General features: G+C 54.5%; 48 protein-coding genes and 1 tRNA gene (1 of these 49 running past the window's edge). 23 read left to right on the top strand and 26 right to left on the bottom strand.

Annotation, left to right across the window (positions count from 1 at the left end):
• Positions 1-574 precede the first annotated feature (574 nt).
• The 6 genes from NQ491_RS10940 to NQ491_RS10915 all read left to right on the top strand — a co-directional run bounded on the left by NQ491_RS10940 (position 575) and on the right by NQ491_RS10915 (position 3,187).
• Positions 575-832: a DUF4160 domain-containing protein gene (locus tag NQ491_RS10940; RefSeq protein ID WP_019245497.1), complete on the top strand. Its 258-nt coding sequence runs from the start codon at positions 575-577 to the stop codon at positions 830-832.
• 7 nt (positions 833-839) lie between these two features.
• Positions 840-1,073 carry a DUF2442 domain-containing protein gene (locus tag NQ491_RS10935; protein WP_019245498.1) on the top strand — a complete coding sequence of 78 codons (234 nt, stop codon included), beginning with the start codon at positions 840-842 and terminating at the stop codon, positions 1,071-1,073.
• A gap of 241 nt (positions 1,074-1,314) precedes the next feature.
• A complete protein-coding gene (locus NQ491_RS10930; protein WP_034282814.1) occupies positions 1,315-1,650 on the top strand; it encodes a HigA family addiction module antitoxin in 336 nt (111 codons plus the stop codon).
• A gap of 2 nt (positions 1,651-1,652) precedes the next feature.
• Positions 1,653-2,207, top strand: a complete 555-nt coding sequence (fic, locus tag NQ491_RS10925) for a protein adenylyltransferase Fic (RefSeq protein ID WP_019245500.1) — start codon at positions 1,653-1,655, stop codon at positions 2,205-2,207.
• Between the two features lie 62 nt (positions 2,208-2,269).
• Positions 2,270-2,596, top strand: coding sequence for a 50S ribosome-binding protein YggL (locus NQ491_RS10920; protein WP_034282860.1), 327 nt, complete (start codon positions 2,270-2,272; stop codon positions 2,594-2,596).
• Positions 2,597-2,659: 63 nt separating this feature from the next.
• A complete protein-coding gene (locus NQ491_RS10915; RefSeq protein WP_019245502.1) occupies positions 2,660-3,187 on the top strand; it encodes an ORF6N domain-containing protein in 528 nt (175 codons plus the stop codon).
• Between the two features lie 144 nt (positions 3,188-3,331).
• On the opposite strand, the gene NQ491_RS10910 is transcribed toward NQ491_RS10915, so the two are convergent.
• The 7 genes from NQ491_RS10910 to gpmA all read right to left on the bottom strand — a co-directional run bounded on the left by NQ491_RS10910 (position 3,332) and on the right by gpmA (position 11,418).
• Complete coding sequence (locus NQ491_RS10910; protein WP_019245503.1) at positions 3,332-3,874, bottom strand: PriCT-2 domain-containing protein; 543 nt, start codon at positions 3,872-3,874, stop codon at positions 3,332-3,334.
• Between the two features lie 331 nt (positions 3,875-4,205).
• The gene (locus tag NQ491_RS10905) at positions 4,206-4,571 is read right to left on the bottom strand and encodes a helix-turn-helix domain-containing protein (protein WP_019245504.1); all 366 of its coding nucleotides are present in this window, start codon (positions 4,569-4,571) and stop codon (positions 4,206-4,208) included.
• Between the two features lie 307 nt (positions 4,572-4,878).
• Entirely contained in the window at positions 4,879-6,099 is a 1,221-nt protein-coding gene (locus NQ491_RS10900; protein WP_019245505.1) for a site-specific integrase, read from the bottom strand.
• Positions 6,100-6,907: 808 nt separating this feature from the next.
• Complete coding sequence (gene ahpF, locus NQ491_RS10895; protein WP_019245507.1) at positions 6,908-8,461, bottom strand: alkyl hydroperoxide reductase subunit F; 1,554 nt, start codon at positions 8,459-8,461, stop codon at positions 6,908-6,910.
• Between the two features lie 93 nt (positions 8,462-8,554).
• Positions 8,555-9,121, bottom strand: coding sequence for an alkyl hydroperoxide reductase subunit C (gene ahpC, locus NQ491_RS10890; protein ID WP_019245508.1), 567 nt, complete (start codon positions 9,119-9,121; stop codon positions 8,555-8,557).
• A 416-nt stretch (positions 9,122-9,537) separates the two neighbouring features.
• Positions 9,538-10,590, bottom strand: coding sequence for a class I fructose-bisphosphate aldolase (locus NQ491_RS10885; protein WP_019245510.1), 1,053 nt, complete (start codon positions 10,588-10,590; stop codon positions 9,538-9,540).
• 81 nt (positions 10,591-10,671) lie between these two features.
• Positions 10,672-11,418, bottom strand: a complete 747-nt coding sequence (gene gpmA / locus NQ491_RS10880) for a 2,3-diphosphoglycerate-dependent phosphoglycerate mutase (RefSeq protein ID WP_019245511.1) — start codon at positions 11,416-11,418, stop codon at positions 10,672-10,674.
• Positions 11,419-11,671: 253 nt separating this feature from the next.
• Between gpmA and NQ491_RS10875 the strand changes: the two genes are divergently transcribed.
• Positions 11,672-12,667 (top strand): cation diffusion facilitator family transporter, encoded by a 996-nt coding sequence (locus tag NQ491_RS10875; RefSeq protein ID WP_019245512.1) that lies wholly within the window; start codon positions 11,672-11,674, stop codon positions 12,665-12,667.
• Positions 12,668-13,466: 799 nt separating this feature from the next.
• On the opposite strand, the gene NQ491_RS10870 is transcribed toward NQ491_RS10875, so the two are convergent.
• From NQ491_RS10870 to NQ491_RS10855, 4 genes are all read right to left on the bottom strand, one after another.
• Entirely contained in the window at positions 13,467-13,673 is a 207-nt protein-coding gene (locus NQ491_RS10870; protein WP_019245513.1) for a heavy-metal-associated domain-containing protein, read from the bottom strand.
• Positions 13,674-13,684: 11 nt separating this feature from the next.
• A complete protein-coding gene (locus NQ491_RS10865) occupies positions 13,685-15,901 on the bottom strand; it encodes a heavy metal translocating P-type ATPase (RefSeq protein ID WP_019245514.1) in 2,217 nt (738 codons plus the stop codon).
• 113 nt (positions 15,902-16,014) lie between these two features.
• Positions 16,015-17,109 (bottom strand): NAD(P)H-dependent flavin oxidoreductase, encoded by a 1,095-nt coding sequence (locus NQ491_RS10860; protein ID WP_019245515.1) that lies wholly within the window; start codon positions 17,107-17,109, stop codon positions 16,015-16,017.
• Positions 17,110-17,282: 173 nt separating this feature from the next.
• The gene (locus tag NQ491_RS10855; protein ID WP_019245516.1) at positions 17,283-18,116 is read right to left on the bottom strand and encodes a GIN domain-containing protein; all 834 of its coding nucleotides are present in this window, start codon (positions 18,114-18,116) and stop codon (positions 17,283-17,285) included.
• A gap of 189 nt (positions 18,117-18,305) precedes the next feature.
• On the opposite strand from NQ491_RS10855, the gene pdxA reads away from it, so the two are divergent.
• The 5 genes from pdxA (at position 18,306) to NQ491_RS10830 (ending at position 25,477) form a co-directional block, all read left to right on the top strand.
• Positions 18,306-19,403, top strand: coding sequence for a 4-hydroxythreonine-4-phosphate dehydrogenase PdxA (gene pdxA, locus NQ491_RS10850; protein ID WP_019245517.1), 1,098 nt, complete (start codon positions 18,306-18,308; stop codon positions 19,401-19,403).
• Between the two features lie 56 nt (positions 19,404-19,459).
• Positions 19,460-21,403, top strand: coding sequence for a threonine--tRNA ligase (gene thrS, locus NQ491_RS10845; RefSeq protein WP_019245518.1), 1,944 nt, complete (start codon positions 19,460-19,462; stop codon positions 21,401-21,403).
• 205 nt (positions 21,404-21,608) lie between these two features.
• Positions 21,609-22,133, top strand: a complete 525-nt coding sequence (gene infC / locus NQ491_RS10840; protein ID WP_051012982.1) for a translation initiation factor IF-3 — start codon at positions 21,609-21,611, stop codon at positions 22,131-22,133.
• Between the two features lie 520 nt (positions 22,134-22,653).
• On the top strand, positions 22,654-23,706 hold the full coding sequence (locus tag NQ491_RS10835) for a glycoside hydrolase family 71/99 protein (protein WP_019245521.1): 1,053 nt from the start codon (positions 22,654-22,656) through the stop codon (positions 23,704-23,706).
• Positions 23,707-23,743: 37 nt separating this feature from the next.
• Entirely contained in the window at positions 23,744-25,477 is a 1,734-nt protein-coding gene (locus tag NQ491_RS10830) for a glycoside hydrolase family 127 protein (protein WP_019245522.1), read from the top strand.
• A 940-nt stretch (positions 25,478-26,417) separates the two neighbouring features.
• Here the strand turns inward: NQ491_RS10830 and NQ491_RS10825 are convergent.
• Entirely contained in the window at positions 26,418-27,536 is a 1,119-nt protein-coding gene (locus NQ491_RS10825) for an alkaline phosphatase (protein WP_019245523.1), read from the bottom strand.
• A 177-nt stretch (positions 27,537-27,713) separates the two neighbouring features.
• On the opposite strand from NQ491_RS10825, the gene NQ491_RS10820 reads away from it, so the two are divergent.
• The 3 genes from NQ491_RS10820 (at position 27,714) to NQ491_RS10815 (ending at position 29,772) form a co-directional block, all read left to right on the top strand.
• Positions 27,714-27,787, top strand: a tRNA-Met gene (locus tag NQ491_RS10820).
• 714 nt (positions 27,788-28,501) lie between these two features.
• Entirely contained in the window at positions 28,502-28,657 is a 156-nt protein-coding gene (locus tag NQ491_RS11330; protein ID WP_407651696.1) for an ATP-binding protein, read from the top strand.
• A gap of 326 nt (positions 28,658-28,983) precedes the next feature.
• Positions 28,984-29,772 (top strand): glycosyltransferase family 92 protein, encoded by a 789-nt coding sequence (locus NQ491_RS10815; RefSeq protein WP_259800661.1) that lies wholly within the window; start codon positions 28,984-28,986, stop codon positions 29,770-29,772.
• 375 nt (positions 29,773-30,147) lie between these two features.
• Here the strand turns inward: NQ491_RS10815 and NQ491_RS10810 are convergent, their stop codons facing one another.
• Complete coding sequence (locus NQ491_RS10810) at positions 30,148-30,927, bottom strand: S41 family peptidase (RefSeq protein WP_232423191.1); 780 nt, start codon at positions 30,925-30,927, stop codon at positions 30,148-30,150.
• A 102-nt stretch (positions 30,928-31,029) separates the two neighbouring features.
• On the opposite strand from NQ491_RS10810, the gene NQ491_RS10805 reads away from it, so the two are divergent.
• Positions 31,030-31,374: a hypothetical protein gene (locus NQ491_RS10805; protein ID WP_232423192.1), complete on the top strand. Its 345-nt coding sequence runs from the start codon at positions 31,030-31,032 to the stop codon at positions 31,372-31,374.
• Between the two features lie 470 nt (positions 31,375-31,844).
• Here the strand turns inward: NQ491_RS10805 and NQ491_RS10800 are convergent, their stop codons facing one another.
• Complete coding sequence (locus NQ491_RS10800) at positions 31,845-34,310, bottom strand: outer membrane beta-barrel family protein (RefSeq protein ID WP_147524823.1); 2,466 nt, start codon at positions 34,308-34,310, stop codon at positions 31,845-31,847.
• 552 nt (positions 34,311-34,862) lie between these two features.
• Here NQ491_RS10800 and NQ491_RS11325 point away from each other — a divergent pair.
• Complete coding sequence (locus NQ491_RS11325) at positions 34,863-35,060, top strand: SPASM domain-containing protein (RefSeq protein WP_074431114.1); 198 nt, start codon at positions 34,863-34,865, stop codon at positions 35,058-35,060.
• A 14-nt stretch (positions 35,061-35,074) separates the two neighbouring features.
• Positions 35,075-37,444 (top strand): outer membrane beta-barrel family protein, encoded by a 2,370-nt coding sequence (locus tag NQ491_RS10795; RefSeq protein ID WP_081587402.1) that lies wholly within the window; start codon positions 35,075-35,077, stop codon positions 37,442-37,444.
• 665 nt (positions 37,445-38,109) lie between these two features.
• On the opposite strand, the gene NQ491_RS11320 is transcribed toward NQ491_RS10795, so the two are convergent.
• The gene (locus NQ491_RS11320) at positions 38,110-38,265 is read right to left on the bottom strand and encodes a hypothetical protein (protein ID WP_147524824.1); all 156 of its coding nucleotides are present in this window, start codon (positions 38,263-38,265) and stop codon (positions 38,110-38,112) included.
• A gap of 100 nt (positions 38,266-38,365) precedes the next feature.
• Positions 38,366-38,683, bottom strand: coding sequence for a glycosyl hydrolase (locus NQ491_RS10790; RefSeq protein WP_147524825.1), 318 nt, complete (start codon positions 38,681-38,683; stop codon positions 38,366-38,368).
• Positions 38,684-39,498: 815 nt separating this feature from the next.
• Between NQ491_RS10790 and NQ491_RS10785 the strand changes: the two genes are divergently transcribed.
• Positions 39,499-41,727 carry a TonB-dependent receptor domain-containing protein gene (locus tag NQ491_RS10785; RefSeq protein ID WP_019245530.1) on the top strand — a complete coding sequence of 743 codons (2,229 nt, stop codon included), beginning with the start codon at positions 39,499-39,501 and terminating at the stop codon, positions 41,725-41,727.
• A 230-nt stretch (positions 41,728-41,957) separates the two neighbouring features.
• On the opposite strand, the gene NQ491_RS10780 is transcribed toward NQ491_RS10785, so the two are convergent.
• The 5 genes from NQ491_RS10780 to NQ491_RS10760 all read right to left on the bottom strand — a co-directional run bounded on the left by NQ491_RS10780 (position 41,958) and on the right by NQ491_RS10760 (position 50,516).
• Positions 41,958-43,709 carry an alpha-1,3-galactosidase-related protein gene (locus tag NQ491_RS10780; RefSeq protein WP_019245531.1) on the bottom strand — a complete coding sequence of 584 codons (1,752 nt, stop codon included), beginning with the start codon at positions 43,707-43,709 and terminating at the stop codon, positions 41,958-41,960.
• Positions 43,710-44,295: 586 nt separating this feature from the next.
• On the bottom strand, positions 44,296-45,774 hold the full coding sequence (locus tag NQ491_RS10775) for a S41 family peptidase (protein ID WP_074431115.1): 1,479 nt from the start codon (positions 45,772-45,774) through the stop codon (positions 44,296-44,298).
• Positions 45,775-46,365: 591 nt separating this feature from the next.
• Positions 46,366-47,343, bottom strand: a complete 978-nt coding sequence (locus NQ491_RS10770; RefSeq protein ID WP_019245536.1) for a hypothetical protein — start codon at positions 47,341-47,343, stop codon at positions 46,366-46,368.
• Positions 47,344-47,563: 220 nt separating this feature from the next.
• A complete protein-coding gene (locus NQ491_RS10765; protein WP_019245538.1) occupies positions 47,564-49,930 on the bottom strand; it encodes an ABC transporter permease in 2,367 nt (788 codons plus the stop codon).
• A 268-nt stretch (positions 49,931-50,198) separates the two neighbouring features.
• Positions 50,199-50,516 carry an LbetaH domain-containing protein gene (locus tag NQ491_RS10760; RefSeq protein WP_390620800.1) on the bottom strand — a complete coding sequence of 106 codons (318 nt, stop codon included), beginning with the start codon at positions 50,514-50,516 and terminating at the stop codon, positions 50,199-50,201.
• Between the two features lie 144 nt (positions 50,517-50,660).
• On the opposite strand from NQ491_RS10760, the gene NQ491_RS10755 reads away from it, so the two are divergent.
• Positions 50,661-51,959: a Na+/H+ antiporter NhaC family protein gene (locus tag NQ491_RS10755; RefSeq protein WP_026089591.1), complete on the top strand. Its 1,299-nt coding sequence runs from the start codon at positions 50,661-50,663 to the stop codon at positions 51,957-51,959.
• Positions 51,960-53,027: 1,068 nt separating this feature from the next.
• On the top strand, positions 53,028-53,492 hold the full coding sequence (locus NQ491_RS10750) for a hypothetical protein (RefSeq protein ID WP_019245543.1): 465 nt from the start codon (positions 53,028-53,030) through the stop codon (positions 53,490-53,492).
• A 42-nt stretch (positions 53,493-53,534) separates the two neighbouring features.
• On the opposite strand, the gene xpt is transcribed toward NQ491_RS10750, so the two are convergent.
• Positions 53,535-54,104, bottom strand: a complete 570-nt coding sequence (gene xpt / locus NQ491_RS10745; protein WP_026089592.1) for a xanthine phosphoribosyltransferase — start codon at positions 54,102-54,104, stop codon at positions 53,535-53,537.
• Positions 54,105-54,240: 136 nt separating this feature from the next.
• On the opposite strand from xpt, the gene NQ491_RS10740 reads away from it, so the two are divergent.
• Positions 54,241-54,744, top strand: a complete 504-nt coding sequence (locus NQ491_RS10740; RefSeq protein WP_019245545.1) for a nucleoside deaminase — start codon at positions 54,241-54,243, stop codon at positions 54,742-54,744.
• A gap of 364 nt (positions 54,745-55,108) precedes the next feature.
• On the opposite strand, the gene NQ491_RS10735 is transcribed toward NQ491_RS10740, so the two are convergent.
• The 4 genes from NQ491_RS10735 to NQ491_RS10720 all read right to left on the bottom strand — a co-directional run bounded on the left by NQ491_RS10735 (position 55,109) and on the right by NQ491_RS10720 (position 57,028).
• Complete coding sequence (locus NQ491_RS10735) at positions 55,109-56,032, bottom strand: ketopantoate reductase family protein (RefSeq protein ID WP_026089594.1); 924 nt, start codon at positions 56,030-56,032, stop codon at positions 55,109-55,111.
• A gap of 136 nt (positions 56,033-56,168) precedes the next feature.
• Positions 56,169-56,459, bottom strand: coding sequence for a hypothetical protein (locus tag NQ491_RS10730; protein WP_232423193.1), 291 nt, complete (start codon positions 56,457-56,459; stop codon positions 56,169-56,171).
• The gene (locus NQ491_RS10725; protein ID WP_019245549.1) at positions 56,449-56,823 is read right to left on the bottom strand and encodes a hypothetical protein; all 375 of its coding nucleotides are present in this window, start codon (positions 56,821-56,823) and stop codon (positions 56,449-56,451) included. The genes NQ491_RS10730 and NQ491_RS10725 overlap by 11 nt, the downstream gene beginning before the upstream one ends.
• Positions 56,824-56,836: 13 nt before the next feature.
• Entirely contained in the window at positions 56,837-57,028 is a 192-nt protein-coding gene (locus NQ491_RS10720; protein WP_019245550.1) for a YtxH domain-containing protein, read from the bottom strand.
• A gap of 368 nt (positions 57,029-57,396) precedes the next feature.
• Here NQ491_RS10720 and NQ491_RS10715 point away from each other — a divergent pair, with 368 nt between their 5' ends.
• A protein-coding gene (locus NQ491_RS10715; RefSeq protein WP_019245551.1) for a C40 family peptidase crosses the window boundary here: on the top strand, positions 57,397-57,671 show its 5' end (the start). The gene runs 928 nt beyond the window's last position; only the first 275 of its 1,203 coding nucleotides appear in the window; it begins with the start codon at positions 57,397-57,399; its stop codon lies beyond the right edge, outside the window.

Raw genomic sequence — 57,671 nt, 5'->3', positions numbered from 1 at the left:
CCTTAGCCTCAGTTGTTTGAGGCTATGAATCCAAACGCAAAAGACGGAAGATAGAACCGTTGCCTTTTCGTTACCTCGTCCCAATTAAAAAAGTGCAACAAGTCAGGTATCAACTTGTTGCACAATTCTAAAGGAAATCCGGCATTCGCACCCCTATGAATCCACTCCTCCCAAAAGAAAAAAGTTGCGCAAAAAAAAAGAAAAAGGTCCCGACTACACCCCGACTGATGTTCAAAGTTGAGGCTTCGACGAGCCGAATTTTCGGAAAGCCTTTTTCAGCCGATTTAAGCCTTCGAATTTCCATGAGCAATACCGATACCACCCAAAGAGAGAAACTCCGTCTGTCGCAAACCCTCTCGTGAATTCCATGCATTACGGCGACATGAATACAGACAGGGGAGCGTCCTTGCTTTCTTCTTCACCTTTTGTGAAGGTATTTCTCGTTCCTTACTGTTTGACAGTATGCTATTCATTAAATTTATCGGAACGTAGCGAAATATATTCATCTTTATTTGCAGGTCTAAATTTTTAGACTTACATTTACAGTAGATAAAAACCAATAACGATTAATAATATGCCTGAAATATGCAGATTTTACGGTATAATATTATACCTATATTGGCGAGACCACAATCCGCCGCATATTCATTTCACATACGGCGAATACGTTTGCCATATTCGGATTATTGATCGAGTTGTAGACGGCAAAGCCCCTGCAAAGGTTATTGTCCTTGTAAATAAGTGGATCGATGAGCACGAAGCGGAATTGTTGTCGCTGTGGGAGAAAGCCGTAAAAGGCGAAAAGATCGGGACGGTAGAACCATTAAAATAGCGCAGTTATGTTGAGGATTACGGATGTAGATTATCTTGGAGATTATACGCTGGCATTGACGTTTAATAATGACGAAAAGCGGGTGTGCGACTTGAAGCCCTATTTGTCGGGTGAAGTTTTCGGCGAGCTGCTCGATAAATGCAAGTTTATACAATACGGGCTCACTCGTGAGACTATCGAATGGGCGAACGGAGCAGATTTCGCACCTGAATTTCTCTACGACATCGGGACGGCTCAGTAAATTAAGTATATGTAGATTATGGAGAACCCTAACGCAAACAATGTAATCGGAGATGTGTTCCGCCGGTTTCCGCAATTGAACGTATCGGAAATCGCCCGCACAATCGGTATTCACAAAAGCCTACTATCTAAATATATTTACGGAACGAAAAAGCCGTCGGAGAAACGCACGGAAGAGATATTGAATACTTTGCGGCAAATAGGACGGGAATTGGCTCAAATACACGGATAACGGGGTAAATATGGAAACGACAACAAGGATTTGCGCACTGCGTGAGTTGATTCCGGCAACCCCGATTCATCCGGGCGAAATGATTAAAGACGAATTGCAGGCGCAGGGCGTATCACAACGGAAATTCGTCGGTATTACCGGAATGCCCTACACGGCCTTTAACGAGATTATCAACGGGCACCGGCCGATAACAAACGATACGGCATTGAAAATCGAGGCAGCAACCGGGATAACCGCCAATCTGTGGATAGGTTTGCAATCCGACTATAATATACAGACCGCTCGCCGTGATTCCGGCCTTTCTGCGGTTCTCGACCAAACACGCAAAACGGTTGCGGCATTATAGCTATGATGAACAAAACGTACACCATAGACGCGCACAGCCTCAACAAGGCGCGGTCTCTGTTTGAGAATGGCGATATAGACCGTATCGAGGTGGGAACGGTCAAGGGATTGCAGGACATACACTGCTATTTGTTCGGTGGTCTGTATGACTTTGCCGGAAAGGTGCGTACTATCAACATATCGAAAGGCGGATTTCGCTTTGCCAATGCCCTATACCTCGATGCGATATTACCGGTTATCGAGCGAATGCCGGAAACGACGTTTGAGGAGATAATAGCGAAATACGTTGAAATGAACATCGCCCACCCGTTTATGGAAGGGAACGGACGAGCCACCCGGATATGGCTCGATATGATGCTGAAAAAGCGAATCGGGCAAGTCGTAGACTGGCGCAAGGTGGACAAAGACCTAGATTTGCAGGCAATGGAACGTAGCCCGATAAACAATTTGGAACTGCGCACGTTGCTCGGCGGAGCGTTGACCGACCGCACGGAGGATCGGGAGGTTATTTTCAAGGGAATCGAACAATCGTATTACTACGAGGGGTACGAGGCATGATGTAAATGTCGTTTCTTGTCATTACGGCAGAGACAACATCAAAATATGGAAGGAGTATATTGATGAAAAAGCGATTACGCAAGAAGCTGCACAAAGGAGAGTTTAAAGAATTGGGATTCAATCTCGAATTCTATTATACTGGTGATTATAAAGCGAATGAAGAATTTTTTTTCCAATTCTTTGACCGTTATGATAAATTTCTTAGTAACCTAAATATTGAATGCATCGGTGGTATCGGTGATTATTTCAGTGGCTTCGTAACCTATATCGGACGGGGAACCGTTACGCCGGAACAACGACAAAACGTTATCGATTGGCTCGAAAAACAGCCGGAAGTGACAAATATAACCGCCGGGCCCCTGAGAGATGTCTGGTATGACTGGGATTAACAAAAGAGACACCATTATGGAACTAACTACTATCCAAAGTAAGAGCTACGAGGCCAACGGGTGATGCTGGATCGTGATTTGGCAGAACTTTACCAAGTAACGACGAGCGCCCTCAATCAAGCGGTAAAGCGTAATATCGAACGCTTTCCGTCCGATTTCATGTTTCAGTTAACAGATCAGGAAACGGAAGATTGGAAATCACAAATTGTGATAACCAATTCTATCACGATGGGATTACGGCGTAATCCATACGCTTTTATTGAACAAGGAGTATCTATGCTTTCTGCCGTTCTTAAAAGCCCTATTGCCATTCAGACAAGTATAGCCATAATGCGAGCGTTTGTAGCAATGCGGAACTACATTACCACCACGACGCAGATAACGGCGGAACTGGCCGGAATTCGGGCGAAACTGGCCTTGCTGGAGAGGGCAGATGCCGAGAATGCCGAGGCGGTCAGCGATCTGTCCGAGGATATGCGGAAAGAGTTGGATAATATTTACCAAGCTATCGCCGCATTATCGATCAAAATTCCACAGGCCCGCAAGCCCGCAAATCCGATAGGGTTCAAACGTTCGGAAAAGGGAAAATAACGCCAGTAATATATTTTCATAGCATCGGCGAGATCGGCTTTTTTTTAATGTTCCGCAAATTCCGCATTTTTAATGGCCTCGGAAAACTCGGAAACTCCGGTTTTACCCGTCGATATTCACCGGCCGCCCCTGCCCTTGTACTGGTTACCACCTCAACCAAGCCTCTTTGCAATACCGGAAAAACGTGTCCAATGTGTATCGGTCACAATGGATCAGGCATCGATCGTATTGTCTGTCGCATTCCCTTGCATCGTATTTCGCAGACAGAGACGAAACCGTGTGAAAAAATGCCCGCCCGCGCTCTTTCAACTCCGAGGCCAACGAGCAGCCGATAGCATACCGATCCGAACGGTTTTCCGCGATGTTCGCCTTGCGCTTCCGTAACTCATCTACCAGCGTTTCCACAAGGGAGAAACAGTATTCCGGACCCATTGCCTTATTTTCGATAATCTCCTTTTGCGGGGAACGACACGCATCGCGAATTTCATTTGAAATTTCGTCCGTTTCCGTGCGATTATCGGGATGTTGGCAACCGGGTACGTGTATCGGGTTGCGCCCGCAATACTTCGACAGCGTCCAAAACATCCCGTAACCTTCCATCCCCATCTCCCAAATAAGACGCTCGCATTTGGGATCGTCTTTTGCGTTGTATTCATGGGGAAAATAGAACGTATCGCGCTTACTCATTACGCCCCCCTTCCTGCAATACGGGGCTCGCTCGGCTCGATAAAATATCGCTTATAGCGACTGCCGTGCTCCGTTTTACCCAAAAATCCGAAACGACTACCCCTTTGTGACGCAGATCACGAATAACGCTCCGAGGGTCTGACAGGCGAAGATCGGCGGAAATGTCGGCTATTGTACGCGGGATTCCGTCGGATAGCAAATTAAATACGCGGCGCTGGTGGAAAGCCAAAGAAATTTGACTATTTTTACAGCAGTGGATACTGAATCCCTTTAGATGTTGCGGGGCCGTCCATCCGGACGGCTTCTCTTTTGTCATTCATCGCCGGCCCTCCTACTTTTTACGTGCACTTTCTGCCAGCCTCAACGCTTCGTCCGATTGCGAATGCGGCCGATAGGTCCGACTTTCGATCCATTGCAAAAGCTCCTTACGGGAAAACACAAGGCGTTTGCCGATACGCTTAAAAGGTATTGTCCCGGAAAAGGTCTTTCCGTATAACGACTTTTTCGTTATTGGCAAACCGTTTTCTTTCAGAAACACGACAGCGTCGTCGATGTTCATTACTTCCGCCTGTGATTCCTGTGTCGGTTGTGCTTTTTGCTTGGCATCCGAAATCGCATCGTGTACAATGCCCGCAATAATTTCTTTCGCTTGTCCTATCGACAAAGCCGCGAAAGGGGCAAAATCGTTGATTTCCATAGTGAGATTTTTTACTATTTTTTGGTTTTAACGCACTGGCAATTGCGTGCCCTGCGACTTGGGCTTGCCTGTGCCTCTCACTGTCACATAGAATTGGGAGCCTAAATTTCCCGGCAAAAAGCCAAAAATTACCAACAAATTACAAACAATCACATTATACATACTGCATATAATGCATTTACATTAACCTATTTTCCAATATCTTTTTTTGTATTCGTTCTTTTTTTAGGGGCAAGGGCGGATGTGGCGTTGAGAAATGCAATAAAAAAGCCCGCCGAAATGGCGAGCGAATATCCGCGGTGTAACGCTAAAATTCAGTCAATAATTTCGCATTCTTTTCGCGTTCCTCCCTCTCAAAGGATGCGAGGTAGTTTTCCGTCGTCTTTAAGTCGGAATGCCCCAGCGATTCCGATATATAGGCAATGTTTGCCCCCGAGCGCTTCAATACCGTAGCGAACGAATGCCGGGCCGTGTAGGTCGATATGTGACCGATCCCCAGTTTCTCGCCGACGGCTGCCATTCGTTTGTTGATCGCTCTTGTCAGGTACTGCGTCTTGCGCTTTTGAACCAGCGCCGATTCATTACCGACCAGCACGGGAAAAATATAACTGTCCGGCGTGGGGGGATTACCCCATGAATCGATAATACGCTGCATCGGTTCCGAAACGACGGCCCGGACCTCTTTCCGCGTCCGGCTCGTCCGCTCCGTCTTTTGACGGACGAAGCATATTTCCCCGCCGACAATATCGCAGTACCTCAACTTAACGAAATCGGCCACATTGATTCCATTGCACAAATACAAGAACAGCCAATAATCGCGGTATTTTGCAGTTGCCCGGCTTCCGTCCTCGTATCGGGCGATCTTCCCGATCTGCTCCAGCGTAAGGGCCATTTTCCGACCTTCCCCGGCCTGTATCTCGTACCGTCCCCGCCCGAACGGGTATTGCGCAGCCCTGATTATCCCGTCTCTTTTGGCATCGTTGAGGACCGCCCGTAACGTCCGCAAATGTATAGCGATAGTAGTCTGTGTTTTGCCCTCGTTATGCAAGAATAACTCGTATTTGCGAACCCAATCGACCGAGACGCGAGCGAATCCGATATTATTGCCGGCATAGCGTTCTAAGCCCTTCAGGACATTGTCATACACAAGCATATTCCCGACTCGATTATTGGCCCGCAAATCGGCTATTTTGGCCCGAAAAGCCGTGTTTATCGTATCGGTTCCCGCCTTTCTCAGACGATTATTCAAGGCATCGAATGAAAATGACCCGCCAGCGGCCAACGCCTCAACGTTTTTCCGCACTATATCGAAGCTATTGGCAATGCTTTCGCGGAGCGCAACGACATTCCGGCTCCTCGCAGCGGGCAACTTGTCCCAATCATCCGGGGTCATATCCTTTCCGGTAGGATAATACTGCCTTTGACGTTGATAGGTCACCCGGATCCGGACCGGACAAAGGCCATTCTTTTTGGGGTGTCTCGTATCGAGCACCGCAGCAACTGTTATTCCGTCTTTCGAGTATTGCATCTGTGTGTAAATTTCGGTTTTCGGCACACAATTTACACACAAACATACGAAACAGATAGAAATAGACAAAAACAAAATCAAACAATATCCCTTATATTTGCATTGAAATACAGTATTTTACATAAAAAGATCAAATAAGACAAAAATCGATAAAAATCGCCGAATTCTGCCTTACAAGCAGAGGGTCCGGGGTTCGAATCCCTGTGCTTCCACCAAAGAAACGGGTTGCGATATAAATCGCAACCCGTTTCTGCATTTACGACCGTTGCACGGTCCCGCACCACAAGGCACTCCGATACGGCATCCCCTACACCCTGTTACCTTACGCCTTGCTTTTACGACATGAACGGATATTCGCTCCGAACGAGCGCATAGCCCCTTTCCCGAACTTTCCACAACCCATGTTCGAACGGCCGACGCCCTCCTGCAAGCATACGCACAAAAGCACGAGCCTCCTCGAAGCGCCTCCGGTAGACGCCCGACAAAATCGCAGAAAAGACCGTATTCACGCCAAAGCATCACCAAACATACGGCGTCCGAAGATGCGGCCGCAGCTCGACGGGCTGTGCAAACCTGAAGAAAACAAAAGCAGCATACGGCCGGAAGAGCAGAACGTCCACGCCCCTTCTCTCAGAATTCCAGTCAGATATCCCGCCGGTGTCTCCTCGCTCGTCGTCCGAAATCCGAAGCGTTCGAAAAACGTATCGGCTATCGAGGGGTTGCAACTCCTCGACAGCCGATATGCTCAATCTTTCCATCCGGGAGCTCGCCCCGCCAGCGGGAAGCGGACTTTCCGTGCGGCTCTTCTCTACCCGATCACGCCGCGAACCCGGTCGTCGAAAGCCGACAAAGCGGCTTTCGCTCCCTCTCCCATCGCCACGACGATCTGTTTGTAGGGAACCGTCGAGACATCGCCCGCCGCATAAACGCCGGGAATGCCCGTCCGGCAATAGTCGTCGATAACGATCTCGCCGGCCCGGTTCCGCTCCAGCAAGTCGTCGAACAGGTCGCTGTTGGCCGACAGTCCGATCTGCACGAAAACGCCGTCGAGCGGAATCGTCCGCTCCTCGCCGCTCGCACGGTCCTTGAGTCGCACGGCGGTCACTTTCGAGCCGTCGCCTTCGACGGATGTCGTCTGCACCGAAGTGAACACCACGACGTTCGGCAGGCTCCGCAACTTGTCCTGAAGCACGACGTCGGCCTTCAGCGAATCCATGAACTCCAGCACGGTCACATGCGAGCAGATGCCGGCCAGATCGATGGCCGCCTCGACGCCCGAGTTGCCGCCTCCGACAACCGCGACCGGACGGTCCTTGTAGAACGGTCCGTCGCAATGCGGACAGAAAGCGACTCCACGCCCCGTATACTCCCGCTCGCCCGGCACGTTCAGGCGTCGCCAGCGGGCGCCCGTAGCGACGATCAGCGCCGGAGCCACGAACCGCTCGCCGGTCGCAGTCGCCACGCTCTTGAGTCCGTCCGCCACCTCGACCTTCGAGGCCCGACGGTGCTCGAACACCTCGACCGGATAACGGCCGAGATGCTCCGCGAGCCGACCGACCAGCTCGCGACCGGTCGTTTCGGGAACGGAAATCAGGTTCTCGATACCGACCGTCTCGTTGACCTGCCCGCCGATGCGCTCGGCCACGAGGGCCACGCTCAGTCCTTTGCGGGCCGAGTAGATCGCGGCCGAAACGCCGGCGGGTCCGCCCCCGAGCACAACGACGTCGAAACGGCGCTCGACAGCCTCGATTCCCGCGGCATCGATCCCGTAGCGGGCCTCCAGCTTCGCAAGCAACTCGCCGAAATCGCCCCGCCCCACGTGCAGCAACTCGCCGTCGGCAAAAACGGACGGAACGCCCTGAACGTTCAGCGCGGCCACCTCGGCCTGATGGATCGCCCCGTCGACCGTCTCGTGCTCTACGCCCGGATTCAGCGTAGCCATCGCATTGAGGGCCTGCACGACATCGGGACAGTTCGTACACGTCAGCGACACATAGGTCGTCAGGCGGATCGGACCGTTCAGCGCCCGGACCCGGTCGCAGACGCTCCGGTCGGGAAAGTTCTTGCCCTGGCCGTCGGCATTGAGCACGGCCAGCAGCAGCGACGAGAACTCGTGACCGGTCGGCACGGCCCGGAACGAGATCCCGGTCGGCTCGCCGTTCCTCAGCAGCGAAAAGCGCAACCCTTCACCCGGGCGCTCGCGGCAAGCGATCCGGTCGGAGCACGAGGCTACCTCGCCGAGCAGCTCGACGAGCTCGCCACGGCTTTCGTGCTGCGGCGCAACTTCCATATCGAACATATAATCGGCCTTGAGGCCGGAGAAAATGGAGCGGACCTGCTCCTTGAGGGATGCATCCAGCATGGCTCTATCGTATTGAATCGTTCATGAACCGAAATCCGACGGAGAACGGATCGGACCGGCTTCGGAAGGCCGGTCCGACCGCTCGCCGAAAAACTAAATCTTACCGACCAGATCGATGCTCGGCTTCAGCGTAGCTTCGCCCTTCTTCCACTTGGCAGGGCACACCTCGCCGTCGTGCGAGGCAACGAACTGGGCCGCCTCCACCTTGCGCAGCAGCTCGTCGGCGTTGCGCCCGATGTTGTTGTCGTGAATTTCGGCGATCTTGATCCGCCCCTCGGGGTTCACGACGAACGTACCGCGATAGGCCATACCCTCGTCCTCGATCATCACGCCGAAACCCCGGCTCAGCGCTCCGGTCGGATCGGCCAGCATCGGATACTTGATCTTGCGGATGCTGTCCGAGGCGTCGTGCCATGCCTTGTGTACGAAATGGGAATCGGTGCTCACGGAATAAACCTCAACGCCCATCGCCTGAAACTGCTCGTACTTTTCGGCGATATCGACCAGCTCGGTCGGGCAGACGAACGTAAAGTCGGCCGGATAGAAAAAGAAGATCGCCCACTTGCCCTTCACATCGTCGCTGCCGACGGTCTTAAAACTGCCGTTGTGGAATGCCTGAACCTTGAATTCAGGAAGACTGGAATTGATAATCGGTTCCATAGTTTTCTGTTTTTATTCGGTTTATAGTGATTGTTCCTTTTCGGAAACAAATATATATCACAAATAATTATCATCATAAAAATATCAATCACATATATTTATACATCGATAAGCGGAACCGATACATGCCGCCGCAAAGCCCTCGGAGGCCTCTAAGCCGAATTATTTTTCTGTCCGCCCCTCGCTCGCCTGCCGGCGAGCCGGACTGTCGGCCGTTCCGCATCCGGAGCCGGAGGTTCGACCGACGGTCTTCCGGATGTTCCATGCCTGAGCCGGCCGCCGCCCGGACGCGGCAGGCGTACGCCGGTCACGTTTCGGGGAGACCGAAAGCCTCCCCGAAACGCTCCGCATGCCGTTTCCGTAACGGGCGAAGAAAAACATGAGCGGCGCTTGATCCTCGTCCCGCGCCGCTCGCCTCAAGCCACCGTGATATCGCCGTCAAGATAAACGTCCTGAATCGCATGGAGCAGCTCGACACCCTCGCTCATCGGGCGCTGGAACGCTTTGCGGCCGCTGATCAGCCCCATGCCTCCGGCCCGCTTGTTGACCACGGCCGTCACGACGGCATCGTGCAGATCGTCCGCCCCGTGCGACTCGCCGCCCGAGTTGATCAGACCGACACGCCCCATGTAGCCGTTGGCCACCTGATAGCGGCACAGGTCGATCGGATGGTCGGTCGTCAGGTCGTACATGGCGTCGCTCGTCTTGCCGAACCCTACGGCCCGGAACCCTCCGTTGCCCGAAGGCAGCTTCTGCTTGACGATATCGGCCTGAATCGTCACGCCCAGATGATCGGCCTGACCGGTCAGGTCGGCCGCCGCATGGTAGTCGGTCCCGTCTTTCTTGAACGCGCCGTTACGCAGGTAGCACCACAGAATCGTCGCCATGCCCAGCTCGTGGGCACGCTCGAAGGCCCCGGCCACCTCGACCAGTTGCGCACGGCTCTCGGGCGAGCCGAAATAGACCGTAGCCCCGACCGCGACGGCTCCCATGTTCCACGCCTCCTCAACCGTACCGAACATCACCTGATTATAGGTGTTCGGATAGCTGACCAGCTCGTTATGGTTCAGCTTGACGATGAAGGGAATCCGATGTGCGTACCGTCGCGCGACGGCGCCCAGCACGCCGAAAGTAGACGCTACGGCGTTGCAGCCTCCCTCGATCGCCAGGCGAACGATATTCTCCGGATCGAAATAAAGAGGATTGGGTGCGAACGAGGCGCCTGCCGTATGTTCGATGCCCTGATCGACCGGAAGGATCGAAAGGTAGCCCGTCCCGGCAAGCCGGCCGTGTCCGAGCAGGGTCTGCAAGCTACAGAGCGTACGCACGTTGCGGTCCGTCCCGACCCAAAGCCGGTCGACCGTATCGGACGAGGGCGCATGGATCAGGCTCTTGCCGATTTTCCGACAGACATGATCGAGGTAGAAAGACGCCTCGCTTCCCAGAATTTTCTCGATTTTCGTATTCATAGCCAAATTCGTTTCAGAGAGGTCGGAACTGACCCCGCATTTTCATCTATTGTCGCATTTCCGGAGGACGAGAGTCTCCGGTCACTTCTTTTTTCCTTGACCGGCGACGGCCTCCATCATCTTCCGGATCTTCTCCGGATCGCCGAGGAAATAGTCGCGCACGAGGTTCAGCCCGCCATCGAACTCGAAAACGTAGGGTACGGCCGTAGGCAGGTTCAGTCGGACGATTTCATCGTCGGAAACGTGTTTGAGATGCTTGACGATACCCCGCAGGCTGTTGCCGTGAGCGACGACCAGCAGATCGTCGTAATCCTTCAGCGAGGGGAACAGGATGCACTTCCAATAGGGCATCGTCCGCTCGATCGTATCCTTGAGCGACTCGGTTCTCGGCAGCTCGCGGTCGGGCACCTCGCGGTAGCGGGCCTCGAAGCGCGGATTGCGCGGATCGTCCTCGGGGATCGGATCGGGAGCCACGTCGTAGCTGCGGCGCCAGACGAGCACCTGCTCCTCGCCGTACCGCTCGGCGGTCTCGCTCTTGTCGAGTCCCTGCAGCATGCCGTAATGCTTTTCGTTCAGCCGCCAAGTCTTCTCGACCGGAATCCAGTCCAGATTCATGCGGTCGAGCACGCAATCCAGCGTCTTGACGGCCCGCTTCAGATAGGAAGTATAGGCCTTGCCGAAAGAGAATCCCTCCCGGCCGAGCAGTTCCCCTGCCTCGCGGGCCTCGGCCACTCCCCGCTCGGTCAGATCGACATCGGTCCATCCCGTGAACCGGTTCTGCAGATTCCACTCGCTCTCTCCGTGACGGAGCAAAACAATTCTTTTCATAACGCATTCTCCTTTAGAATCGCCGTGCACGACGATTATCGTAAAGGTATGCAATAAAACGGCCAGACAAAACGCCAGCAGGGAAAACCGTCGCTCCCCGACCGCAACGGAACGCTTCCGCGCTCGCTTTCTCTGCGCGTCGAAACAAAAGGTATAGGGCGCGGCCGCCGTAAAGCGGGCCGCCCCACGCCCCCGATATTCCGTATGGTTATTGATATGGAAACGCTATCTTTGCCTACGGAATCAAGGTTCTATGGAAATTCGGGAAAAAGAACAGGTCAAGCAGCGGGTGCAGCGACGCATCGTACTGTGCTCGGTCATGCTGATGGCAGGCAAGTTCGCCGCCTATTTCCTGACCAATTCGGTCGGTGTGCTGACCGATGCGATGGAGAGTATCGTCAACGTAACGGCGGGCCTGATCAGCCTTTACAGCCTGTACCGGGCCGCCCGACCCGCCGATCGCAACCATCCGTTCGGATACGGCAAGATCGAGCTGATCTCGGCCTCGATCGAAGGCTTGCTGATCCTGCTGGCCGGAGCGGCTATCGTCTACGAAGGCGTCCGCAGGCTGTTCGTACCCTCGCAGATCGAGCAGCTCGACACGGGCATCGCGATCGTAGCGGCGGCGGGAGCGGTAAACTACCTGCTGGGCCTTTACAGCATCCGGACCGGGCGGCGCTACGACTCGGTCGCGCTCGTAGCCGGAGGCAGGCATCTCCAATCCGACACGTACTCGACGATCGGGCTGGTCGCCGGCCTCGTACTGCTCTACGTAACGCGCATCGGGTGGATCGACAGCGCGCTGGCCATGCTCTTCGGCGGCATCATCGCATGGACCGGAATCTCAATCCTGCGCAAAACGGCATCGGACCTGATGGACACGGCCGACGAACGATACCTCGAAAAAATGCTCGAAACCGTATCGCGCCGTCCCCGTCCCGACTGGATCGACATCCACAACCTGAAAATCATCCGCTACGGGAGCTACGCCTATATCGACTGCGACCTGACGCTGCCGTGGTACTATACGGTCCGGCAGGGGCACAAGGCCTGCGAGGAGCTCAAGCGGGTGATCGAGCAAAGCTTCTCGGACCGGGTGCTCTTTTCGGTACACTCGGACCCGTGCGAGGAACGCCATTGCAACCATTGCTCGGTCGAGGAGTGCCCGTACCGCCGCGAAGCGTTCGCCGGCCCGCTGGTCTACACGCTGCGCGAACTGACCGAGAACGACGAGCAAAGGAGCGAGTAGCGCTTCCCGGTCGGACAACGCCCGCTTTCCCGGCCGAAACCGGGCTCCCTGCCCTTCCCGAAATACGCGCCGGTCAGAAATACTCCTACTGACACGGACAACCCGGTCCGGCGATGCGAGAACATGGAAAAGCATGAGAATAATTCCGCCCCAATTATATCCGTTGACCGTACCGGCTCTCGAGTCTCCGATACGTCCGGTTTTTCCCCGTATGAAATCACTTCCGACGAAGGAAATCTCATAGTAGCAGCCTAACCGGATACGCAAGCTGCGGCCACATGCCGCGGCTGACAGATTATAGAAATCCGGAGACAAGCATGCATGGTACATTAAAGCATACAATTACCTGATTCCGAAAGCCGATCCCCGTTTTCCCGTCCGGACAGAAAACACACGCGGCACGCGACGGCAACGGATCCGCCGCGCGAAACGCGAAGCGGCAGTTTTTTCCGATGTTCGGACGGTACGGAAGAACGTTTCTCCGGCAGACTCCGCGCGGCGTGCCGAAATGCCCGAAGGACGGTCCCGTACAGCCGGCCATACGCAGCCGAAAGGACGGAGAAACCTTGCCGCCGGTCGAAACGACGACAACAACGGCCCCATGCATGGCCGGCCGAACCCGGCAGGAAAGACAAGGAACCAGACCGACCGAAACGAAAACCGACCGGTACACGCCGGGCATACGAAAGTTGGGGCATTCCTGTTCCGCATGCGCAGAATCACGGAATGCCCCATTCTATTCGTCTTCGGCCCCGAATCCGAACGGGCGCGCGGCCGAAAGCATCGGACAGGCTGTGCCTCAATCGAGCGGCTCGGCTTTGAAGCCCGCTTCGGACACGGCTCGAACGACAGCCTCCGAGGGCTCGTCGGTATCGATCGTCAGCAATTTCTCCGGCGAGGCAAGGTCGATCGACCACTCTTCCGGCTTGGCCATTTTGTTCAGCTGTTCGCCGATCTTGGCGACGCATCCTCCGCACTTGGCGTTGGTCTTGAATCTCTTTTTCATCGGATAATCGTTTAAAGTTTTTTCCATTTCAGACGCAGGCTGTTCGCAACGACCGACACCGAGCTGAAAGCCATAGCGGCTCCGGCCAACATCGGACTCAGCAACAACCCGCACAAGGGATAGAGCGCTCCGGCCGCGATCGGTATGCCGATCAGGTTGTAGACGAAAGCCCAGAACAGGTTTTCGCGGATCAGGCGCACGGTACTGCGCGAAAGCGCATAGGCCTTGGGCAGCAGCGACAAGTCGGAGTTCATCAGCGTAATCATCGCCACGTCCATCGCCACATCGGTCCCGCGCCCCATAGCGATGCTCACGTCAGCCCGCGCCAGCGCCTGCGAGTCGTTGATCCCGTCGCCCGTCATCGCTACGCGACGACCCTCGGCCTGCAACCGTCGCACGTACTGTTCCTTGTCGTCGGGCATCATCTCGGCCCGGAAGTCGTCGATGTCCAACCGCCCGGCCAGCGCAGCGGCGGCCCGACGGTTGTCGCCGGTCAGCATGACCAGACGGATATGCCGCCGTCGGAGCTGCTCCAGCGCTTCGCGGGTCGTCTCCTTGAGCGGATCGCTGACGACGACGACCGACAGCAAGCGGTCGTCCTGTCCGACGAATACGGTTCCCGCGCCCTCCTGCTCCAGACGGTCGATACGCGCGAGCAGTTCTACGGACGGACGGACGTCGCGAGTCTCGAGCAACGCCCGGCTTCCGATCCAGTAAGACGCTCCGTCGCAACGGAAAGCGATGCCGCGACCGGTCAGGCTCTCGAACGAGTCCACCTCCCGGTGCCGGGCGCCCCGGCCGGCCAGATAGGCCGTGACGGCCGAAGCCAGCGGATGCTCGGACTTCATCTCGGCGGAATAGACGGCATCGTAAAGTCCGTCGGACGGCGGGACGACGTCGATCCACTCCGTGACCGAGGGACGTCCCTCGGTCAGGGTTCCGGTCTTGTCCAGTACCATCGTGTCGATACGGCACATCTGCTCGAGCGCCGCCGCGTCCTTGATCAGGATCTGATTCTCGGCCCCGCGCCCGATACCCACCATCAGCGCCGTCGGAGTGGCGAGCCCCAGCGCGCAGGGGCAGGCGATCACCAGCACCGAAACGGCCGACAACAGCGCATGCGAGAAATAGGCTTCTCCCCCGATGACGAGCCAAAGCACGAAAGTCAGCGCAGACAGCCCGATGACCGTCGGCACGAACACCGAAGCGATACGGTCGGCTATGCGCTGCACGGGAGCCTTGCTGCCCTGTGCCTGCTGTACCATGCGTATGATCCGCACGAGCAGCGTGTCGGCGCCGGCCCCGGTCGTCCGCAACACGAACGAGCCCCGGCCGTTGATCGTTCCGGCAACCGCCCGGTCGCCGGGCTTCTTATCGACGGGCAGCGGCTCGCCGGTAATCATGCTCTCGTCGACGAACGATTCGCCGCTTTCGACCGTGCCGTCGACCGGAATCCTCTCCCCGGGACGCACCGACACGAGATCCCCTGCGCGCAATGTCGCTATCGGAACGTCCCGCTCGATGCCGCCGGCCAACAGGCGGGCGGTCGAAGGCTGCAATCCCATCAGCTTCTTGATAGCCGACGAGGTGCTTCCCTTGGCCCGCTCCTCGAGCAACTTGCCCAGCAGGACGAAAGCTATGATCATGCAGGAGGCCTCGTAATAGACATGCGGTTCCAGCCCCCGCTCGGTCCAGAACCGGGGATAGACCGTATTGAACAGACTGAACAGAAAGGCGATCGACGTGCTGAGCGCGACCAGCGTATCCATGTTGGCCTGTCCGTGACGCGCCTGCTTCCACCCGCCTACGAAAAACATGCGCCCGAACACACCCAGCACCGGCAACGACAGCGCCAGCATGATCCAGTTGCCGTAGGGCATGTGCATGAACGCCATGGAGATCAGCATGAGCGGCAGCGAGAAAGCCCATGCTCCGACCGTATCGCGACGCAACCGGCGATAGCGCGCACGCTCGGACTCCTCGCGCTGCTGCTCGCCGTTGCGCTCGTCGACGATCAGGTCGTAGCCGGCCGCCCGAACGGCATCGCGGATCTGAACGGGCGTGATCGTCCCGGGGTCGAACGCGACCGACAGCGTGTTCGAAGCGAAATTGACGGAAGCCTCGCCGACTCCCTCCAAATGCCGGACCGTCTGCTCGACATGGTTCGCGCAGGACGCGCAGCTCATTTCGAGCACCGGAAACTCTTTTCTTTCGATGTTCCTTGCCATGACACGTTTTTTCGAACTACTCCAAAAGACAAAAACAATACCCAAAGACGACTCGCATCATCCCTGAATATTGTTCGGTTAACGGTCCTGCGGAAACTCTCCGCCCGGAAGCGTCAGAGCACGGCCGTCTGGCCGTTGCGCCGGCAGGCGGCGGCGAACTCCGACTTGAGCGACTCGATCGTCTCGCGGACGCTGGTGATCTTCTTCGACATATAGGCGTTCGCCCCGCAGAAAGCGTACCCTCTCGAAAGATTCCCCTTGGCCGCGTTGTAGAGCGCCATAATGATGCAGTAGGGACTTTTCGTATAGTCGCAGGTCTTGATGCAATGGAAAGGACACTTCTTCGGACGCATGAGTCCCTCCTTCACCCGACGGATGAACTCTCCGCCGATCGCGCGGCCGGGCATGCCTACCGGACTGGCGATGATCTCGATGTCATCCTTCGACGAGTCGATGTAAGTCTGCTTGAAGGTGGGCGAAGCGTCGCACTCCTCGGTCGTCACGAACTTGCTGCCGAGCTGCACGCCCGTCGCGCCGAGCCGCATGATCCGGTAGATATCCTCGCCGGTATAGAGGCCGCCTGCGGCAATCACCGGAATCCGGCGGCCGTAAAGCTCCTCGTAGCGCCCGACCTCGGAAACGACCTCGGGAACGATGCGCTCGAGCGAGTAGTCGGCATTGTCGATCTGCTCCCTCTTGTAGCCCAAATGGCCGCCGGCCTTGGGGCCCTCGACAACCAGAGCGTCGGGCAGATAGTCGTAGTTCGCCTTCCATTTTTCGCATATCACGCGGGCGGCGCGGGCCGAGGAGACGATCGGAACGAGCTTCGTCGTGCTATCCTCCCGCAAATACGAAGGGAGATCGAGAGGCAGCCCCGCCCCGGAAAAGATGATATCGGCCTTTTCGGAGATCGCCGTGCGAACCATGTCCGAGAAGTTGCTCAACGCCACCATGACGTTGACGCCCACGATACCGCGCGTTTTGGCTCGCGCCTTGCGCAGCTCCTCGCGGAGCCCCATCATGCTGTTGGTCAGATAGTCTTTGGAGAAACGGGGATACAAAAGCCCGATGCCGGCACAGGAAATGACTCCAACGCCGCCCTCGTTGGCTACGGCCGAGGCCAGACCCGACAGAGATACGCCGACCCCCATACCGCCTTGGATAATAGGCAGTTTTACGGTAAGGTCCCCGATTTTGAACGATTTCATTGAATACGATATTGATAAATAGATTGAACAAATGTAATTCATTCATCCGGTTCGCCAGCAAAAAACGGGTTAAATATACGATGCCCAAACAAAAACGGCCTCCCGCGATGAGAGGCCGTCCGTCCTAAACAAATTACTTAAACTACTTTTATTATATGAAAATCAGAGGATGATCAATGTACCTGGCGCACCGACGAGGTGGAAGAATGAACGACCGAGCCCAACGACGGATTTCCCCGGTAAGTGATCGACGACACGCCGCTGCTGTTGGCCGACAGCTCCTTCTCGACGGGTCTCAGCGCAATCCGCGAAGCAGCCGACGCCTCGGCACGGCAGCTTTGCGTCACGAGCCCGGCCGCATCGAAGTCCGAAGCACCGCTGCACTTGACCGAAACGATGCCGGCCGTGCCCGACACTTTCATATCCGAGTCTCCCGACAGGTTGCAATACAAATTCCCACTGAATCCGCTCAGCACGGCATCCGACGCGCCGGAGAACGTCCCGTTGAGCTCGCGGCAGCGAACCGAGGCATCGATATCGCTCGACTCGCGGGCCTCGATGCTCACGACGCCCGCCGCGGCAAGTTCGAGCCCCCTCAGATCGGACGCTCCGCCCAACTCGATCCGCACGTCGCCGCTCTCGAAAAGCCCGACGCAATCCACGTCCGAAGCGCCCGAGGCACGGATGTAGGTCAGATCGTTCAAATAGAGGTAAAGCCGCCACCTCACATCATGGATATCGCCCCGAATGCCGTCCATACCCACATGCACGACGCCGCAGGAGTCGATCTCGAAACGGAGCATCGGTTCGAGCTGCTCGTTGATCTCGACCACGGCGCGGGTCTCGTCGGAGCGAATCAGCCACACGTCGAAAGCGTCGAAAGCGCCGGAAGCCGAAACTCCCGTAATCGGCCAACCCTCGTAACGCGTCAGGCGAACCATGCGCGTCTGGGCCGAAGCTACGCTTCCCACCAGCAACAGGGCGAACACGAAACAGACTTTTTTCATCGGACAGACCGTTTTCGAGCCGACACGCTCCGGCTTTGTATATAATACGGAAACCGTCCGCAAAAGTTACACTGCGCCAGCTATTTTATTTACAATAGTTTTTCGTATCTTTGCCCATTGCAGCCCGCGGCTGCGGCCGCGCCGCCTTCCGCGCCGCGAGGAAACATTCGACCGAACGAACCGAACATTATGAGCGACAATAAAATAAAGATAGGTATTACGCACGGAGACGCGAACGGAATAGGATACGAAGTGATCGTCAAAAGCCTTTGCGACCCGCGCATCTGCGAACTGTGCACGCCTGTCGTCTACGGCTCGGCCAAGGCGGCCGGCTTTTACAAGAAACAGATCGAGGGAGCCGAAAACCTCGGCTTCAACATCGTAGGATCGGCCGCCGAGGCCAATCCGAAACGCATCAACCTGGTCAACTGCTGCTCCGACGAATTGCGCGTCGAGCCGGGCGAGATGACGCCGGCGGCGGGAGCCGCCTCGGTCGTCGCGCTGCAGGCTGCGGCAGCCGATCTGAAGGCCGGAACGATCGACGCGGTCGTCACGGGTCCTATCTGCAAGGAGAACGTGCAGGGCGAGGCGTTCCGCTTCACGGGCCATACGGAGTTTTTCGCCTCGGAGTTCGGCGGCGAGCCGCTGATGATGATGTGCAGCGATCTGCTCAAGGTCGGACTCGTCACCGTGCACATTCCGGTCTCGGCCGTCAGCGCGTCGATCAGCAAAGAAGGCATTCTCTCGAAGCTGCGGGCCCTGCGCCATGCGCTGATTCAGGACTTTTCGGTCCGCGAACCGCGCATCGCCGTGCTGAGCCTCAATCCCCACGCCGGAGACGGAGGCCTGATCGGACAGGAAGAAGAGCAGATCATCGCGCCGGCTATCCAAGCAGCCTTCGCCGAGAAGATTCTCGCGTTCGGGCCTTTCCCCGCCGACGGATTCTTCGCCGCCGCGGCTTATCGGAAATACGACGCCGTACTGGCCATGTATCACGATCAGGGACTCGCCCCGTTCAAGGCGCTGTCGGAAGGAGGCGTCAACTTCACGGCCGGCCTGCCCGTCGTGAGGACCAGCCCGGCGCACGGCGTAGGATTCGACATCGCCGGGAGAGGCATAGCCAGCGGAAACGGGATGCGCGAGGCGATCTACATGGCGATCGACGTGCTGCGCAGCCGCAGGATATACCGACAGATCAGCGCCAACCCGCTGCGCAAGTACAAGCGCGAGACGGGCGCCGACGTGTCGGCCTCGGAGCTCCCCGAGCAGTCCGAAGGCCAACAGTAAGAACAAGCAGAGGTACAGCTCGTATTGTACCGCGATTATACTTAAGTTTCGAAACTATGATTAAAGTGACTTTCCCCGACGGCGGCATTCGTGAGTACGCCGAGGGGACGACGGCGATGCAGATCGCCGAAAGCATCAGCCCGCGTCTGGCTCAGGAAGTGCTGTCGGCCTCGGTCAACGGCGAAATCGTGGACCTGAACCGTCCCATCGTCTCCGACGCGCAGATCAAGCTGCACAAATGGGAAGACCCCGAAGGCAAGAAGGCATTCTGGCACTCGTCGTCCCACCTGATGGCCGAAGCGCTCGAAGCGCTCTACCCGGGCATCAAGTTCGGCATCGGCCCGAGCATCGAGAACGGATTCTACTACGACGTGGACTCCCCGACCCCGATCACCGAGGGCGACCTGCCGAAAATCGAAAAGAAAATGGAGGAGTTGGCCCGGACCAAGGAGGCCATCACGCGACGCGAAGTAAGCAAGGCCGACGCGATGAAGACCTACACCGAGAAAGGCGACCAATATAAGGTAGAACTGATCGAGGGGCTCGAGGACGGCACGATCAGTTTCTATACCAACGGACAGTTCACCGACCTGTGCCGGGGGCCCCATCTGCCGCACATGGGATACATCAAGGCGATCAAGCTGACTTCCGTAGCCGGAGCCTACTGGCGCGGCGACGAGAAGAACAAGATGCTGACGCGTATCTACGGCATCACGTTCCCGAAGAAGTCGATGCTCGACGAGTATCTGGCCATGCTCGAGGAAGCCAAAAAACGCGACCATCGCAAGCTGGGCAAGGAGCTGGAGCTGTTCTGCTTCTCGCCGAGGGTCGGCGCGGGATTGCCGCTGTGGCTGCCCAAGGGCGCCGCGCTGAGGGACCGTCTGGAGCACTTCCTGCGCAATGTGCAGAAAAGATACGGCTACCTGCAAGTCATCACGCCGCACATCGGCATGAAAGACCTCTATGTCACGTCGGGCCACTACGCCAAGTACGGCAAGGACTCGTTCCAGCCGATCCACACGCCCGACGAGGGCGAGGAGTTCCTGCTCAAGCCGATGAACTGCCCGCACCACTGCGAAATATACAAGTTCAAACCGCGCTCGTACAAGGATCTGCCGCTGCGCTTCGCCGAGTTCGGCACCGTTTACCGCTACGAACAGAGCGGCGAGCTGCACGGACTGACGCGCGTGCGCGGCTTCACGCAGGACGACGCCCACATCTTCTGCCGGCCGGACCAGCTCAAAGAGGAGTTCATGAAGGTGATCGACATCGTGCTCTACATCTTCAAGACGCTCAGCTTCGACAAGTTCACGGCTCAGGTTTCGCTGCGCGACCCGAACAACAAGGAGAAGTACATCGGTTCGGACGAAAACTGGCACAAAGCCGAACAGGCCATCATCGAAGCCGCCGCCGAGAAGGGACTCAAGACGACGGTCGAGCTGGGCGAGGCCGCGTTCTATGGCCCGAAACTTGATTTCATGGTTCGCGACGCGATCGGGCGGCAATGGCAGCTCGGCACGATTCAGGTCGACTACAACCTGCCCGAGCGCTTCGACCTGACCTACAAAGGTTCGGACGACAAGCCGCACCGGCCGATCATGATCCACCGCGCGCCTTTCGGCTCGATGGAACGTTTCGTGGCCGTGCTGCTCGAACATACGGGAGGCAAGTTCCCGCTGTGGCTCTCGCCCGATCAGGCGGTCGTGCTGCCGATCAGCGAGAAATTCAACGATTATGCGAAAAAAGTTTCGGATTATCTAAATAATTCCGATATTCGTGCTACGGTCGACGACCGCAACGAGAAGATCGGCCGCAAGATCCGCGACAACGAGCTGCGACGCATTCCGTTCCTGTTGATCGTGGGCGAGAAGGAGGAGGCCGAGGGCATGGTGTCGGTCCGCGCGCAGGGCGAGGGCGACCGAGGCTCGATGACGCAGGACGAGTTCATCGCTCTGGTACGCGAGAAAGTGGCCGGCGAGATTCGGACGCCGGGCAAGTAGAGCGCGGCGACATAGCTGGGGAAAGGCTCGGCGACGGTAATATTTCAGCCGGCAGCCGTTTTGCAGCGCGGTATTCGCAAGAACAAAGTGGGAGGACCTTCACCGGGTTCCCCCGCTTTTTGAAGGATAAAGGATTTACTAACTAACGGTGGAGGGCAAAGCTATAATTACAAAACCTCAGACAAGATCCCCCTATCGGGGCAGGGTGCAGGAGAAAGAAGCTGCACACCGAATCAATAACCGCATCACGGCGCCTCAAGTAAGGCTCGTGGGCGACAACATCGAGCAGCCGATGGTCGTTTCGCTGCGCGAGGCACTGCGCAAGGCGGACGAGATGGGACTCGATTTGGTCGAAATTTCTCCCAAGGCCGATCCCCCCGTATGCCGGATCGTCGACTACTCGAAATTCCTGTACCAGCAGAAAAAGAAAGCTAAGGAGATCAAGTCGAAGATCGTCAAGGTGGTAGTCAAGGAAATCCGTTTCGGGCCGAACACGGACGATCACGACTACAACTTCAAGCTCAAGCATGCGGAAAATTTCCTGAAAGAGGGCGCCAAAGTGAAAGCGTACGTCTTCTTCCGCGGCCGCCAGATCGTCTTCAAGGATCAGGGCGAAATCCTGCTGCTGCGCTTCGCGACCGATTTGGAAGAGTGGGCCAAAGTGGAGCAGATGCCGCGTCTGGAGGGGAAAAGGATGATTCTGATCCTCGCTCCGAAGCCGAAAAAGTAAACGGCCCGCATGCCCCGAAGCATCGAAACCCTCCCGGGAAACTCTCCGGGAGGGTTCGGCATACCGGATCACATCCCGACAGCCGGTTTCGTCCGAGAAGGAACTGACCTCGGCGGGAAACTCGCGGTCTCGGCCGGGGAAAGGTTTCCCTCGGCTTTCGGAGCGTTCCGCAACGGCATAGCGCGGACCGCTCGTTTCAATGGAAAGCCACAGCCGTTCAAGCGCTGACAGGCTAAACATGTTTATGCTATCGGGCATTCACCACACGACAGTCTTCGGATCGCGCGGGACGGAAATGTCGAATGCGGAAATCGTTGCGGAAAGCCATCGATCGGGAACACGACCGGTCCGCATGTCCCGGACAGCCGTTTTCGGACATTTCGCGACTGCCCTGTCCGACGGAAAACGACAAACGGCCTGCGGACCCGATAAAATCGGCCATCGTTCCCGAAAGCCGCAAACAGGAACAGCCAACCCCTCCCCTATCTCCCCGATACGACGAAATCCAAATCCCGAACCTATGAAAAAGAATCCGTTTCCGACCGTCTTTCTGACCGCTTTACTTTCGTGGGCGCTTACCGCCGGCACGCTGTCCGCGCAACCGACCGGCAGACAGGGTGCATCCTCCTATCCGCCCGTTCCGCCCTCCGAGCGCGAGGTGGGCATCGCCTACGGACTGTGGGCCGACAGGGACCTGTGGTCGAGCACATGGGACAAGCCGCAGATCGGCGAGTACGACTCGCGCGATCGCCGCGTCATACGCAAGCATGCCGAATGGCTCTCCGACGCCGGAGTCGACTTCGTCTGGCTCGACTGGTCGAACAATGTCACCTACGACCCCTGCAAGCTGTGGACCGGCGGCAAGCAGGACGTGATCGAAGACGCGACCGCCATTCTGTTCGACGAATACCGCAAGATGTCGGAGGCGGGCCTCCCCCACCCCAGAATCAGTATTTTCATCGGCGTGACCGGCGCGCCCGAGGCCGCCGAGGACGGTCGTCTCCAGAAAAAAGCCGACCAAGTATGGGAGATGTATGCCGGCAATCCCCGCTATCGGGAGATGATGCAGCTCCACGAGGGCAAGCCGCTGCTGGTCGTGTACGTCGATACGCCCTCGCCTTGGCAGAACGGCACGCCGGCATGGGACGACGAGCGTTTCGCGGTACGCTGGATGACCGGATACGTCAGCGAACAGGCGCCCCTGCGGACCGACGACCGGGTCAGCCGTTACGGTTACTGGTCGTGGGAGGACCGGGGCGAGCAAACCTATCCCGTCCGCGACGGCCGGCCCGAGTCGATGGTCATATGCACGGCCGTGCGACCGCAAGGAAAGCCCGGAGATACCGACTACATTCCGGCCAAGGGTCGCCGCGACGGCGCAACGCTGCGCGAACAGTTCGCCCGGGCCCGCGCCGTCGGTCCCCGTTTCGCCATGGTCGTCTCGTGGAACGAATGGACCACCGGCGAGCAGCCCAGCATAGAGGTCAGCAAGGATCTGGAGCCCTCGCTCACGCTGGGCGACCGTTATCTGAAACTGCTGAAGGAGGAAATACGCCGGTTCAAAACCGAATAACCCGATATCCGAACCAACTGCCTAAAACGATACTGCCATGAGAAAAAAACCTGCGCGCCTCTCCGCTTTGCTCGGAGGCGCATGTCTGTTGGCCGGCTGCGCTTCCGGCCCGCAGACCCAAGCGCTCGCTCCGGCCGGTTTCGACCGCGTGACCGTAGGAGGCGAACTGCGACAGAGAATCGAGCGCAATTTCGACCGGCTGGAAACCGACTACTACCAGCCCGATCAGGTCTACTGGACCGAGGAGCAATCGGGCGGATGGCCCGGCGACAAGGAAGGCCGCACGATTCTGGCCCTCGTACTCGACGCTCGGGCTTCGGGCCGTACGCCGCTCTATCTCGACGAACTGATCCGCCGGCTGCCCCGCGAGCTGAATGCGAAAGGCTATCTGGGCTCGATCCATGAAGGATCGGCCGACGAACAGCAACTTTCGGGACACGGCTGGCTGCTCCGCGGACTGTGCGAATACTACGCATGGAAGAAAGACCCGCAGGTGCTGGAGATCGCTCGCGGCATCGTCGACAGCCTCTTTCTGCCGATCGCCCCGCTGGTGGACCGCTATCCGCTGAGCGAGGAGCAGCGCGTCTCAGGAGCCGGCGACATGTCGGGCCGCGTGCAGAATACGGTCGACGGCTGGGCGCTCTCGTCCGACGTGGGCTGCGTGTTCATCGGCATGGAAGGACTGATCCATTCGTACCAGTACATTCCGTCCGAGGAGTCGAAAGCATTGATCGACAAATTGATCGCGCTGTTCGAGCGAATGGACCTGACGGGAATCCGGGCCCAAACCCACGCCTCGCTCACGGCCCTGCGCGGCATGCTCCGCTACGCCGCCCTGACCGGCGACACGACGCTGATTCCCCGCGTCGAAAAGCGCTGGAAGCTGTACAAGGAATACGGCATGACCGAAAACTACGAGAACTACAACTGGTTCGAGCGCTACGACACATGGACCGAGCCCTGTGCGATCGTCGATTCCTATCTGCTCGCCACGCAGCTCTGGGCCACGACCCGCAATCCGACCTATTTGGAAGACGCAGACAAGATTTATCTGAACGGTATCGCCGCCACGCAACGCCATAACGGCGGATTCGGTTGTGACAAGCCGGTAGGCGTCGTCTACCCGGAACTGGGCATTCACGCCGACGAAGCCTATTGGTGCTGCACGATGCGCGGAGGCGAAGGGCTGGGCCGCGCGGCGGAGTACGCCTACTTCACCGAAGGCAATCGGATCGTCGTACCGTTCTACCGCGAAAGCCGGTTGCAACTGCCCGACCGGAACGTCGTGCTCGAACAGCGCACCGATTATCCGTTCGGGGATCGAATCGAGTTCCGCTTTGCCGAAAAACCGGACAAGGAGGTTTCGCTCGCCCTCGTCGTTCCGTCCTATATGCAGCTGCGGTCGCTGACGCTCAACGGACATCCGGTCGAAGCGAACGTTTCGGCAGGATTCGCCGAAGTGGCCGGCCCGTTCTCAGCAGGGGACCGGATCGAGCTCGAATACGGCTTCGCCGCCCGCTGGGTACCTCTTGAAAACCGGGACATCACCGACCGAACGCTGTACAAGGCGATGTACGGTCCGCTCGTGCTCGCATACGAGGGCGAAGCGCCGCTGCATCTCGACGGAGAAGCCCCGATTCTGGCCGACGGAGACGGCACGTTCCGGATCGAAGGAACTCCGTACGAACTCTCGCCGGTTTACCATCTGATGAGTCCGAAAGTCTGTCTGGCGGAAAACTATCGGCCGGGCATTACGGTCCGCATCGATTGAACCGAACGACGGGACTTGACCGAATCAAAGACGAATGCCGTCGGACCGTAGCTCCGACGGCATTCGTCTTTCTCAAAGGCCCTGGCGACCAACAAGCCGGCAACAACCGCCGAGCATAATCCGAAACGAGCATCGGATCGCATTACCCCGACAGGCGAGCGATCGCCCGGCACGCTTCCGGCACGACGAAACGTAACCGCCGGCGCTGCGCCAACCCGGTCCCGGTCCCGGAGAAACCACCGGCTGCGAACCGCAAACCGGAATCGGAAGCATCGTACATCTTCCGTCCGATACGGACATGAGCCACGCACTGCATCCCGTCCGACTATTCAGGCCTTATTCCCCGGCCTCCAATACAGTCCGAGCATACCGGCGCGAACGGAGCATGAAACCTTTCCGTACACCGTAACCTGCCAGACAACCGAGTTACCCTCAGAACGCTTCCTTGCTCCATACCCGCAACCCGTAAACCTGCCCAAAAATTCCGTCGTCTTCTGAACAAACGCTCCATATCGCTCCGCAATATCCCGAACCGGAACAGCTCGCACGCGATCGGGCTTCTCTCCGACAGCGGTTCCGCCCGATTCAAAGAGTGCCGAAAGCACGGCCATATCATCGGGACACGCAAAAGAGACGTACCCGGCGAAGCAAGGCTTCGCACCGGCGCGTCATCGCGAACTTAACCCATCGTGCCGGCCCGGGACGGAGGAAATCAGAAGTCCGAGAATTACGAAAGCAAGGACGAACGGCAGTTCCGTCCGAAAATCAAGGAGCGGCAAACCGGCGGCTTGCTGCTCCTGAAAAGACGTACGAATCGGTTCTTCTGCGCACCGAACCACAGCAGCCTCCGACCCGGACCGAAAACGCAGATAACGAAAGTACGATCCGTTCCTCGCGTGCCGCTACGACCCGTTCCCGGACTTTCTCAGCCCGCAGGCAACTATTCCAGACCCATCAGCGACTGTATCTTCTTCGACAGCTCGGTATTGTCCATCACGCCGTTGATCCGCTCGGCGCCGGTCCCGTACAAATAGACGGGAACCATCGTTCCGGAATGGCCGGTCGTGCCGAAATGATAGCCGACGCCGCTGTCCGACAGCGTGAAATCGGTCTCGTTGCTCGTGATCGACAGGCCCGACGTCTCGTGATCGGCCGTCACGACGACCAGCGTGCCCGGATGCGCGTCGGCATAGTCCATCGCCGCGCCGACGGCCCGATCGAAGTCGCGCGTTTCGGCCAGAATGCCCTGAGCGTTGTTGGCATGCGCCTCCGAGTCGATCTGCGAGCCTTCGACCATCAGCAGGAAGCCGCCTTTCCTTCCGGCGTTGTTCGTCAGAATCTCGAGAGCTTTTTTCGTCGCATCGCACAGATAGTTCTCATCGCGCCCGTTCAGTACGGTCGGCATGTACTCTTCCGAGAACAGGCCCACGATCCGGCCCCGATCGACGGCGTCCGCCTCCTGAAGATCGTACACGACACGGTAATCCTTGGCTTTCAGCTCGTCGATCAGCGTCTTCCCGTCGCCCCGTTCGGCCGCGAGGAACTTCTTGCCGCCGCCGAAAGCCACGTCCACACCGCTCTCGACGAACTGCTCGGATATCTCGTCCAGATCGTTCCTGCTCGGCACATGGGCATAGAACGCAGCCGGCGTGGCGTGCTGCAGATAAACCGTCACGACGAGCCCCGCCTTCCACCCTTCCTCCATGGCTTTCTCCATCATCGACTCGAACGTCTCGCCGTCGGGCGTCATTCCCAGCATGCCGTTATTCGTCTTGCGGCCCGAAGCCAGCGCCGTACCCGCCGCCGCCGAGTCGGTAACCCGGTTATTCGCCGAATAGGTCGTAATCAGCGCCACGTTTTGGCTGCGGTCGAACGAAGTCGGACGATAGCCCTCCTCGAGCATCATCATCGACACATGGGTCAGCCCCATGCCGTCGCCGATCATGTAAATCACATTCCTCACAGGCTCCTCTTTCGCGCGGGAGCTTTCCCGGGCCGACAAATCGGGCGCGACGGCCAGCATCGCAAGAGCCCAAGCCGTCCAAGCAAGTTTTCTCATTTTTTCGATTCCGTTTAATTTGGTTCGTTTTTCCCGTATCGGGATGATAAAGTTACTCTTTTTCGGCCAGCCGCCCTATTTTCATCCCATTAATTTTTCATTATTTTACCTTAAACGGTCCGAATTATTTGCGGGCAAGGAAATAATTATTACTTTTGCACTCGCAAACGCCGCAAGGGCGGGATAGCTCAGCTGGTTAGAGCGCATGATTCATAATCATGAGGTCGAGAGTTCAAGTCTCTCTCCCGCTACGAACGATCAATACGTTACAACGTATTGATCGTTTTGTTTTTTATTTGTCGAAAAATTGCGACTGTCATTCGCTCGTTTTTGGGAAAACCGGTTGAATTCGCCTTCTTTGAACAGGATGAACGTGATCCCGGCTGCCGGTTCAGAACGACCACCTTTGCCGGAGAAAAATGCCTCCTTACAAGAAGTATTTTTCGCGACAGTTTAAAGTGTTCTACCGTCATACCCAGATCGCAGCCCATAAGCGTGACAGGTGCGAATTCCATTACACGACAGACAGCGATCACATGGCCTCACAGCACAAGTTCCGGACCGAATGGACACCTGAAAGGTTCCTGCAAAAGGTATCCCGATGAGGCTCGATACATTAGCAAAATACTCGAGCAGAAAGCCTATCCGGAACAGGCATACAAGTCCTGTTCGGGATTCCGAGCTTTGCCCGGCGAGTCGGTCCGTAACGGCTTACGGAAGCCGGCCGTTGGCCAGTACAACTCTCGTGATCGAAGAGATACTTAAAACAGTTTCAACATGAAGAAAGTGCCAGATCCCGCGACACGAGAACATCCGACGGATATAAGCGAATACAGCCAAATTGATGAGCCGGCAAGCTCGCTAAAGCCCCAAGAGCCATACCGGCCGCCCGCAAGCGCACCGAACCTCATAACTTACTGATTCTCGATAATCTCGAACAACATCTTTCCGACTCTCAATCCCGCTTGGCACGGCTTGATATAATCGAAGACCGGCCCCAAAAGAAGTCTTCGATCATTCTTTCACGAATACCCGTGAAAAAATGGCATGATATAATCGGCGAGAAAACCATTGCAGACGCCGTTCCGGACAGGAACAGTACATCACGCACTGCGCATTGAACTGTACGGAGGACCTTTAAAAGAAAAAAACAGAAGCGTAGATAAATCAGAAAATGTATATCTGTTTCCAAAGTAGTGCTCCCGGTCGTTTTGCGGGCAAGAGCAAAGCAGGACTCTCGCTTAAATTACCAGCAAAAAACAGTTGTCAATCAGGACTCAAAAACTATCTTTCAAAAGGCCCGTCCGAACGACAACTTCAAACGCTTCTTAAACATTAACTCGGAGGGGTCATTTTGATTCGACGAGTGGCGGCTCGGCATACCCACTTTTTGTACTGTAATATTTCATAGTTATCTTTAAGGTGTAAGAAATCATACCATATCAAGATGAAATACCATATGATCATCTGCGCCATCCTGAAAGACGAAACGCCCTATCTGGTCGAATGGGTGGAACATCACCTCGGCATCGGAGTCGAGCATTTCGTCCTGTACGACAACAACAGCGTGATCCCTGCCAAACAAACCCTCGAAGCGTATGTCCGGAAAGGAGTCGTAGAGGTTATCGACTGTCCGATAACCAATACCCCGCAGGTAAAAGCCTATTCTCATTGCCTTTTCAATATGCACGACCGGGCCGACTGGATCGCATACATCGACATAGACGAGTTTATCGTGCTGAAAAAGCACCGGGACATCCACGCTTTTCTGGCCGATTACGACGAATATGCGGGAGTCTGTCTGAACTGGGTGATCCATACGGCCAACGGCCATATCGAAAAACCCGAAGGACCGGTCATGCAGAATTATACGGAACCGCTACCCTATGATTTTCCGGCGAACCGTCATGTGAAAAGCATTATCCAACCCGCAGGAGTCGGCATTGTCGTTTCGCCGCATTACGCCTTATACAGCGATGACTATTACGCGGTAGACGAAAAGCACCGGCACGTTCCCGGAGCCTTCAGCGAGTTCTCGAACGAGATCGCCCAAATAAACCACTATCAGACCAAAAGTTTCGAAGAGTGGCTCGACAAGGTAAAGCGGGGAATCGCGGACTCCAATTTCAACCGCCGGAAAGTCGAAGACTTCTGGCATTTCAATCCCCAGATGCTGCATTTAAAACGGCAAGTCGAGCAGCAGTTTCAAGATAAAATCCGATTGCTCGGTCGATAATCAAGATTATTTACACAATTCTATCGGTTCGAGTATTCCGTTCGCCTCTCAAAGCAGCAGGAGGAGCGATTTTTCTTCTCGGAAGCTTTCCGTTATATTTTGTCTTATATCCAGATTATTTGACAGATTCGACAAAAGCGCCGGACAAAAGTTTCGGACAGATCGGTCCGTTTTTGTCGAATCTGTCAAATAATACGTTCCCGCATAGTCATTTACGAAAGCGCATAGCGTTCCCTTTTCCCGTATTCCGGTTTTCCGAAGCATATCCGACCGAACCGCAGAGCATCTCCGGTTCAATACCCCTCGGCCTGCAACCTCCCGACAGAACGAGATCGGCCTCCAGCCACTCTCTCCGCTTCACGCCATCACTCGAAATCACTCCGCATCTTCCTGCTTCAGATCATCTTCCAACTGAAAATAATTCCTCACGAAATAGACCCACGAATCCAGCTTGTCGTACAAATCGGTCGGGCGAGGAAAGGGAATACGGCAGTCCGGCGCAATGCCGATGTTGTCGATCGGATGATCCGGCAGGTCGAGCGACCGGGTCATCGGAAGAACCAGTTCGTATCTCCCCGACGGCAAAGTGTGGGGTACGGCATTGGAATAATCCAGTATCCCGGCCGTATGCTCGTTCCCGAACAAAGTCACTTTGGCGCTATTTTTCGCAAACAGCAAAAATCGTTCGGCAGCCGAAGCATTCGACTTATCGATCAAAATACCCACCCTGCGCGGGTATGCATATACCGTATCGTAGACGACCGTATCCGATTCGCCCTGATCATACGGATGGATGACAAAACCGCCACGGTGCTTTTTCATTTCCCGGATCAGGGCTTTCGTCCAAGCGATACCTTCTTCCCCATCCACTATATCGCCCTCTTTCAATGCCGTTTCGAATTCCTCGATATTTCCCGCCGAAGCGTACCACTCCACGCCTTTGGAGACGAAAGGATGGGTGTACAAAAGAGGAAGAAGCGCTTCATAAGCCGGATCTTGTCCTCCGCTATTCCCTCTGAGATCGATGATAAAATAGGGGCATCTTCGTATATCGTCCCGATACCATGTCAACATCTCTTCGATGCGTTCTTTATCATAATCATAAAAACCCGGAATCCGCATAAAGAAGGTACTGTCGTCGAGTACGCTGGCCATTATATAATTGTTCCGACCGTTCGGGTAAGACGGGATATAAGTGTATGTTACGGCCCGATCGTAAATATCGTCATTCGACTTCCGCGTAAAACGATGATTCGTATGGTGTATTTCCAGTATCTTCCGATTCAGTCTGAGCGATGCAAAACCTTTTTTTTGGAAAACCGGGTCGCCTCCTTCCGCAGTGCAAACGAATGTCGTGTCATCGAGCGGAGTAAAATTGAAAAACCCCTCGTCCTCAGACAAAAACACTCCATCGAAGGAATTCGTATCGGCTGCGGACCTCAGTATGGCGATCTCTTCCCCGAAATTCGACACCCAAAGCCCTTCCAAGTTCTGAGAATCGCGGTTCTTCCGCAGCAGGGAATCCCTGTCGATACGATGAACGGGAATCGTTACCGACTCGCTCTGCGGAGCCGAAGAACCGCCGAGCCAGCCCATCCGTAAGTGTCCGTCCCTGAAATAGCTCGTATATTCACTGAAATAGTAAAAAGAGGAATCCGGATGCAGTTCCAGCTTATGACGAATCCGATCCTCCAAAGCAAAAAGAGCCGGCGTGACTTTCGCTTCATATCCCGGATAGTCGTTCCGTATCTTCTCGACGAGAAACTCAAAATCTTGAATGGAAGCATGTTGTTGGGCTGACAAATAATACGGAGCGGCGAAACAAAGCACGATGCTCCATAAATTCCGTTTCATGGTCATGGTAAAATATGATTTTATTTAATTAAATACAACCGTATGGTTTTAACGCAATTGTATTCTTTAGATCAAGCAAAAATCCGAGGCCAATCCCTATAAACACCCTACGAAGTTTATCCTGTTCTGCAACTGTCAGTGCCGGAATCTGATTTTTTTTTCAACTTTTTCATAATAATTTTTTTTAGATTTCTTTACTCACTTAAAGGCTTTTCGAGTTACTCCCTTTCTTCTTGTTTTTGGACCGACTGTATCTTCTGGATTCGTTTGACACGAACATCCTTTGCCGATCTGAAGTTATACTGAATGCTGAAAATCAAAGCGGTCTGGTCGGTCAGGAATCTGCTTCGCGATTGATAGATCTCCTTATCGATTCGATTGGATCGCAATTTGGATACGATCTGATTGGCGCTTAGCTTCAGAAGAAACTTTTTCTTCAGGATATATTGATAAACTTTCGCGCCGATACTGTAAACGGGGAACACCGTCTTATCGTCGATTTTCTCCGCGGTCTCTCCGTAAAAACTGATTTCGCCCCCGGATGTGTTACCGAACGTGAAATAGTTGGTGATATCCGCAAAATAGGCGGTGCTTCGGTATGCTTTTTTGACTCCGGATTCTTCATATCGGGTCTTACGGTTTCTGAGCATCAGATCGGCGGATAGATTCCACCACTTGGTTATGTCGAATTCGCGGGTAAAGCCTGCTATATGCCCGGTAATCGAGGACGAATTCATCGGCATCGAATATTTGACCAACGGATTTTCATCATCGATAAATGTCACATAATGGATCATGTTGGGAATATATTCGTAGTTATAGTAGATATCCCATTTTTTGATCGTTGCGGAAAACTGTACGGCATTGTAAAACGCCGGGGTCAGGTCGGGATTTCCCCGCGTATACGAGTATTCCGACAGGAATCTGACGGTCGAAGAGATCTCATTGAAAGGCATATATTGTATGCCTCGCGTATAGGAAAGGCTGGCCAGCATCGTATCGTCATCGTCCAATGCATAGCTAAGACTGACCGTCGGAAAAAAATGCATATAGCGACGCTCCGTATTTTCATGTCCGATCCGGGAGGTATAATCAATTCCGTCCCATTGGGCACGCAGCCCCAAAGAGTAAGAAAACCGATGGATGGAAGACGAAAAGCTGGTATAAACGGCATATCCGTCACCTTGCAGGCCGAAACGATCGCTCAGCTTGGCATCGTTCACCCAGACTTCATCGTGCAACGAATCGTATTGAGCGATTCGGTTGGTCCGATTCAGATAATAACGGCCGCCGAAAAGCAATTGATGTTTTTTCCGGATAGGGACACTGATATCGATCCGGTTATCGAACATATGAATGCGATCTTGCAGATGATCCTTATTCCGAACGGAATACGGCAATTCTCCCTCGTAATCGTAACGATATGTACGATAAGCGTCGTTTGTGCCCAAAGTGTTTAAATAATCCGACTTGATATTGAGAGAAGCGCCGTCGTCATTGATCTTCCAAAGGTAATTCAAGGTGATCTGATACAAATTATTCCGTCCGCGGGGAGTGCTCGTTGCGGACGAGCTGCCCGACGGCGCGCTTTTATTATACGTCGATATGTACGAAAGCGACGACTCTTCGGAGTCAGAGCGGTCCAGACTCAAATTGAAATTAGCTCCCAGATTATGTCGAGGAGTGATTTCGTATACGATTCCCAAATTGTCGCTTAGTCCGTGACTATGACCGCGACCTCGCGTTCGCATGTCGATCCGGGAAAAGGATTCCGGGTAATAGGAATCGATCGCATAGTCCGACAGCGTCTTAAAATAATCATAATCGACATAATTGTACACATTCCATTTATCGTATTTGTAATTCACAACCGAATTGACACTCTCTCCGCCGATACCGTACCGAGGTCGAACTCTCAGATCGTTCGCAATCGTGCCATATCCGCCTCTGTCGTCCGGGTTATCCAACGTAATCAAAATAACTCCTCCTCTCGATCGGGCGTCATGGGCGCTCCCGGAAACAAAAACGACCTCCACATTCTTGACTAAAGCGGCAGGAATAGCATCCAATTCTTTCTCACTGGACAATTTGCGTCCGTTCACGTAAACCGTCGTCCCGCTTATGCCGTTGATCGAAAGCCCGTTACGGGACGAAACGCCAGGTAGCCGACCTAACGCATCCTTGATATTGACACCTCGGGCAATCGGATTATTTTTCATCGAGACTTTATAACGATCCGCTTGTCGACGAATCCACCGTGGCCCGACGACCAGATCGTCCAGCACATAGTCGCGAGAAGACAAATAAAGCGTATCTGCCGACGATATGCTATGCCGAACCGTCCACGGGAGAAGACGATCGCCATATTGAATATGCGAAATATGCAAAGTATATTCACCCTCGGCAATACCTTTCAATACGAAAGTCCCGTCTTTGCCGGAAACCGCATTCGCAACTAATATCGAATCGTGCTTATACACCATGATATTGGCTGAGGATATTTTCTCTTTCTTTATAGAATCGACAATAACCCCTCTAATTACAGGCTTATTTTGAGCTTGGACAGGACTCACGATTGCCAAAAACAGCAAGCACATGAAACTTAACTCCAAAACATTTCCTTTTTTATGTAAAAACATGTCTTCGACAAATCGAAAAAATCGTCCTGCAAGAGGCTTACTCAAAGTTAATAAGATTTCTCTTACATGCAAATACCACGGAAACAATAAGTTATAAATAATATTTAAAAACAGAAACAACCGATCGTATCTATTGTATAATTTGCGCTGCACGATCCTAATTCTTTACAAGTAAGAAATTTGTGTCTTACGACCGAATATAACCTTGTATTTGTTTGCCCCATTCGGACCCTGACATTTTTTTCATTTAATCATCAACAATATTATATTATATTTTATAGACAACCGCGCATTTTCATTTTCTCACAAAGGGGTTGATAAAAATATTTTTATATTGATTTTCAGTATTTTGACAATCCCCATATCCGAATGTTATTCCTATTCAGTATCATAATGGGTTCGGGAAACCCCGTATGTAAAATTAACATGAATACGCGCGAGATCATGTACCTTTCATATTGGTAACGGTCTCAACACCTAAAGCCGGAAATACATGATCTCCATGGTCGAAACAAATATTCGGACGGCATACTTAATCCGGGCAACTCGGAATATAAAGTTGGCAACATAAAAGAAAAAAGCGTATCTTTATCGAAAATGGCTCAAGCGACATTCGGTTTGGATCCGTTCGAGGACGAAGAATGTTTGGCATGTAATGTTTTCCCTATATGCGGTGGCGGTTGTCCGTTAGACAGACAAAAGAAGAAAATGGGGAAAAGCATAAATTATTGTTCCATCTATAAAACGAGACTGGCCGATATGTTACCCGCCCTTTATAAATGCTATGAACAATAAAAATCCCAACTCTTATGAAACGTTTTCTGCTGTTAGTAGGATATTTGTGTTTTTCCTCCGCATTTGCACCGGCACAGAACTCAACGACGATCAGAGGTTCCGTAAAACTGGCCACGGGGGATTCGGTCGAATACTACCATGTGGTCGTATCGACGCTGAACCGGTCCGACACGGTAGTGCTCGCCGGCGAAATGTTTTTCGAAGATCGTTTCGAGATGAAAGTGCCGGCGCATAATCCTCTGTTCGTAAGCGTGTCGCTGTTAGGCTACCGATCGTCCTCCATCCGTCTCGATTCGACCGCATCGGAAAGCATCGCTCAGGGTCTGGAGTTCGTTCTGAAGCCCGACGCCTTTCATGTTCAAACTGTTACCATAACGGCAAAAAGACCCGCCGTTAAGCTTGAACATGGCAAAATTCTGGTCGATGTTCAAAATTCGACATTGCGCGACGCAGGGAATGTCATGGACATGTTCCGAAGAACTCCGGGAATGATCGCTACCGGCAGGGAGGATTTCAGCGTGATCGGTCGGGGCAAGCCGCTGGTGATCGTCAACGACCGAGAGATCAAAAACTGGGAGGAGCTCGAGGCGATCCGTTCCATCGACATACGCAGCATCGAAGTGGATCGCAACCCTTCGCCCGCCTATACCGCCAAAGCGGTCGTGCGGATTAAAACGACGAAACGCCTGAAGGACGAATTGTCCGTCCAGCTCTCGAACGCACTGAATATGACGCGTAAAATATCCGATAATCCTTCGGTTCGCTTAAGTTTTCGGAAAAAGAGCGTCACCTCCGTGTTGAGTTATAACTATAACCACATCAACAGCAAAATTTTCGAGAGCTCGGAAAAAAACATCATCGATTCGACCGGTGTTTTCAGCAATACCAAACGATATGATTTTCTGAGTCATGTCAACGGGCACCGTTTACTGACAGGCGTCGACGTGACGATCAGTCCCAAAAGCAGTCTCGGATTTCAATATTTTTATAGCGGGACCCGATCCGAGCATACCTCTCGGGGAACCGGAAAGATTATCGGTCGCAACGAGGAGACATTCAAAGATTTCAGTGAAAACCTTTTTCCCGACCGCTCTTTACACAGCGGAACGATCAATTACGTTTACGAAAGGAAGCCGGACAGCCGCCTGATGTTCATTGCCGATTATTCAACCGCGGCCAATACGGAACAGAGCCACATCAAAGAGACGAATCTGACGTCCCATTCGATTCTTAATACGGAGATTCGGAACAAAAGCAAATATCGGATTTATACCGGACATCTGAAGTACAGCTTTTTGCTTCCGTCCCGAATAAAATCCGATGCAGGCGCTCAATTTTCATTCGTCGACAACAATTTCCACTCCTCTACCCGGACGACTTATCTCTCCGACCTGTCGGAACGTACTCGGATCGGCGATCTGACCGCTGCGGGTTACTTGAATCTGAACAGAGCATGGAAGTTCGGAGAATTGGAGGCGGGAATACGATACGAATACGCACGAACTCGGATCGACCAGAATTCGGCCGAAGCGAACGAAGCTGAAGAAGTCGACCGATCTTTCTCGGATTTTCTCCCGAATGCGAATATTTTCATCCATGCGTCCGAGAAACTGAAGGTCCGTGCGAGCTATGCCCGCCGGGTGTCCCGGCCCGGGTTTCGCGAACTGGACCCGTGCATATCTTATGAAGATTCGCTAAGTTACGTGAGCGGAAACCCTTTCGTAAAACCCTCTTATGAGAACGAATGGGTCGTAGGGATCGACTTCAAGGATATGTTATCTTTCTCTATGAGGTACGTAAAGACCAAAGACGCACGGCTGCAAACATACATAAACGATGAGGATAACTCGAATATTCTGATGATGGTACCGATCAACATTCCTCGATCGGAGTCGTTTTATTGCGAGGCTTTTTTCAATTACGCCGCACAGAAATGGAGCTTCAATTGCATGGCCGGATTGGGAGTGCCGAGAGTCAACGTCCCTTTTTTGAACGGCCGTAAATTGGTAAACCACGCGTCATGGGAGTGTGCGGCCAATGTCAACCTGACGTTGAGCAAACATTTTGAGCTATACACAAACTTTTCCTATTCCAGTCCGAGTTATTCGCTCACCACTTACCAATTCGCCTACAACAACCTCACAGTGGGAATGATGGGCTACTTTTGCCAAAGGAAGCTGACCGTCAATATCGAAGGGACGGATCTGTTGGACGGGAGCAATTGGAATAACTGGGAGGATCGGTACCTGAACGTCGTGACGCGTAACAGAGGCAATTTTGACATGCGGGGAGTCAAGGTAGCCGTTTCGTATCTTTTCAACGGAACCGTCAAGGCGTTGAAATCCCGTCGAGGCAATACGGAAATCCTGCAGCGGGCGGATTGACGGGGCCAAGCGTCATTTTTTCAGAACCAAAGCAAAAACGAAAGATACTGTAAGCAGTACAAACGGGGCATATCACACTTTTCCATGCCGAAGACTCGATCGGATTAATGCACAAGGACGAATGTTATATCTTATATTCTTAAATTATATATTTTAAGGCACTTGCTTTCGAGTTTCCGATACTTTCGGTTTTCCCCCCTCATGAAATTCCTTCCTACAGAGAAACTTCAGAATCCGAAGTCTCTCTGTAGGCCAAGGTTATATCGTGCTGATTGACGATCGTGATCCGGTAATTACGTGTCGGTTCCGTCTCGATACAAGCCAACGTAATCGGACGATCATCCTCCAGCTGCTCTGCGGCAAATCGGTATGTAGAGTATCGATCTCTTCACCATCGGGCATCACGGCCTGTACGCGAACCCGTACTCCGGGCTCATAACACCGAGCATGACTCAACCCGTTGATCGAGGGAAATTCGACCGTGCGTACCACCGCCTTTTCGGATAGAGTCACATCAATCCGATAAGGACCATTCTCCGTAGTCGCCCCAAGTTGCACAGGAGCTTCCCCGGTCAATACTTTTGCCCAATCATGCTCGGTATTGCTTTTGACTGTTTCGGGTCGCAAAGGAATTCCTGTATCATCCAAAGGTGTCGGGAACGCAATCACCGCCACATCTCGGTAATCCCTCCAATTCTCCTCTTTGGGAAAAGCTGCCGGCAAAATAATTGCGTCCGGGTCTTTTGCCGTGACATCCGCGCCCGGCTCCATACCAAATGACGCATCGTCTGCTCGGGCCGAATCCACGGCCCTCCCGCCATAGCCCATCCGGGGCCCCCTGCATCGTAAAACGCAGACCCAATCGCTCACACTCTTTTGCGGTATGCCGCACCGCAGCTTCCCATTTAGGACTAAGACAGGCTATCTACTCATCGGTTCCGGGCCAAACGCCGCAAACTGTCCATGAAACAACCGAATTCCGGAAAAACCGGCATCAGCGATAGCTTCCAGATCTTTCGTAATTCCCTCCAAAGAAACATCACCACCGATATAATGGAACCATGTTTCGGGATAGAACACTTTGTCCGGGTTGGCAAAATTCTGATAATCTTTAACACCGAAAGGTTGATGTAATTCATCGAAAGGAGGAACGACAGGAACTTGCGCAGATGAAACGCTCCAACCAAATGAGGTCACCACACAAAACAATCCCCCGAGTAAGGATCGTAATAGGTTCATTTGGTTAGTTAGTTGCAGGGTTAGATTATACAAATATTCAGGTTATTCTTCTTATCAGAAAATCACCATCCGAATACTTGCTTTACTTGTCAAAAACAGTGAAAGTCCGACAATAAAAAGTAAAAAAGATTCACAATAGCCAGGCGCTCACACCGAGCGTCTTTCTATTCGGTGCAAGCAAGCTGTGTTACCTTAAAAACATCTATCTCTGTTCAAAAAAGAGCAGATACAATAGCAACCCGACTACACCCAATGGTTCGCGTACAACCACATCTTCTATCCTCCATAAACGACATGTAATACATACCGCATATCTCCTCGTCTGCAGACCATATAATAGATATGGCGTTAACGCGTGGTTTCCTTGCCGGTAGGTTTGTTGCATCAGGACTGGAAAAATTCCCTAAAATACAGAACCGAAAATCATTTCTCTCGAAACCGATAATCTATTTTTGTACAGAATCGAATATAGACGTCCATATCCGAACTGCCGTGGCCGGTCTGCTATCTTTCAATTAAAGCGACAATAAAACTCGTTATAACAATTCGGGCAAAAACACGGTAAAAATTTGATTTTCAATTTTTATTATCTATATTGTGTAAAGATACAATCGCAAATTCCGCAAAGTATAACTATTATGAAATCCGCCGCCTTCCTACTCGCCTTGGCATTTTGCCACAATCTACCGATCTGCAACGGGCAACAAATCACTCAACAAACAACGGTCACCGTCCTGAATGAAAACGGTTCTCCGGCGGTCAATGCAATCGCGTTCCGGCTGTCCAAAACCGATCTGGCGATACGACAGACCGTAATGGCCGACAGTGCGGGGCGGATCGTATTTCCGGGAAACGTCGATTTCGGCAAAGAGTTCGTCAAAATCACCGCATTCGGATATAAAGACATAGACATAACGGACGGCAGTCCATCGGAACCATTGAAAGTCGTATTCGCTCCGTTGTCGGTCCGTCTCGACGAATTTGTGGTTTCAGTCGAACAGAATACCGTTCAGAAAAGCGACAGACTGGTATTCAACATAGCCGGCACGAATCTGGCAAAGGGGAACAACATATACGAGGTATTGAAATTCGCTCCGCTGGTAAAAGAAGAAAACAGGCAACTGTCCATCATCGGCAAGGAATCGACTCTTTTATATATCAACGGACGGAAAACCAATGTTCCTGCCGAATCCATGAATGCCTATCTGAGGGGTATCCCCGCAGAAAATATCGCTAAGATCGAAGTCATAACGAATCCGGGAACCACTTTGCGGGACTCCGGCAATACGGGCATTATCAACATAGAACTCAAAAAGAACGAGAACGACGGCGTGAGGGGAAGTCTCTATGTCGAGGACGTTCAGCGTAAGAACAATTCCCAGTACGGAAGCCTCTATCTCGACATGCAAAAGAAAAATCTGAATGTGACCGCAGGCCTCTACGTCAACCATTCCATTCAAGATGCCGTCAACGATACCGATTACGACTATTTCAATTCGGGAGACAAAGAACGCCTGCACGAGAACAACAATACCCGGAGCCTGATGACGGGAGGGAACGTGAGAGCAGACTATCGGATAAACCCAAACCATACGGTAGGCATGGGGTTCGACGCCTTTCATACTGAAGGAAAAAACAGAATGTTATCGGATATCTATTATGGAAAACTGAATTCTCCCTCCATCGACTCGGTCTATTATTCCGACAACAGAACGGATGCTCCCGTGTCGAGATATGCCGTCAACCTGAACTACCGAGGGAAAATGTCCGAAAACGATTGGCTGACCATCGACTTGGACTATCTGCGGAACGACCGGGATAATACCGTTTTCAACAGCTATTTTCTGCACAATGCAGAGGAACAGGTTTTGCGATCGAGATTCGAACAGTCGGGAACGGATGCCTTGAACAGCTATTCCGGCAAAATCGAATACAAGCACGATTTCAATGCCAAGCACAGCCTGACGGCCGGATTCGAAGGCACCCGCACCGATTCCGAATCGGATTTTTACTATACTTCCGTCGTCGACGACCAATATATTCCCGACACGGGGAAAAACAATTTCTTCTCCTATCGAGAGACTTATATTGCGGGATTCCTCTCTTACAGTTGGCGAATCAACGACAAGTGGTCGGGAATAGTCGGTGCCCGTCTCGAAAATGTCGATGCCCGCGGCAACCAAAAAGCGACAGGAGACAAAATTACCAGACACGACCTGAATCTTATTCCTTCCCTATCCGTCATGTTCGCTCCGAATGCGAACCACCGGTTGTCTTATAACTTGTTTTCGATAGCGGCCCGGCCCGGATATTACTCTCTGAATCCTTTCGTCTTTTGGCTGAATCCTACGACCTACAAGGAGTTCAATCCCGACCTAAAAACAGCCCGGATGTACTCCAACGGTCTGACATATACGCTCAAAGGCGCCTATACTTTCCTGTTCAGTTACATGTATGTGGCCGACTGTACCAATAACTTTCAGATTCCGGTCGACGGCAAATACACAAAGCTGAAAAACCTCAACTACGGGGACCTGCATTCCTTCAGCTTAGGTTTCAACTGGAACAAATCCCTGCTGAATGACTACTGGTACGTCAAAATTGCCGCCAACGGAAATTACAGAAGGGATAAAGGACATGCGGAATCGTTGGTTATCGACAATTCGGATTTCTATTACGACGCATCGATTTTCTCGAATATCGTACTTTCCAAGAAAAGCAACTGGAGCGTGACGGTCAATGCCTCTTACACGGGAAAAATGAAACTCGCTTACATGGAGATCGATCCCAAAGTACGTCTTTCGCTGGGTGTCAAAAAGATCATTACGCAGGATTGGGTGATAAATTTCGGGGTGAACAACTTGTTTCTCAACAGGAGTACGACAGAACAGACATACGACATTTACAGATTCCTGACCAAAGCCAAATACTATTCGACCGAAGCATTCGTAAACCTTTCCTACTCTTTCGGCAACAAGAAAAGCTCCGGAGCGCAGCACAGAAGAAATTCATCGCAGGAAACCACACTGAGACTGAAAGAATAATAGGCCACTGTCTTCAATACACCGAACATATTCGCACCCGGAAGAATCATGACATTTGTCAGCCGCGGCTTGCGGCCGGCGATCGCGTATCCTCGAATAGGCCGCTGCCATGAAGTTTTCTCCGACGGAATCCCGTACGGGGGAACCGGAAACATCGGGAACCCGGAGGAGCGGGATACCTGTTCCCGTTCTTCCGACGAAACAAAGCACCGATGAAACGGAAAATAAAGTCATTTTATCGAGTCAGCGGTCCGCTCTTCAGGCAGTTCGACGCCGTCGCAATACTCCGTCACAAAACGGCGGTTTTCCCCGAGCGCATAGGGATAGTCGTCGGTATGTTCGATGCGGTTGTCATCCGTAAAAACGAACCCGTCGACACAATAAAGATTGACGATTCGGGGATCGAAACCCCGGAATACATTGTTCTCAATCCGAATATTCCGGTGATACCGGCTCTGCCGACGCTCGGGAATGCCGCTTCCTACGGCTATGCAGGCATTTCCCCAGCCCAAACTGCCGTAATTGCAATTCTCGAACACGTTATCGCGTATCGACACGTCGCGCACCCCGGACTGCTCGAACCAGTAATTGCCGTCGCCCTCGAACAGAACAGCGGCCCCGGCTATATGGAAGTAATTGCGCTCGATAACGATCCGTCCCCGGGAGCCGAGCAAGAGCCCGCGCGCCCGGTTTCCCGACATCCGGCAACCGCGAACGAGGACTTCGGGATAATCCTCATCGGCTGCAATCAAATGACTTTTGCCTGCACGTTCGGGCAAAGGCTCGGCAAATTTCACTTCCGTATAGTTTTTATTGATCCGATTCACGCTCTCGACCGTAAGATGCGCATAAGTCTCGAGATTCATGTTATCGACTACCTCGACACGCATTCCCGGAACGAGAAAATCCACGCCATACTGCCCTGCATGTCCCCAACGCAACAGCGCTCTGTCCGGAGCCGTAATGCTGTCGACAGGCATATACAAGCCATGAATATTCGTAGCATCGTCTTTCTGATTCTCGAACGTACAATCGAGCAGACGAATATACCCGCCGCAATTGACAAAATGAGTAGCGTCGGCCGTAATGCTGATCACGCGCCCTTTCCCGGGAGCAGGAACGACACGGAGCCGATGAAGTTCGATATCGCGGCTACGCTGCGCGATTACCCCCATGCCCCCGCAATGGTAAAGGTTTACGTCGCGGATCGCGATGCCCTCCGAATCGGAAATCGTAAATCCGGGATTAAGGCGTCGGGCCGCGCCGAAGACCATGACGTTGCCGATGCCGGCTTTCAGATCGTCCCGAAATATCCGAACCAGTCCGCCGGGTTGCTGCCGGGCTACGATCGTATGCTTCGCGAGCCAATAATCGTCCACATGAAAAGCCGGTTCTCTCTTCACGGCATCGAATTCCAGCAAACTGGAAAACGGATATACCGTACCTTCGTCGTCGAGAAAGCGCAGGCATCCGTCCGACAAGTCACAAACGTACTCTCCGGGAAACTCCACATCCAGCCATCCGGGACCCGCCGCCCGAACGATACCTTCGGAGTGGAACGTTCGGGTATAATCGATCGAAAGGTCGCGGATCGTCACATTGCGGCATCGTTCCAAGTTAAACGGCGAGATAAAGCCGGAGAAGAGAAGCTTCGTGCCGGCTCCTTCGATCGTAAAATCCCGCATGCCTTCCAGATCGAAGGCGATCCGTTTCAGACTCTCGTCGTTGTTGCTTATGAACTGATATTTTTCTTCGGCCCGGTCCGGACGCAACCTCAGTTCGCCGCCCGGCAATACGAGACGGGACGCACCGGTCTTCGCACAGTATGCCACTGCCGCCCGTATCGCCGGAACAGCATCGCTTTCGGCCGATGCAGAATCGAGAAAGTCGCTCAAATAAACGTCGCCGCCATTCGTCGAGACATTGCAGCCTGTCAACAGACAGAGGGAAGCCGCCAAAAGGGCCCGAAATGTCGTTTTCATAATTTTGGGTTCACTGAAACATAATACAAACGCCTCCGAATCGGATGCAAGAACGTTGCATCGGGTTCACCCCCTACACATCTCTCCTTCGGTATCCGCGCCGAGCATGCCGTACGGCCATGCTATAGATTTCGACGCCGAACGCACGATCCGCGGGAAAATCCGCAACGGGGAATCTCCGAAGCCGCACGAGCGGACGTCAACTGTTACCCGAACAATTTCGGGCAACAGTTGACGTAAACGCCCGACACACATCCTTCACATCGTTCAAAAATACCTATTTTCGACAACAAGACAACCTTCCTGCGTCGTTATTGCCTTCATCCATACGTCGTCCTCGCCGAAAAAAACGGTAAAACGGAGGTACCCCGCCATTCTTCCGGCATAATTCACTTATGCGACGACACAATCATGAGGCCGAAAGCTCAAGCTGTTCTTCCACGACGGACAATCAATACATAAAACACGAATTAGTAATATTCGAATAACACAAAGCAAATTGCATGTATCGAAAAATTACGATCCGACAATTAAGTTAAGGAGCCTTGCTTAATCAGCTCTCTCCGCTTCACGCCATCACTCGGAATCACTCCGCATCTTCCTGCTTCAGCCTGTCTTCCAACTGAAAATAATTCCTCACGAAATAGACCCACGAATCCAGCTTGTCGTACAAATCGGTCGGGCGAGGAAAGGGAATACGGCAGTCCGGCGCAATGCCGATGTTGTCGATCGGATGATCCGGCAAGTCGAGCGACCGGGTCATCGGAAGAACCAGTTCGTATCTCCCCGACGGCAAAGTGTGGGGTACGGCATTGGAATAATCCAGTATCCCGGCCGTGTGCTCGTTCCCGAACAAAGTCACTTTGGCGCTATTTTTCGCAAACAGCAAAAATCGTTCGGCAGCCGAGGCATTCGACTTATCGATCAAAATACCCACCCTGCGCGGGTATGCATATACCGTATCGTAGACGACCGTATCCGATTCGCCCTGATCATACGGATGGATGACAAAACCGCCACGGTGCTTTTTCATTTCCCGGATCAGGGCTTTCGTCCAAGCGATACCTTCTTCACCCCCTACTATATCGCCCTCTTTCAATGCCGTTTCGAATTCCTCGATATTTCCCGCCGAAGCGTACCACTCCACACCTTTGAGTACGAAAGGATGGGTGTACAAAAGAGGAAGAAGCGCTTCATAAGCCGAACTCCGTCCTCCCCTATTCCCTCTGAGATCGATGATAAAATAGGGGCATCTTCGTATATCGTCCCGATACCATGTCAACATCTCTTCGATGCGTTCTTTATCATAATCATAAAAACCCGGAATCCGCATAAAGAAGGTACTGTCGTCGAGTACGCTGGCCATTATATAATTGTTCCGACCGTTCGGACAAGACGGGATAAAAGTGTATGTCACGGCCTGATCGTAAATATCGTCATTCGACTTCCGCGTAAAACGATGATTCGAATGGTGTATTTCCAGTATCTTCCGATTCATTCTGAGCAACGCAAGACTTTTTTTAGGGAAACCCGGGGCGACTCCTTTCGCAGTGAAAGCGAATATCGTGTCAGCGAGCGGAGTAAAATTGAAAAAGCCCTCGTCATCAGACAAAAACACTCCATCGAAGGAATTCGTATCGGCTGCGGACCTCAGTATGGCGATCTCTTCCCCGAAATTCGACACCCAAAGTCCTTCCAGGTTCTGAGAATCGCTGTTCTTCCGCATCAGAGAATCCCTGTCGATACGATGAACGGGAATCGTCACCGACTCGCTCTGCGGAGCCGAAGAACCGCCGAGCCAGCCCATCCGTAAGTGTCCGTCCCTGAAATAGCTCGTATATTCACTGAAATAGTAAAAAGAGGAATCAGGATGCAGCTCCAGCTTATGACGAATCCGATCCTCCAAAGCAAAAAGAGCCGGCGTGACTTTCGCTTCATATCCCGGATAGTCGTTCCGTATCTTCTCGACGAGAAACTCAAAATCTCGAATGGAAACATGTTGTTGGGAGAATGAACAATACGAAACAAGAACAAAACAGACTGTTAACCAAGCACATCGTTTCATAGCAAAAAGATTTAGGTGATTAAATGTTGGGAAAGGATCCTATTCCGAATTATTTGTCTTTTCAATACGCGGTCACGTCGAGGTCAGACAGAAGCCGAACGATACGGAATCCGGAGAAAACGGGTCCCGGCGCTGCTCCGGCCGAATTTCATTTTCATGGTTTTCGTATCGGACACTATCGTTGCCACTTCGATATCGCAACCGCTCTTTCGCAAGCAGATCGGGCATTCCGTTACGGCCGTCCTCGAAAAAAGCTGCTATTTCGAATTTCGACGTTTCGTACCCGATACAGGAAGAGACCGTGCTATCGGAACGAATCAGGCTGTCGGGAAACGGCAAACGAAATATGCACCGACGCTTTTTCATATACTATCGATCATTCTCTGCCGTATCCGGCGGTGTCATAAAGATAATTAAATTTTCGTTTCCCGCAAAAAGCTGCACATCAATCTATCTGGAATAATCAAAACAGCCGAACCCGAAAGTTCGGCTGTCGTTTTTCGGTGCGAAGCCAATCGCCGGTACGGAACGGTCCGGTAATCGGTCGGGCCTCGGCCCGTTCGTTTTCCCCGGGCCCCGTAACGGACTCCGCTACTTCGCACGGTCCGAAAGATAGTCCTTGACTACGTTGTAATACGCGTCCGGGCTTTCGTCGCCGGGATAACGCTTGTAGGCATTGCGGCTCTCGCGGGTATCGGCTATGCCCCAGAATATCGCGTCGCAGGTGTCGTCGTACGACCCGAAAACGCAGTATTCGGTCGCCTCGCCGGCCCACACGACCTTTTCCTCCCACTCCTGCAACGTACTGCGTTTCCACTGCGTCGGAGCGACTCCCTCGTTGGGGCAGACGAAACGCACCTTGTTGTCCGAGCTGGAGGAGCGGTTGCGGTAGCCCCAGCCGTCGGTCGCCGTGAAGTTCATCGGGGAATTGACCTGACAGGTCCCGATGCGGAACTTGGCCAGGTAATTCTTCTCGTGCTCCGGCGCGGCATCGTACATTTTCCAGAAATCCTCGCCCATATAGAAAACCACCAGCATCGGGCGATCGTCCCCATAGCCGTACTTGCGGTAAACATCCTTCTGAGCCCACGACTTCCAGATGCGCTCGGCTATCCCGTTCCAGTAGGCCAGCGTATGCGCGGCCGGATTGCCGATAAACATGACGAAACGCATGCCCAGCTCCTCGCAGACCTGCTCGATCGTCGCGATCTGATCTTTGGTCTCGGTCTCCCACAGCGCATTCTCGCCCGGCTGGCAGCCGGGCCAGCTGGCCGGAGTCTCGGCCCATTGGCTGGGATTCGTCAAATCGATGATGACATCGTTGATACCGGCCTGCTGAATCGTGGAAAGAATGGCCCGGGCATGGTCGATATTCCTGTAATCGTGGTTCGTGATCCACTCGTCGCCCACCTTGAATCGGATAACGCCCTCGTTGGAGCTGCGGCAGCAGATCAGAATGTGCGTCATCGGGACGGGTCCTTTCGATGCGGATTTTTTTTCGGTCTTGCCCGTGCATCCCGCGCCGGCCAGCGCGGCGAAAAGCAGGCAAAGCGTCGCCAGTTTCTTCATGTCTGAATGCTTTTAGGGTTGACAGTTCGGTTTCCACTCCCGCCGCACGACAAAACGGACGCGCTCCCGGACACGGCCGTCCTCGCAACAGGCGGGCTTTCGTGGGGCAAAGATAGTCATTTCGCCCGGAATCGGACGCGATTTCTCGGATCGAACAAACGAAAAGCCCGTCTCCGTTCCCGGATCGGGCTTTTCGCCGAAAGCATCGCCACAGACAGCATCATTCGCTTTTCAGATTCCTAACCGGGTCCTCGCCGGCCGCCTTCCACGTCCGATAGATCACGCAGGCCGTGACGACCAGACCGACGCCCGCACCGCCGGCGACGAAAATCCACAGGCTCAAAGGTGCCTTCTCGGCGAACTGCCGCATCCAGAACTCCGAGACAAAGAAAGAGACGGCACATCCCAGCACGACGGCCGGCAACGCGACCCGCAGGATGTCCGAAAGGAAAATACGCAGGATTTCCCGCAGTGTGGCTCCGTGCACCTTGCGCACGGCCAGTTCTTTGCGACGGCGGCCGGTCTCGTCGTCCGTGTAGCCGATCAGTCCGATCAACGAAATAAGCAGCGTGACGATGCCGCCGATCAAGACCTGATCCCTGAACTTCCGCGAATCGCCGTACAGATTCGCCATGGCCGACGAATAAAGCGTCAGCTGCAAGTCGCCGTCCGGTATCAGCTCCTGCAGTTTCGCACGGACCCGATTCACCGATTCGGCCGTTACCGCGCGCAGTTTGATCAACAACATCGGAGAAGGCTTGCTATCGTAAAACAGCACGGACGGACGCGGGTCCATACCGTTCAGCGATCCGATGCGGTAATTCTCGTACACGCCGCAGATCGTGTAATCGCAAGGCTCATGTCCCGTAATGGAAATCATCTTGCCGACCGGGCCGTCCGTCCAGTCCGCGAAATCCTTCATCCGTTCGACGAACGACCGGCTGACCATGATTTCCGTCGAGCCCGATACGTCCTCGGTAAAAAAGCGTCCGTCGACGAGAGGTATTTCCATCAGTTCGAGGAATCCGCCGCCGACCGCGTACTGGTCGGCCACGTTGAAACACTCCCAGTCCGAGCCCGGCAGCATGATGTTGTTCCCCGCCATGCCATGCAACGGCAGACAGCTGCAGGAAGAGACCCACTCCACCTCGGGCAGCTTCCCGATCTCTTCGACGATCCGGACGCGGGTCGCCGAATCCTGTCCGGAAACCGGACAGAAAGCCAGCCGGTCGAACGAGTATCCCGGGTCGCTGTCGAGCATGAAACGATGCTGCCGGCCGATCGCGATCAGCAGCGAAACCAGCAGTCCGGCGGCCGCAAACTGCAGGAACAGCAGAGACAGCTTCCATATCCGCCTGCTCTCCCTGGAACGACGGAAAGCGGAAGTTACCGGAATCCGGGCGAAAAGAATTCCCGGCACGAGTCCCGTGACCAGAAATACGGCAGCGCAGACGCCCAGCAGGACGACGGCCCCTTCCGACAGCAGCAAGGTCTCGGGAGAAACGCCCAGCAGGTCCTCGATCAGGCCGCGGCACAGAAAGATCAGCACGATCGCCAGAACCACCGAGACGGCCATGTGCAGCAGCGTCTCGGTCATCGTCAGTCGCAGCACGTCGCTTCCCGAAGCGCCGTACGACTTGTGCAGGGCGATCTCCTTGGACCGACCGGCGAGCGACGAAAGCGCGATCAGGATATAGTTCATCATCGCGGTAAACAGCAGAGCGGAAGCCAGAATCGTCAGCATCACGAACATGTTCCGGACGTCGCTCGTGCCGGCGTGCATCTCTCGCAGCGGCTTCATCGAAAATAGCAGACTCGCCCCGGCCTTTCGCATCTCCTCGCTATCGATGTGCTTGTCGATCATCCGACGGATCGCCGGATCCAGACCCTCAGGCGTCACTCCCGGCGCCAACCGGACGTACCCCAGATAGCGATCGTTCCCGACCCAGTTGTTCCGGCTCCACTCGGCCATGCCTTCCAGCGACACCAGAATATCGTAGCGAAGGTGCGAGTTTTCCGGCACGTCCTCGAACACGCCGCCCACGATCCACCTCGAACCGGGATCGTCCACCGGCACGAGGACTTCTCCTTCGACCCGGTCGATCCCCCCGAGCCTCTCGGCCAGCGAACGCGATATCATCGCATAGCCCGGACGGGCGAGCACCTTTTTCGGATCGCCCGACAGAACGGGACGCGGCAACACGTCGAACAGGCAACTGTCGGCCATCAGCACGTTATCGGCCAAGTAGCGCCGCTTGTCGCCGGCCGTGATCCGGGTTCCCTTTCCGGTTACGTAGGTCAGACGCGTAGCAGCCTCGATGCCTGGGACCTCTTCTTTCATGGCAGGCGCTACGGCTCCCGGCGTCTGGGAAAACTCAAAAGGATCGCCTCCGTTCATCGAGCCGTATTCGACCAGCCGGTACACCCGCTCTACGTCCGGATAGAACGAATCGAACGACCGCTCGAAACAGATTTTGGCAATCAGTATCAGCGCGACGGCCAATCCGACACTCAGCGAAACGATTCTCGTCACGTTGTGGCGCCCTTGCTTAAAAAGCGAGCGTAAAGCGATGTTCAGGTTTCTCATGGCTCCATAGGATTTGATTTCACGGAAAGTATTATATTTCGGACTTTATGGAATAAAAAGCATACCACAAATACAACAAATTAAAAACAAACGATTTACCCCTATCCGTCTATTTTTTGCGTGTCTTATTTTTTGACACCTGTGTCGAATAATTAGACATGTAGCGGACTTCGGCCCGATCCCGTCCGGAACGGAAGAAACCGCGCGCGGCCCGGTCGGCACAGGAGAGGGCAGATCAGATAAGCCGCGTCCGAAAAACGCTCCGCCGTCAGAGTTTTTTTATCACCCGGCACGGATTGCCGACCGCCACGCAATCGGCAGGGACGGAACGCGTCACCACGCTCCCCGCGCCTGTCACGCCGTTTTTCCCGTACTCGCAGCGGAAGTCGATATCGATATGGACGTGCTCACCCATCCCTCCCAACATATCTTTCAAAATCGACTTCCTCCTCTCGGCGTCGGCAAAGTCCGCAGCGTCGAGCCGCATCGGCAGCCGTCCGGTCTCCAACGCCATCTCCGCAAGCTCTTTTTGCCCTTCCCCGTCGAGCACCTCTTTGTCCATATATTTTCGACATTCCGCCTTCACATGCAAATCACTGACACACAGACTATTTCTCTCCAAAACAAAAGCAAAGAAAGCGCAATATGAGACAAACGGAGGACCGCACGTTTTCATATAAAGAGTATCTTTGCCCGTGAGAAAGCGATACGAGGCTTGAAAAACGAGAAAATGAACGATTCCGCCCGTCCGAAAAAATCGCGCGGCCTGCTGGCGCTCAGTCCGCTGGCCGTTTTCCTGTGCCTCTATCTGGGCACGTCGCTCGCGGCCGGCGACTTCTACAAGGTCCCCATCGCCGTCGCCTTTCTGGCCGCGTCGGTCTACTCGGTCCTGATCTCGCGCGGGGAGCCGCTCGCCGAGCGCATACGGCACTTCACGCAGGGAGCATCGCACCACAACCTGATGCTGATGATCTGGATCTTCGTGCTGGCCGGAGCGTTCGCCCGGTCGGCCGAGGCGACGGGCGCGATCGACGCGACGGTCGGCCTGACGCTGCGCATTCTGCCCGGAAACCTGTTGCTGGGCGGATTGTTTCTGGCCGGCTGCTTCATCTCGCTCGCGGTGGGAACCTCCGTCGGCACGATCGTCGCGCTGACGCCCGTCGCGCTCGGCATAGCCCAGAGAACCGGTCTGGAAACGCCGATGATCGTAGCCGTTATCGTCGGGGGATCTTTCTTCGGCGACAACCTGTCGTTCATCTCCGACACGACGATCACCGCGACCCGCACCCAAGAATGCAGCATGCGCGACAAGTTCCGGGTAAACGGCCTGATCGCGGTCCCGGCCGCCGCAGCCGTGCTCGGGCTCTACCTGCTGAGCGGCGCGGAAATGCCCGCCGCTGCGCAGAGGCAATCCGTCGAATGGATTCCGATCATACCCTACCTCGCCGTGCTCGTACTGGCCATATGCGGCGTACACGTGACGACCGTACTCGTAACGGGCATCGTGCTGACGGGAGCCGTAGGTCTGCTCGGCGGATCGGTCGGGTGGATCGAGTGGATCGGGGCCTTGGGCGAAGGCATCGCCGGCATGGGCGAACTGATCGTCATCACGCTGCTGGCAGGCGGCATGCTCGAAATGATCCGCCGGGGCGGCGGCATCGACTACCTGATCGGCGCGCTGACGCGGAAAGTCTCGGGCAAGCGGACGGCCGAGCTGAGCATCGCCGCGCTCGTGAGCATGGCCAACCTGTGCACGGCCAACAACACGATCGCGATCATCACCACCGGTCCGATCGCCCGGCAAATAGCGGACCGCTTCGGAGTGGACCGGCGCAAGAGCGCCAGCCTGCTCGACTCGTTCTCGTGCTTCGTGCAGGGACTGATCCCGTACGGGGCGCAACTGATGATCGCGGCCGGGCTGGCGTCCGTCTCCCCGCTCGAGATCATCGGCTACCTCTATTACCCGATGGCTTTGGGCATCTGCTCGCTGCTGGCCATTCTGCTGCGCTATCCGAGAAAGTATTCATAAGAATCGCCCGACCGTACAGCCGCCCGACAGCGATTGTCCCTCACGCCGCTCGCCACACCCGGCCGGGCGCGGTCGCCTCGCAAGCATTCCGTCCGTACGGTGCGACTTGTACAAAACGGGTTCAGGCAATATCTCCGCAGCCGACCGTCGCCGTTCCCGGGACGAAAAAATTCTCAACCCGGGCATGATCGTTTTTCACGAAACGGAACCGCGAATCTCGGCATCTCGGGTGACAGACCGGCCCCCTGCCGAGAATAAATCCTATCGGACCGAACCCCGGAAAATGCAGCGATAACTTTTCGATGAATCCGGAACCGGACTTGTTTCCGCCTCCAAAGATATGGAACGTCAGGCCGAAGCGGATGCGCCGGTCCGACGCATCCGCAGAATCGGCTCACTACAGCTATTCCAAACGTTATTATTTACCGTTCATACCAAGTCGATCGCTCTCTCCTATCCGAAGAGCCCGAAACCTATAGCAGAGGCAGATATTGCTGCGCCTGCCGGGCTATTTATCTATTGCTTCGAGTTAAGGATAATTCTGAGAATGCCTGACAAAAAACACAAGACGCTCTCTTACGTCTGACAAGAAATGAGTTTTTTACGAAACGGTAATAATGGAATGGAAAATTTATGCTGAGAATGAACCTGCGGATTATGCGAGTGACTTTTTCTCACAAAAAATCGCAGCGTATCCGATCGTGGAGACCGATGTCGAATCACCCCAAATCAAGCATCGGATGTTCTGACAGACTATATGAAAACGACCGCATCCTCTCCCTTCCGGGGAGAGCGGGTCTATGAGCTTCCCCCGATACCGGACAGGGGACAAAGTTTTTTTACTCGGAAACCCGAAAGGAAATGACGTTCCATGAAGAACCGGACAAAAACGAGGCACAGGACATTCCGAACGGTCGAAGATTATTTCCATCGACAACTTTGAGGGCGACCTAAAACGAATTACCGTAATACCGACAGGAACGTTCGGTGCGATACGTATAACGTCGTTTGTTTTCGGAGAATAAATTTGTTATATTGACCGGCAAAGCGAAACCAAATCGAAATATTATGAGAGCCGTAATTTATGTCGCCTCGCTCGTTATGCTGTCGGTGGCATTTTCAGGATGCGATGACAAAGAAAATTCACCGAAAAATCCCGAACCCGGCCAAGTAGCGATAACGCATGTCGAATCGCTGTTCGATTCGTCAACAAACTGGGAAAATATTGAGAAAGACAAATTGCATGTAATACGTTCCGGCGAAGAGTTGAAAAGCTATATCAAGGATTGCGAAACGGAACTGCCGACCGTCGATTTTGAGAAACACTCCCTTTTGGTCGTCACAGGGAATGCGTCTCATGGGATAGTAAACATGGAAAGCGAACTGAACCGAGGAGACACAAATACCTATTCGTTCGATGTGAATATCGAACTCGATCTTACGTCGGAATACTCCACATGGAAAGTCATGGTATTGGCTCCTGCCGTTTCCCGTCAGGCCGACATCAGCTTGGATGTGAATATGCGACCTTGATCGGATAATTCGGGAAAGCGACGGAACCGGAAACGACGGTCCCTAACGGGCGAATACGATCCGGCCGCCGTCCAGACTCTCGATCCGCGCCAGCGACTCGACGCGGATACCTTTCTCGCGCAGCATCGCACCTCCGGGCTGGAACGCCTTCTCGATCAGAAAGCCCATGCCTGCGAGAGAGGCTCCGGCCTGACCGATCAGCTCGAGCATGCCCTGCGCGGCGTTTCCGTTGGCCAGAAAGTCGTCGATGAACAACACCCGGTCTCCCGCATGCAGGAAGTCCCGGCTCAGGCAGACGTCGTAGTCGCGCCCTTTCGTAAACGAGCGGACACGGGCCGAAAGAGCGTTCTCCATCGTGCTCGGCGACTTTTTCTTGGCAAAGACGACCGGCAGGCCGAGCAGATAGCCGACCAGCACGGCCGGCGCGATCCCGCTCGCCTCGACGGTCAGCACACGGTCCAGCGGCTCGTCTCCGAAACGGCGCGCCAGCTCCCGGGCAAGCGACATCATCAGCGCCGGGTCCATCTGATGATTGATGAATCCGTCCACCTTCAGGACTCCGCCAGGCAGGCACTTCCCGTCGCGCAGGATTCTTTCCTCGAACATTTTCATCGTTTCGCGCAATTTTTTCCGGCCTAAATTACGCATTTCCGCCGGCACGGCCAAACACAGGCGCCCCCGGATGCCCGACGGCTTGCCGACCGGGAATATTTCCGTATCTTTGTACAGTTATCCAACCGCTTCGACCATGGATGAAAAAGAGAAAACCCAGCATGCTGCGAACGCCTGCCGCGAGCGATACATGCGGCAGGCGATCGATCTGTCGATCGAGAACGTCAGGAAGGGCGGCGGCCCGTTCGGCGCCGTGATCGTCCGCGACGGCCGCGTGATCGCCACCGGGACGAACCGCGTCGTGCCGGGGTGCGACCCGACGGCCCACGCCGAAGTGACCGCCATACGCAACGCGGCCCGGGTGCTGGGTACCTTCGATCTGAGCGGCTGCGAGATATACACCTCGTGCGAACCGTGTCCGATGTGCCTCGGCGCGATCTATTGGGCCCGACTCGACCGGATGTATTATGCCAACGACAAGAAAGACGCGGCGGAGATCGGCTTCGACGACTCGTTCATATACGACGAGTTCGCACTCGCCCCGTCCGCCCGTTCGCTGCCGTCCGAGCGCATGCTCCCCGACGAGGCGATCCGCGCGTTCGAGCTGTGGCGCGACCAAGAGGACAAAACGCCGTACTGACGGCAACCGCGAGCGCCCGCGAAAAAAATTTTCGCAACGGTCCGACAACGATCCGGCAACAGGAGCCCGTTCCTCTACGGAAATAAGCTCTTCCGCACACCGGTTAAGGGACAAGCGAACAGGTGGCAATTATCTGTTTCGCCGTTTTCTCACGTTCTGGCAACGCATTTTGTTACGGAACGCGCGCTTAATCCGTTCCATCCTCAGCGGGAACAGGCCACCGACAAGCCGGATACACCCTTCTGAAAAATTCCGCAATCGAAATCTCGATTCGCAGAGACGACACTCCGCAGAAAACGACATGCCTCGCGGCGGATCGCCCGGCGCAGAAAAGCGCCTTCGAAAAAATAGCGCGGCACGCCGTCTAACGGCCCCGCAGCGACTCGTACATCCGGTCATAGGTCGGCGTCGGAACGCCCAGCCGCCGGCCCTCGCGGACGACATATCCGGTCAGCGACTCGAGCTCGGTCGTCCGCCCCGTGCGAAAGTCGCGCTGCATCGAAGTCGTCGTATCGGCCGGTATCCGTTCCATCTGGGCGATCACCTTTCCGGCAATACCCTCGGACAACACGATCCCCTTGGCGGCCGCAACGGTCTGAAACTCGGCGAGCAACGAATCCAGATCGGCCCGGTCGGCAGGATCGCCGAGCACGCCGCCGTATGTCTTGTCCGTATAGGAAGTGGAGGTAGCCACCGTAGATATGAAAGCGAACTTATCCCATACGCGGCGCACGATGTCCGCTTCGAGCCGGGCCCGGATGCCCGCCCGCTCGAAAATCCGTTCGAGTTCGGCCAGCCGGGCGGGATCGCCCGTCGCGGAGCCGAACAGGTAGCGATAGCCGTTCGTATGCTCGGCTATGTGTCCCGGAGAGACGATATAGGCCACCACGTAGACGCAGCCGTCCCACACTTCGGTCGCAGGCAGCATCCGCCGGATCCGCTCGGCTCCGTCCACGCCGTTCATGAACGGCAGCACGACGGTATGCGGACCGATGCAGGGCAGCAATTGCCCGACAGCGCCCTCGACGTCGTAAGACTTGGTACAATAGAGCACGTAGTCCATCTCTCCGATTTCCGCCGGCGAATCGGTCGCCGCTTTCGGCCGGGCCGTGAAGCGGCCCTCCTGCGCGTCGACCAGCAGCCCCCGCTCGCGTATGTTCCGCAGCGCCTGCCCCCTCGAAACGAAATAGATCTCCGCCTCGTCGGAATGTTCGTAGAAACGGGCCAGCAATCCGCCCAGAAACCCGCCGACACCGCCCGTGCCGACGACCGCTATTCTCGTTTTCATCGTCCCGATCGCATTTGGTTCTACGACGCAAAGATAGCAAAACGGACGTCCGCGCGACATCCGGGAGCGAAAAAGAACATCGGCTTTCTTGCGGCGGGCTTGCCGCAAGAAAGCCGATGCTGTACGGGCAACGGCGTCACCGGCCGTCCTGACTGCTTTGGCCGGATTTTTCGGCCTTATGTTTCTCGATTATCGAGCGCACATGACTGTACGCCGACATGCCCCACTGAACGAACGCGTACATCTGGCTCGCCCGACCGGTGATCCGGTCGACGAGATAGCCCATCGAGAACATCTGCGAAATGCCCCGCCAGTCGGCCTTGAGCCGCTCTCCCAGCGAGTCCAGCTCGCGGTCGACGCGCATCCGCTCGATTCTCAGGTCGGTGTACGTGCGTATCTTTCGGTAGCAAACCCTGTTATTCATCATCGGAGTACTTATCGCCCAGATCGGACATCATCCGGCTGAACATCCGGACGGTTTGATTCAGAATCAGCCTCTTTCTCCTGCCGTACACGATCAGGGCCAACAGGACGAACAGGCCTCCCATAATCAGTATGGCGGCGAGCATCGAGCCGATGAGCATGCCCAGAAGCCATGTCAGCGCCGCGGCGAAGAACATCGCCCCGATACCCGCCAGAACAATCAGAACGAAAACGCTGAACAGCGTGCTGACGAAAGTCGAAAGATTGTCGATCAGGCTCAGCCTGAAGCGATCCAGCGACCACATTGCGTAATCCTTCGCATCCAGGGCAGCGCGCTCGATCCGTCCGGGTCTGTCGTTGTTTTCCATACCTTACGGGAACTTATTCCTGCATCGAGTGCTGCATCGAATGATAGCCCTCCTCGAGGGTATCCTTCACTTTCTGACCGCCTTGCTTGATCTTGCCGGCGATTTTGTGACGGGTGTTGGCCCCCGAGTCGGGAGCGGTCAGCAGAGCGATCATCGCGCCGATGGCGGCTCCGCCCAAAAACGAAAAGAAACAACTACCTTTCATGATTTCTATTTTTAAAAGTTAAACAATAAGTTCGCATCCTCGCTGCGCGGGAACGAGTCTCCCTTTTGCAAAAAACAAACCACAATTCGCGACATGGAGCGATTCGCCGCAAATTCCGGCTTCTTCCGCCGGTCCGACGCTTTCTGCGGGCGGCCTGCCGCCCGCGGCACGTCTCCCGGGCAAAGCATCTGCCGCACACTGTCTGCCATACCGTCTTCCTACGCCGGCGGGCGCGGGCCGGATACTCCGAAAACAGCGCCCGGGCGCTTCCGTTTTGCCATTGAAAAGGGAAATCCCTATTTTTGCAAGCAAAGGCCCCGATCGACGGCCGTTCCCGAAAAACGGAGAACGGGACCGGACCGAAACCGATGAAACCGATGAAAAAGCATACGATCAAGCAGGCGGGCACTCTGCGAAGCCTGCTGTTGCTGTTCGGCCTCGCGCTGGGGAGCGGACTCTCCGCTCAGGACGCGGCGGCCGTACTCGACGCAGTACGCCGGCAGCACGCCCCCGACCGAAGGGTCGCCGTATTCGAAATCGAAGCCGAGCGGATCAACGACACGCTCCATATCCTGAAAGGGAAATGCGACGATCCCGAAGCGATCGAAGCGCTCCGCGCAGCGTTTCGCGGCGCAGGCATCCG

It is taken from the genome of Alistipes ihumii AP11, from assembly GCF_025144665.1.
In the GTDB taxonomy this organism is placed as follows: domain Bacteria; phylum Bacteroidota; class Bacteroidia; order Bacteroidales; family Rikenellaceae; genus Alistipes_A; species Alistipes_A ihumii.
This window is presented reverse-complemented; position numbering and strand designations above follow the sequence as displayed.

What these genes read in the sequence shown, in the direction of transcription:
- NQ491_RS10930 (WP_034282814.1), top strand. Translation starts at nt 1,315, where the DNA reads ATGGAAACGACAACAAGGATTTGCGCACTGCGTGAGTTGATTCCGGCA.
- NQ491_RS10865 (WP_019245514.1), bottom strand. Translation starts at nt 15,901, where the DNA reads ATGGCAAGGAACATCGAAAGAAAAGAGTTTCCGGTGCTCGAAATGAGC.
- NQ491_RS10725 (WP_019245549.1), bottom strand. Translation starts at nt 56,823, where the DNA reads ATGGAAAACAACGACAGACCCGGACGGATCGAGCGCGCTGCCCTGGAT.
- NQ491_RS10835 (WP_019245521.1), top strand. Translation starts at nt 22,654, where the DNA reads ATGAAAAAGAATCCGTTTCCGACCGTCTTTCTGACCGCTTTACTTTCG.
- NQ491_RS10780 (WP_019245531.1), bottom strand. Translation starts at nt 43,709, where the DNA reads ATGAAAACGACATTTCGGGCCCTTTTGGCGGCTTCCCTCTGTCTGTTG.
- NQ491_RS10830 (WP_019245522.1), top strand. Translation starts at nt 23,744, where the DNA reads ATGAGAAAAAAACCTGCGCGCCTCTCCGCTTTGCTCGGAGGCGCATGT.
- NQ491_RS11325 (WP_074431114.1), top strand. Translation starts at nt 34,863, where the DNA reads ATGGCTCAAGCGACATTCGGTTTGGATCCGTTCGAGGACGAAGAATGT.
- NQ491_RS10915 (WP_019245502.1), top strand. Translation starts at nt 2,660, where the DNA reads ATGCTGGATCGTGATTTGGCAGAACTTTACCAAGTAACGACGAGCGCC.
- gpmA (WP_019245511.1), bottom strand. Translation starts at nt 11,418, where the DNA reads ATGAAAAGAATTGTTTTGCTCCGTCACGGAGAGAGCGAGTGGAATCTG.
- NQ491_RS10730 (WP_232423193.1), bottom strand. Translation starts at nt 56,459, where the DNA reads ATGATGAATAACAGGGTTTGCTACCGAAAGATACGCACGTACACCGAC.
- NQ491_RS10815 (WP_259800661.1), top strand. Translation starts at nt 28,984, where the DNA reads ATGAAATACCATATGATCATCTGCGCCATCCTGAAAGACGAAACGCCC.
- NQ491_RS11320 (WP_147524824.1), bottom strand. Translation starts at nt 38,265, where the DNA reads ATGGCGGGAGGGCCGTGGATTCGGCCCGAGCAGACGATGCGTCATTTG.
- NQ491_RS10885 (WP_019245510.1), bottom strand. Translation starts at nt 10,590, where the DNA reads ATGAATACGAAAATCGAGAAAATTCTGGGAAGCGAGGCGTCTTTCTAC.
- NQ491_RS10735 (WP_026089594.1), bottom strand. Translation starts at nt 56,032, where the DNA reads ATGAAAACGAGAATAGCGGTCGTCGGCACGGGCGGTGTCGGCGGGTTT.
- NQ491_RS10935 (WP_019245498.1), top strand. Translation starts at nt 840, where the DNA reads ATGTTGAGGATTACGGATGTAGATTATCTTGGAGATTATACGCTGGCA.
- NQ491_RS10775 (WP_074431115.1), bottom strand. Translation starts at nt 45,774, where the DNA reads ATGAAACGATGTGCTTGGTTAACAGTCTGTTTTGTTCTTGTTTCGTAT.
- NQ491_RS10825 (WP_019245523.1), bottom strand. Translation starts at nt 27,536, where the DNA reads ATGAGAAAACTTGCTTGGACGGCTTGGGCTCTTGCGATGCTGGCCGTC.
- NQ491_RS10920 (WP_034282860.1), top strand. Translation starts at nt 2,270, where the DNA reads ATGAAAAAGCGATTACGCAAGAAGCTGCACAAAGGAGAGTTTAAAGAA.
- NQ491_RS10790 (WP_147524825.1), bottom strand. Translation starts at nt 38,683, where the DNA reads ATGAACCTATTACGATCCTTACTCGGGGGATTGTTTTGTGTGGTGACC.
- NQ491_RS10870 (WP_019245513.1), bottom strand. Translation starts at nt 13,673, where the DNA reads ATGAAAAAGAGATTCAAGACCAACGCCAAGTGCGGAGGATGCGTCGCC.
- NQ491_RS10875 (WP_019245512.1), top strand. Translation starts at nt 11,672, where the DNA reads ATGGAAATTCGGGAAAAAGAACAGGTCAAGCAGCGGGTGCAGCGACGC.
- NQ491_RS10805 (WP_232423192.1), top strand. Translation starts at nt 31,030, where the DNA reads ATGGTGTATTTCCAGTATCTTCCGATTCAGTCTGAGCGATGCAAAACC.
- NQ491_RS10810 (WP_232423191.1), bottom strand. Translation starts at nt 30,927, where the DNA reads ATGGCCAGCGTACTCGACGACAGTACCTTCTTTATGCGGATTCCGGGT.
- pdxA (WP_019245517.1), top strand. Translation starts at nt 18,306, where the DNA reads ATGAGCGACAATAAAATAAAGATAGGTATTACGCACGGAGACGCGAAC.
- ahpF (WP_019245507.1), bottom strand. Translation starts at nt 8,461, where the DNA reads ATGCTGGATGCATCCCTCAAGGAGCAGGTCCGCTCCATTTTCTCCGGC.
- NQ491_RS10755 (WP_026089591.1), top strand. Translation starts at nt 50,661, where the DNA reads ATGAACGATTCCGCCCGTCCGAAAAAATCGCGCGGCCTGCTGGCGCTC.
- NQ491_RS10855 (WP_019245516.1), bottom strand. Translation starts at nt 18,116, where the DNA reads ATGAAAAAAGTCTGTTTCGTGTTCGCCCTGTTGCTGGTGGGAAGCGTA.
- NQ491_RS10720 (WP_019245550.1), bottom strand. Translation starts at nt 57,028, where the DNA reads ATGAAAGGTAGTTGTTTCTTTTCGTTTTTGGGCGGAGCCGCCATCGGC.
- NQ491_RS10750 (WP_019245543.1), top strand. Translation starts at nt 53,028, where the DNA reads ATGAGAGCCGTAATTTATGTCGCCTCGCTCGTTATGCTGTCGGTGGCA.
- NQ491_RS10905 (WP_019245504.1), bottom strand. Translation starts at nt 4,571, where the DNA reads ATGGAAATCAACGATTTTGCCCCTTTCGCGGCTTTGTCGATAGGACAA.
- NQ491_RS10770 (WP_019245536.1), bottom strand. Translation starts at nt 47,343, where the DNA reads ATGAAGAAACTGGCGACGCTTTGCCTGCTTTTCGCCGCGCTGGCCGGC.
- xpt (WP_026089592.1), bottom strand. Translation starts at nt 54,104, where the DNA reads ATGAAAATGTTCGAGGAAAGAATCCTGCGCGACGGGAAGTGCCTGCCT.
- NQ491_RS10740 (WP_019245545.1), top strand. Translation starts at nt 54,241, where the DNA reads ATGGATGAAAAAGAGAAAACCCAGCATGCTGCGAACGCCTGCCGCGAG.
- NQ491_RS10940 (WP_019245497.1), top strand. Translation starts at nt 575, where the DNA reads ATGCCTGAAATATGCAGATTTTACGGTATAATATTATACCTATATTGG.
- NQ491_RS10765 (WP_019245538.1), bottom strand. Translation starts at nt 49,930, where the DNA reads ATGAGAAACCTGAACATCGCTTTACGCTCGCTTTTTAAGCAAGGGCGC.
- thrS (WP_019245518.1), top strand. Translation starts at nt 19,460, where the DNA reads ATGATTAAAGTGACTTTCCCCGACGGCGGCATTCGTGAGTACGCCGAG.
- NQ491_RS10785 (WP_019245530.1), top strand. Translation starts at nt 39,499, where the DNA reads ATGGCCGACAGTGCGGGGCGGATCGTATTTCCGGGAAACGTCGATTTC.
- fic (WP_019245500.1), top strand. Translation starts at nt 1,653, where the DNA reads ATGATGAACAAAACGTACACCATAGACGCGCACAGCCTCAACAAGGCG.
- ahpC (WP_019245508.1), bottom strand. Translation starts at nt 9,121, where the DNA reads ATGGAACCGATTATCAATTCCAGTCTTCCTGAATTCAAGGTTCAGGCA.
- NQ491_RS10860 (WP_019245515.1), bottom strand. Translation starts at nt 17,109, where the DNA reads ATGAAATCGTTCAAAATCGGGGACCTTACCGTAAAACTGCCTATTATC.
- NQ491_RS10910 (WP_019245503.1), bottom strand. Translation starts at nt 3,874, where the DNA reads ATGAGTAAGCGCGATACGTTCTATTTTCCCCATGAATACAACGCAAAA.
- NQ491_RS10795 (WP_081587402.1), top strand. Translation starts at nt 35,075, where the DNA reads ATGAAACGTTTTCTGCTGTTAGTAGGATATTTGTGTTTTTCCTCCGCA.
- NQ491_RS10900 (WP_019245505.1), bottom strand. Translation starts at nt 6,099, where the DNA reads ATGCAATACTCGAAAGACGGAATAACAGTTGCTGCGGTGCTCGATACG.